Below are 57671 nucleotides of genomic sequence, written 5' to 3' on the forward strand. Positions count from 1 at the left end.
CAAAATGACGGGGGGATTTTTGTTCGAGCAAATAATCGTTCGTAGGGGCGGATTTTATATCCGCCCTAACAATCTTAAACAAGGGGTGGGATCTTTTAAAAAATCTTACCCCTTGTATTTAGCCTAACAATTAAGCTCATTGCGAAAAAATAAGAGGACGCCAGCGTGGCGTCCCTACAATTTTTCATCGACAGAACGTAGGGTCGCAATGCTTGCGACCCAATTATTCATTACGCTTTCGGCCCTGCCGCCACTAATGCTTTGCCCTCAGCGTTGGTGGTGTATTTCTCGAAGTTTTTCACGAAACGCTGGGCGAGATCTTCCGCTTTGGTTTGCCATTGTGCTGGATCGGCGTAGGTGTCGCGTGGGTCGAGAATGGCTGGATCAACATTCGGTAACGAAGTTGGCACAGCGAGATCGAAAATCGGTAACTGTTTGGTTTCAGATTTTTCGATTGAGCCGTCAAGGATTGCGTCAATAATACCACGGGTGTCCTTGATTGAAATGCGTTTGCCTGAGCCGTTCCAACCTGTGTTCACGAGGTAGGCTTCCGCACCGCTGGCTTCCATACGTTTCACTAACACTTCCGCATATTGGGTTGGGTGAAGTGAAAGGAACGCCGCCCCGAAACAAGCCGAGAAGGTTGGGGTTGGTTCGGTAATGCCACGTTCCGTGCCTGCTAATTTGGCGGTGAAGCCAGAGAGGAAGTAGTATTTGGTTTGCTCTGGCGTGAGTTTTGAAACAGGTGGTAACACCCCGAACGCATCGGCGGTTAAGAAGATTACTTTCTTCGCGTGTCCTGCTTTGGAAACGGGTTCAACGATGTTGTTGATATGGTAAATCGGGTAAGAAACACGGGTGTTTTCCGTTTTTGAACCGTCTGCGAAGTCGATTGAGCCGTCCTCACGCACCACCACGTTTTCGAGCAAGGCATCACGTTTGATCGCCCCGTAAATATCAGGCTCGTTTTCTGGCGAGAGGTTGATCGTTTTCGCATAGCAACCGCCTTCGTAGTTGAATACGCCGTCATCGTCCCAACCGTGTTCATCATCGCCGATCAATTTACGTTTTGGATCGGTGGAAAGGGTGGTTTTACCCGTGCCAGACAAGCCGAAGAACACCGCCACATCGCCTTGTTCGCCCACGTTTGCCGAGCAGTGCATTGAGGCAATGCCTTTCAGTGGCAAGAGGTAGTTCATCATTGAGAACATCCCTTTTTTCATCTCGCCGCCGTACCAAGTACCGCCGATGAGCTGAATCCCCTCAGTAATGTTGAACGCCACAAAGTTTTCCGAATTTAAACCTTGCTCTTTCCAATTTGGGTTGGTGCATTTTGAGCCGTTCATTACCACGAAATCAGGTTTGAAATCTTGCAATTCTGCTTGGCTTGGGCGGATAAACATATTTTTCACAAAGTGAGCCTGCCACGCCACTTCCGTTACAATTCGCACCGCTAAACGGCTATCTTTGTTCGCACCGCAGAACGCATCAATCACAAACAGGCGTTTGTTGGAAAGCTGTTTGGTTACGAGGTCTTTCAAGCTCTGCCAAGTGGCTTGATTCATCGGTTTGTTGTCGTTTTTTACCGCTTCGCTTGTCCACCACACGGTGTCTTTGGTTTTTTCGTCTAGCACGATAAATTTATCTTTCGGCGAACGACCCGTAAAAATGCCCGTATCAACGGCAACCGCCCCCGAAGTGGTTAAGCGACCTTTCTCAAAGCCCTCTAATTCGGGTTTGGTTTCTTCTTCAAAAAGTTGCTCGTAGCTTGGATTGTGAACGATTTCTTTAACATTTGTGATACCTAATTCAGCAAGTTCACGTTCAACACGATTTAACATAGTTGTCCCCTTAGTGAGTGTGAAAGATTAAAATTCGGGCGTATTCTAACCAACTTTTTCAAAAAAAAATGTTAAGTAGTTCAAATTTTTGAAAATTGGTCGGCTCAAAATCGGCGATAATTTGAGCCAGATCAAATTATTTGCCGAAGAAATCGCCAATAAGATTTTTTTATTTTTGAGCGAAAAAAAGGTAAAATCCCACCGCTTGTCGCAAGGAAAATGGAAAGAGGAACGAAATGCGATTATTAAATATCTGTTTAGCCCTATTTTTAGTGTATGTCGCCTATCTCGGCGTGTGGGGCAAAAATGGTTGGTTTGATTACCAACAAATGCGAGACAAAGTCGAGCAAATCAAAGCAGAAAACGCCAAATTAACCGCTCAAAATCATTCATTGAAAGCGGAAATTAAAGATTTAAAAGACGGGATAAACGCCCTTGAAGAACGTGCCAGATTTGATCGTGAAATGGTGCGTAGCGATGAAGTGTTTTATCGCATTATTGAAGACGAGAAAAAAATCCGATGAGCCATAAAAAACGCCAAATTATCGCCATTATTCCCGCCTCTGGGGTAGGTAGCCGAATGCAGGCAAGCGTGCCGAAACAGTATTTGCCACTCAACGGCAAAACCATTTTGGAACACACGGTCAGCCTGTTTTTGGATCACCCACAAATCGACAAAATCATCGTTGCCGTGTCGCCCTCCGACCCCTACTATGCGGAACTGGAACTGCTTAAATCCCCCAAGATTCAGCTTGTTTTTGGCGGTGAGACGAGGGCTGATTCCGTGTTTAATGGCTTGCAAGTGGTGGACGATCAGGCGTGGGCGTTGGTGCACGATGCCGCTCGTCCTTGCTTGAAGCGGTCGGATCTCGACAAACTTTTGCAAATTGACGATCACAACGGGGCGATTTTAGCCACCCCTGCGGTGGACACAATGAAACGCGCCAACGGCAACACCATTCTACACACCGAAGATCGCTCGACCCTCTGGCACGCCCTCACCCCTCAATTTTTCCGAGCGGATTTGCTCAGACAAGCCTTACAATCGGCGTTTGAGAAAGGGCAGAGCGTTACCGATGAAGCCTCAGCAATGGAACTGGCTGGCTTTACCCCGCAACTCGTGGCAGGCAGAAGCGACAATCTCAAAATCACCCGCCCCGAAGATTTAGCCTTGGCGGCGTTTTATTTAACTCAAACAGAAGAGGAAACCAAATGATCAGAATCGGACACGGCTTTGACGTTCACGCATTCAGCGAACAAGGGCCTTTAATCATCGGCGGCGTAACCATTCCCTACGAAAAAGGCTTGCTCGCCCACTCAGACGGCGATGTGGCACTGCACGCCCTCACGGACGCCCTGCTCGGTGCTGCCGCCCTCGGCGACATCGGCAAATTATTCCCCGACACCGATATGGCTTACAAAGGGGCGAACAGCCGAGGCTTATTGATTGAGGCATATCGCCAAGTGCGAGAGCAGGGCTACAAAGTCGGCAATGTCGATGTAACCATTATCGCCCAAGCCCCGAAAATGCGTCCTTACATCGACCAAATGCGACAAGCCATTGCAGAGGATTTGCAATGTGATGTAACCCAAGTCAATGTAAAAGCCACCACCACCGAAAAACTCGGCTTTACAGGGCGAGGCGAAGGCATCGCCTGCGAAGCGGTGGCTTTATTGCTTAAAGCTTAACAAGTGGTAGGATTTTGTTATTCTTAAATAAGGAACTTAACAATGAATTTTGAAGAAAAAAGAATGGTGGGAAATCACTCAAGATGATGATTTTAGAGATTTGTTAATTTAAATTATAATAAAATTACCTAATTTAAGTTTTATTGAACTGTCGAATAATAAAATTTAAGATGTTTCAATGTTCCTAGAATTAGAAAGAGAAACTTCGATACGATTAGAGAATAATTGTATTTCAGATGTTCGTCCTTTAAATGAATTTAAAAATGAAGGATATTTTATGCATACTAGCGTTATATGGAAATCCTATTTCCAAAAGAGCAAAGTGAAAACTTGAAACAAAAATATCCAATATGTGCTATTAGGTAAAATTAAAAGGGGATACTAAGTCAGTATCCCTTTTTTGAATCCCACTAGTGGTGGGATTCTCTAAATTTTTGCAAAATCTTACCACTTACTTAAAGCGAGTTCCGGAAAGCCTCGCCGAACGGGGTTCGCCAGCCTTTTAATAATTCGGGTAATTTTTCAGGATTTTGCCCTTTGCGGTACCATTTAAACAGTTGATTTAATTGACGTTTACTTGCAATCAATTCAGGGGCAAGATCAAGGGGTGCGATTTCTTTTAATTTTTGTTGCATTGCTTTCAGAGCGTGCTTGTAGCCGATTTCATCGACAATGCGAATAATCGCTGGGGGATAATTTTCTTCCGCCACCGCCAGCCCTTGTTCCACCAACCACAACAATTTTTTGCCGTGAATCCGCACCTCGTTTGGGTGCATAAATTCAAGCAGTTGCGAAGTGTGATTTGGGGCGATTTTGGCGATTTGGAACAAACTTTGCTCTTTTACCACAAAATTCAACGCCAAATCTCGCTTTTTCGCCTCTTCTAATCGCCATTTGGCTAACACTTGCAAAATCGCCAACTGCTTTGGCGAAAGTTGGTAGGCGTTGCCGATGTCGAGATAGGCTTTATTGGAATCTTGCTCGGTTCGGCATTTTTCCAGTAATGCCTCGCACTCTTGTTCGACCGCCGTTTGCCAACGACTTTCAGCAAGTTTGCCCGCTAGTTGTTGATAAACAGGCAACAGATACCACACATCCGCCGCCGCATATTGTAACTGCTGTTCCGACAGCGGACGAGCCAGCCAATCGGTGCGGGAAGCCCCTTTATCTAACGCAATGCCACAACATTGTTCTACCAATTTGGCAAAGCCTAATGATGTGCCTAAATTGAGGAAATTTGCCATTATCTGTGTGTCGATCATCGGCTGGGGAAGCTGTTGGAAACGGTGCTGAAACACCTCTAAATCTTCACTGCACGCGTGGAAAATTTTGACCACCTTTTGATCGGCAAGCAACGCCACAAAGGGGGAAAAATCCTCAATTGCAAGCGGGTCGATCAGGCTGACTTTTTGCCCGTCAAACAACTGAATTAAGCCGAGTTTTGGGTAAAAACTGCGGATGCGGATAAATTCCGTATCAAGGGCAACGGCAGGTACTTGGCGAGCCTGTTCGCACACTTCGGCTAATTGTTTTTCGTTATCAATATAATGATATTCAATCGGTAAATTCATTTTATCTTCCACGTTTATTGAGTTGGGCAAGGTTAGCCCATTAGGGTTTTGTTCGGCTGGTGGGCGATTTCCCGTGCCAATTTCGGCACAAGGTAGCCAGAGGTAATCCGTTGTAATTCTTGATAAATTTCAAAGGCTTGTGAATCGTCCAGATAAAAATGGCTCGCCCCTTCCACCTTATCCAACAAATGCAAATAGTAGGGCAAAATGCCACAATCAAACAGCGTTTCACTGAGGGCTTTGAGGGTTTGAGCATTATCATTTACCCCTTTGAGCAGCACCGCTTGATTGAGTACCACCACATTCCCTTGGCGAAGTTGAGCGATTTTCTCGGCAAAAATCGTATCCATTTCGTTGGGGTGATTGATGTGGGTTACCATTACCACTTTAAGGCGAGAGCGGGCTAACCGCTGGCAAAGCTCGGTGGTGATCCGATTCGGGATCACCACGGGTAATCTTGTATGAATGCGTAATCTTTGAATATGGGGAATTTGCTCAATTTGGCTGATAAACCAATCAAGTTCGTGATCCTTCGCCATTAGCGGATCGCCCCCCGACAAAATCACTTCCTCTAATTCGGAATGTTGGGCGATGTAATCCAGCCCAGCCTGCCAATGTTGCTTGCCGTTTTTGATTTCTTGATAGGGAAAATGGCGGCGAAAGCAGTAGCGGCAGTTGATCGCACAACTATTTTTGAGCATAAACAGCAAACGGTTGTGATATTTATGCAGGATATTCGGGGCTGGGCTATGCTGTTCTTCCAGCGGATCTTTAACGAAACTATCCGCTTGCAAAAATTCATCTTGGTGGGAAAGGGCTTGCAACAGCAGCGGATCGTGGCGATCCCCTTTTCGCATTTTTTCAGCGAAAGGGCGAGGCACACGCACCGCAAACAATTTGCGAGCCAAAATATCCCGCTCAAATTGAGCGGGATCGAGGTCTAAAAATTTCAACAAGTCGGCAGGATCATTAAAGGCTTCGGCTAAATCTTGTAACCACGCCGCTTTTGCCTCGCCGACTTCAATCACAAATTCGCTCAATCCAACCTCTTAGCGAGCGATTTGGCATTGGGCTGGCGAACCGTCTTTATTCACCATTAAAATTGGGGCGGCTTGACCAGCCAATGGGGCGGCAAGATATTGCACACCATTTAAGCAGTAACGGCGATAACCGTCTGTTTTTTCCACTAAGAACGGATCAACTTGACCGCCGATGCTTTGGAAAGTCGGCACGCTGCTCACCGCTTGGCTGGCAGAATTTTGAGCCGAACCCACCGCTTGTTGAGCCTGAGCAGGGTTGTTTTCATTCGCCACCGCTTGATTTGGGGCAAGGGCTTGGCTAATCACATAACCTGCCGCCGCACCCGTGGCGAAACTGGCTAAACGATTGCCGCCTGCATTGTTCGCATTATTTGGGATCGCTTGATTTGGCGTATTGGCAAAAGTCGCATCCGCTTTATTGGCAGAATTTTGGGCTGGCTGAACAGGCTTTGCCGCCACAGGGCGAGCCACGCTCATTGAGCGAGAACCACTGGCACGCATACCTTTGGCTTCAACCACCGCTGAAAGAGAAAGGGCAATCGCCATTGAAACTACAATCGTCTTTTTCATCTTAATTCCTTCGTTAAAAAACTGACCCGAATTGGGCTGCGAGATTATAGCCGATCACGAAAAATTTTACAGATTTTTCGCCAAATTAGCGATTTTGAGGTATCATATACGCCTTTTTGTGAAACGCCGCTTTGCAAGCGGTACATTATCATTTATTTGAGGATAACAATGGCTAGTTACAGCACAACAGACTTCAAACCAGGTCTTAAATTTATTCAAGACGGCGAACCTTGTGTGATCGTTGAAAACGAATTTGTGAAACCGGGGAAAGGTCAAGCATTCACCCGCACCAAAATCCGTAAATTGATTTCAGGCAAAGTGTTAGAGATCAACTTCAAATCAGGTTCAACCGTAGAAGCGGCTGACGTGGTTGATTACAACTACACCTACTCATACAAAGATGAAGATTTCTGGTACTTTATGCACCCAGAAACTTTCGAGCAAATCTCAGTAGATGCGAAAGCCCTTGGCGACAACGATAAATGGCTCGTGGATCAAGCAGAATGTATCGTTACCCTTTGGAACGGTTCTGCAATCAGCGTAACCCCACCAAACTTCGTGGAATTAGAAGTAGTTGAAACCGACCCAGGCTTAAAAGGCGACACCGCAGGCACAGGCGGCAAACCAGCCACATTAAGCACAGGTGCAGTGGTTCGTGTACCACTTTTCGTTCAAATCGGCGAAGTGATCAAAGTTGATACACGTTCAGGCGAATATGTTTCTCGCGTAAAATAATTCAAAGTTTAAGGGCAGTCGAAAGATTGCCCTTAAATTTTGCTATTTTTTTAACGAAACGTTCACAATTTACAAATTTTGTAGCGATTAAGAATTTATTTTATTCGTTGAAAAGTGTATCCTTATCAAGTCTGATCACGCATTCGTGTGTTCATTTTATTCACAAACCAACTAAGGTGTTGAAAATGTCAAAAAACTTAATTCTTATCCTTAACTGCGGTAGCTCATCTTTAAAATTTGCTATCCTTGATCCACAAAACGGCGATGAATACCTCTCAGGTTTAGCCGAAGCATTAACCCTTTCAGATGCTCGTATCAAATGGAAACTCAACGGCGAGAAAGGTTCAGCCGATTTAGGTGCAGGTGCGGCACACAGTGAAGCCCTTAACTTTATCGTGTCAAAAATCTTAACCCAAGAATTAAAAGACAGCATTTCAGCTATCGGACACCGTGTGGTACACGGCGGCGAGAAATACACTTCATCAGTACGCATTACAGACGAAGTGATCAAAGGCATTAGCGATGTGGCTTCATTCGCCCCACTTCACAACCCAGCGAACTTGCTCGGTATCGAAGAAGCGTTAAAAGCGTTCCCACACTTAAAAGATAAAAACGTTGCTGTGTTTGACACCGCATTCCACCAAACAATGCCAGAGCAAGCATATCTCTACGCATTACCATATTCACTCTACAAAGAACAAGGTATCCGCCGTTACGGTTTCCACGGCACCAGCCACTTATACATCACCCAAGAAGCGGCAAAATTAGTTGGCAAGCCAGTTGAGCAAACCAATATCATCAACTGCCACTTAGGTAACGGTGCGTCAGTGGCGGCGATCAAAAACGGTCAATCTATCGACACCTCAATGGGTTTCACCCCACTCGAAGGCTTAGTAATGGGTACGCGTTCAGGGGATTTAGACCCAGCGATTATCTTCCACTTACACAATTCTTGCGGTAAATCTGTGAAAGAAATCGAAGAAATCCTTGTGAAAAAATCAGGTTTACTCGGTTTCACCGAAGTTACCAGCGACTGCCGTTTCGCCGAAGATAACTACGACAAAGATCCAGCTGCAAAACGTGCAATGGACGGTTTCTGCTATCGTTTAGCGAAATACATCGGTGCTTATATGGCAATTATGGGCGAATTAGACGCGATCACTTTCACAGGTGGTATCGGCGAGAACGCAGGCCCTGTGCGTGAATTAACCCTTAACTACTTAAAACTGTTCGGTATTAAAGTGGATCACGAAGCGAACCTTGCGGCTCGTTTTGGTAAATCAGGTAAGATCACCGCAGCGGATTCTAGTTTCCCAGCGTTTGTGATCCCAACCAATGAAGAATTGGTGATCGCACAAGATACCGCACGTTTAGCGTTATAATTTCATCAAACCCAAGCCTACCCTCGTGGTAGGCTTTTTGCGTTAGTTTTGCTTACAAAAGTTTCGTTTGTAAAAATTCGGCGAAATCTAATCGCTTGAAAAATCTCCCCCAGCCTCTTTTTCAAAGAGGGGGGGACAATTAAGGAATAAAAAATGTCAAGAACGATTATTTTAATCCCAACCAGCACGGGCGTTGGCTTAACCAGCGTCAGCCTCGGTTTAGTTCACGCCCTCGAACAAAAAGGGGCGAAAGTCGGCTTTTTAAAACCGATTGCCCAACCAATTAGTGGCGAAGATACCCTCGACCGCTCAACCTCAATTATCCGTGCCGCTCAAACTACCGAAACAGGCGAGCCGTTTATGTTAAGTGCGGCGGAAAGTTTGATCGGTCAAAATCAAACGGACGTGCTGTTAGAGAAAATCGTAGAACGCCATCAACAGTTGGCGAAAAATGCGGAAATTGTGATTGTGGAAGGTTTAATCCCAACCCGCAAAAACTCTTACGCCAACAGCATTAACTACGAAATCGCCCAAGCCCTTGATGCGGAAATGATCCTTGTTGCCGCCCCTGGGTCAGACAAACCTGCTCAATTAAAAGAGCGTGTAGAAGCGGCAGCCTCAGAATTTGGCGGACGCAACAACCCGAACCTACTCGGCGTGATCGTCAATAAATTCAACGCCCCTGTGGACGAATCAGGTCGCACTCGCCCTGATTTAACCGAAATTTTCGATTCATTCCAACACAGCTCAAACAATGTAGCGGAAGTGGAAGCTCTATTTGCAAAAAGCCCGATTAAACTACTCGCTTGCGTCGAGTGGAAAGCGGACTTAATCGCCACCCGTGCCACTGATCTTGTGAAACATTTACAAGCCTCAATCATCAACGAAGGGGCGTTACAATCTCGCCGTATCCGTGGCGTAACCTTCTGTGCAAGAAGCCTACCGAATATGGTGGAACATTTTAAAGCGGGTAGTTTGCTGGTAACTTCTGCGGATCGCCCTGATGTGTTAGTTGCTGCTTCCCTCGCCACAATGAACGGCGTGGAAATCGGTTCGGTGCTATTGACTGGCGGTTACAAAATCGACAGCCAAATCGCTAAACTTTGCCAGCGTGCCTTTGACCTCGGCTTGCCAGTGTTCCGTGTGGAAGGCAATACTTGGCAAACTGCCCTCAACTTACAAAGTTTCAGCCTTGAAGTGCCAGTGGACGACAAAGAGCGTATCACTGAAATCAAAGAGTACGTTTCAAGCCAATTCGATGCAGCCTTTATCGACACAATTTCAAGTGCGTCTGTGCGTGAAAAACGCCTCTCGCCAGCCGCATTCCGTTATCAATTAACCGAATTTGCTCGCCAAGCGAAAAAACGCATTGTGTTGCCAGAGGGCGATGAGCCTCGCACCGTGAAAGCGGCGGTGCTTTGTGCGGAACGTGGCATCGCAGAGTGTGTGCTATTAGCAAACCCAGATGAAGTGCAACGTGTTGCCGAAGCCCAAGGGGTTCAACTCGGCAAAGGCATTACCATTATCGACCCAGCCAGCGTGCGTGAAAACTATGTGGATCGCCTCGTTGAATTGCGTAAAAACAAGGGTATGACCGAAGTAGTAGCTCGCGAGCAACTTGAAGATAACGTGGTGCTCGGCACAATGATGTTAGAAGCGAACGAAGTGGACGGCTTAGTGTCAGGTGCAGTTCACACCACCGCCAACACCATTCGCCCACCGATGCAAATCATCAAAACCGCACCAGGTAGCTCAATTGTTTCATCTATTTTCTTTATGTTGTTGCCAGACCAAGTGCTTGTGTACGGCGACTGTGCGGTAAACCCAGATCCAACCGCAGAACAATTAGCGGAAATCGCAATCCAATCGGCAGAATCGGCGAAAGCCTTTGGTATCGATCCACGCGTTGCGATGATCTCTTACTCAACAGGCACATCAGGCTCTGGTGCAGATGTTGAGAAAGTGAAAGAAGCAACTCGTATCGCCCAAGAAAAACGTCCAGACCTCGTGATCGATGGTCCGTTACAATACGATGCGGCGATTATGGAAGACGTGGCTCGCTCAAAAGCACCAAACTCGCCAGTGGCAGGTAAAGCGACCGTGTTCATCTTCCCAGATCTCAACACGGGTAACACCACTTATAAAGCGGTACAACGCTCGGCGGATCTCGTTTCAATCGGGCCTATGCTACAAGGTATGCGTAAACCAGTGAACGACCTCTCGCGTGGTGCGTTAGTGGACGACATTGTGTACACCATTGCCCTCACTGCAATCCAAGCGACACAATAATCTCTCATATTAAAATTATAAAAAAACCGATCGAAAGATCGGTTTTTTTATTAAGAGAATTTTTCATTTATTTAGTGTATCTTCTTTTGTTTTAATTTCTTGATTTGCCACCATTTCATCAACTTCTGCGATGATTTTTGCAATCGCGTTGCGGTAGGTGATTTCAAGGGTTTCACGGCTGGTGGCGATTACGCCTTGGTCGTTTAAAAAGCCGTCTGTTACATCATAAACCCAGCCGTGAATTGAGAGTTTTTTACCCCGTTCCCACGCGGGTTTTACAATGGAAGAACGCCCTAAATTGTACACTTGTTCCGCCACGTTGAGTCGTACCAACATATCGGCACGTTGCTCGGGCGACATTTTGCCGAGTAGGTGGCTGTGTTTGAACCAGAGATCGCGAATGTGCAGCAGCCAGTTGCTGATTAAGCCGTAATCTTCGTTGGTCATCGCCGCTTTGATGCCGCCACAGTTGGTGTGTCCGCAGATGATGATATGTTCAATATCTAGCACATCAACCGCATATTGCACCACCGAAAGGCAGTTCAAATCCGTGTGGATCACTAAGTTCGCCACGTTACGATGTACGAACAGCTCGCCCGGCCCTAAGCCCGTGAGTTTTTCCGCTGGCACACGGCTATCGGAACAGCCGATCCACAAGTAGGTCGGTTTTTGATGATTGGCAAGTTCTTGGAAATAGTTCGATTGCTCGTCTTTCATTTGGGTTGCCCAAGCGTGGTTGTTGGCAAAGAGCTGTTCGATTTGTTTCATAGGGTTGGCGTAATGATTAAACGTGAATGAAAAATAGTGGCGAATAGTAGCACGAATAGCCTAAGAGCGAAATAAAAAACGGCTGGCAAGACCAGCCGTTTCGTTTTGTTATTCTTGTTAATTTTCAATGATTGGCACAATTTTGGTGGCGGTTGCCCCTTTGTCGCCTAGGGTAAATTCAAACTGGACTTTTTGACCCATTTTTAACGAGCGGTAGCCCTCGCCCTCAATCACCGAAAAATGTGCAAAAATGTCTGAATCTAGGATTTCAGAGGTTAAAAATCCAAAGCCTTTTACGTTGTTAAACCATTTAACAATGCCGATTTCCATACTGTTTACTCCTTTAAAAATAATAAAAAGCGGATTTATTGTAGAACGAATTGTTAAAAGATCAACGATCAAAGTTCAGAAATTAGACATAGTTCACAAAATTTAGAAAATTGCCGTTTCTAACCGCAGTTCGCCTTTTTCCACCACAATCGCTTTGCCGAATTTTTTCACCAACGCCTCTTTGGTTTTGGATTCATCAAGGGTATAAACGGGGGTGCTGTTTAAAATGCCCGCAATGCCTTCCGCCACCACAGGCAGGAACATTTGCAGTTCGTTTTGGTATTTTTCAGGATTTGCCTGCCACGAAGTGAGGCGAACATCTTTCAAAAATAACGCCCCTTTTTCGGCATCGTAATAAGGCACGGTGTCTAAATTGAGCTGAATTTGGGCTTGGCGTTGCTTGCCGCCTGCCGTGATATTCGCATCAATGATCCCCGCAATTTCCACCCGTTTTTCGTCCGTTTGCCCGATTTTCGTGGCAAGATTGCTGATTTTGTAATCCAGTTGGAACAAATTTGGAATGCCCACCCTATCTTGCAATTTCGCTTTTTCGGGCAGTTTGGTTTCCAAATAGCGGTTAATTTCTTGCTCGCTAATGCTTAATAGATTTGCCGAACAGGTGGCGATAATGGCGGTGGTTGCCACCACACAAGCGGTCAGTTTTTGCCAAATTTTCATCATTATTCCTTTTAAGAGGCGAAAAGTGGCATGATTGTAGCACGTTTTCGGGCGAGAAAAGTGAGATTTTAAATAACAGTTTTTTAACATTTCTATGGGTAATCACTTGACGAAAAGGCGGTTTTACCGCAAAATGCCACCCAATTTTTAGTCTTCGGGGCAGGGTGAGATTCCCGACCGGTGGTAAAGTCCACGAGCTTGATGAGTGAACGATTATTTTTAATTTGAACGAACGCCGTATCAATGAAAAAATAATCTGCCCTCACGAGCAGGAACTGGTGAAATTCCAGTACCGACAGTACAGTCTGGATGAAAGAAGATAAAGCCGAATTTACACCTCTATCAAAAAGAGGTGCATTTCCTTTATATCTTTATACTAAACGCCTTGGGATCGTAAGATTTCAAGGCGTTTTTGTTGGATCTCACAAATTTAAAAAAATTTGGTGAAATCCGACCGCTTGCCTGCCCCCATTTGTCAAAACAAAGCGTCAAAAAAATCTGAAAGAATCGAATGAAAACCGATGCTGATTTTATGCGTCAAGCGATAGCCCTTGCGGAACAAGGTCGAGGCTGGACGAACCCTAATCCGTTAGTGGGCTGTGTGATCGTCAAAAATGGCGAGGTGATTGCCGAGGGCTACCACGCCCGTTACGGTGAGTTTCACGCGGAACGCAATGCGATTTTAAATTGTTCAGTGGATCTGACAGGGGCGACCGCCTACGTTACCCTTGAACCCTGTTGCCACCACGGTCGCACGCCACCTTGTTCTGATCTGCTGATTGAGCGAGGCATCAAGCGTGTGGTGATCGGATCGAGCGATCCCAATCCGCTCGTTGCCGGCAAAGGGGCGAAGCGGTTGCAAGGGGCTGGGGTCGAGGTGGTCGAGGGCGTGCTGAAAGGGGAATGTGATCGGCTCAACCCGATTTTTTTCCACTATATCCAAACCCAACGTCCCTATGTATTGCTGAAATATGCGATGACAGCGGACGGCAAAATTGCCACCGCTAGTGGTCAATCCAAATGGATCACGGGCGAACAGGCGAGGGCAAAAGTGCAACAAACTCGCCACCAATATAGTGCGATTATGGTTGGGGTCGAGACGGTGTTCACCGATGATCCAATGTTGAATTGTCGCCTGCCTAACGCCAAACAGCCCGTGCGGATTGTGTGCGATAGCCAACTTCGCACCCCCTTGCAGAGCCAGTTGGTACAAACGGCGAACCAATATCGCACCATTATTGCGACCCTCAACGGCGACACGGCGTTACATCAAGCCTATCAGCAATATGGCGTGGAAATTATCGTTACCCAAGCCGATAACAAGCGGGTAGATCTGCCCGATCTTTTGCAAAAGCTCGGCGAACGGCAGATCGACAGTCTGTTATTAGAGGGCGGATCGAGCCTTAATTTTAGTGCTTTGCGATCGGGGATCGTCAATAAAGTGCATTGCTACATTGCCCCCAAATTGGTGGGCGGGGCAATGGCGAAAAGCCCGATTGGGGGCGAGGGGATTGGCGAACTCGCCAACGCCGTACAACTGGAAAATCCTGAAATCAGCGTGATTGGTTCGGATATTTTGATTGAATTTGATGTGCAACCGCAGAGGGAAAAATAATGTTTACAGGCATCATTGAAGAAGTGGGCAAGGTCAGCAAAATCCACAAACAGGGCGAATTTGCGGTGCTTACCATTACGGGCAAACGCATTTTTGACGATATGAAATTGGGCGACAGCATTGCGGTGAACGGCGTGTGCTTGACCGTTACCGAGTTCGGCTCGAACCATTTTTCCGCCGATGTGATGTCGGAAACCCTCAAACGCACCTCGCTGGGTGATTTGCAACCGAATAGCCCCGTCAATTTAGAGCGAGCAATGGCGGCGAACGGGCGTTTTGGCGGGCATATTGTGTCGGGGCATATTGACGGCACGGGCGAGATCAGCGAGATCACCCCCGCCCATAATTCCACTTGGTATCGGATCAAAACCTCGCCGAAACTGTTGCGTTACATTATCGAAAAAGGCTCGATCACCATTGACGGCATTAGCTTGACGGTGGTGGACGTTGATCAAGAGAGTTTTCGGGTGTCGATCATTCCGCACACCTTGGCGGAAACCAATCTCGGCACGAAAAAAGTGGGCAGTATCGTCAATCTCGAAAACGATATTATCGGCAAATATGTGGAACAGTTGCTCGGCAAAAAAGACGATCAGCCAACCTCAAATCTTAGCCGAGAATTTTTAGCCAAAGCAGGTTTTTAGTCAAAATTTCGCCAAATCTGACCGCTTGTCAGGCGGTTTGGCAGCGTAAAAAGGAAGAACAATGTTTCAATTTTCAAGTGTAGAACAAGCCCTCGAAGCCTTGGCACAAGGGCGAATTATTTTGGTATCGGACGATGAAGATCGTGAAAACGAGGGCGATTTTATTTGTGCTGCCGAGTTCGCCACCCCTGAAAACATCAATTTTATGGCGACTTACGGCAAGGGCTTAATTTGTATGCCGATCTCGGCTCGTTTAGCGAAAAAATTAGACCTACCGCAAATGGTCAGCCATAACACCGATAACCACGAAACGGCGTTTACTGTTTCGATCGACCATATCGACACTGGCACGGGGATTTCGGCGTTTGAGCGTTCGATCACCGCAATGAAATTGGTGGACGAAAACGCCAAACCGAGCGATTTCCGCCGCCCTGGACATATGTTCCCGTTACTCGCCAAAGAGGGCGGGGTGTTGGTGCGAAACGGACACACCGAAGCCACGGTGGATTTGGTGCGTTTGGCAGGCTTAAAAGAGGCGGGCTTGTGCTGCGAAATTATGGCGGAAGACGGCACGATGATGAAAATGGCGGATTTACAGGCTTTCGCCACCGAACACAATATGCCGTTTATTACCATTCAGCAACTGCAAGAGTATCGCCGTGAAAAAGATAATCTGATCGAAGCGATTTCCGTGGTCAAAATGCCGACCAAATATGGCGAATTTGTCGCTCACAGTTTTGTAGAAAAAATCAGCGGTAAAGAACACGTTGCGTTAGTCAAAGGCGAGATCGGCGACGGCGAACAGGTGCTTTGCCGTATCCACTCGGAATGTTTAACGGGCGATGCATTCGGTTCACAACGTTGCGACTGCGGACAACAGTTCGCCGCCGCAATGGCTCAAATCGAGCAAGAGGGGCGAGGGGTGTTGCTCTACTTACGCCAAGAGGGGCGGGGCATTGGCTTGATCAACAAATTGCGTGCCTACGAATTGCAAGATCAAGGAATGGACACGGTGGAAGCCAACCTCGCCTTGGGCTTTGGCGATGATGAACGTGAATATCACATCGGTGCACAAATGTTCCGCAGTTTAGGCGTGAAATCGATCCGCTTGCTCACTAATAATCCTGCCAAAATTGAGGGATTAACCGCATTGGGTTTGGATATTGTAGCTCGCGAGCCAATCCAAGTTGAGCCGACTGAACACGATTTAGACTATCTCAAAGTTAAACAAACCAAAATGCGACACTTATTTAATTTTTAATTGATTACCATTACAGAGGAACAAAAAATGGCACAAATTACTGGCAATTTAGTTGCAACAGGGTTGAAATTCGGCATTGTTACCGCTCGTTTCAACGATTTTATCAACGACAAACTATTAAGCGGTGCGATTGACGCCCTCGTTCGCCACGGTGCAGATGAAAACAACATCGACACCGCTTGGGTACCTGGGGCATTTGAAATCCCCCTCGTGGCACAAAAAATGGCAAAAAGCGGACGTTATGATGCCGTGATCTGCTTAGGCACGGTCATCCGTGGCTCAACCACCCACTACGACTACGTCTGCAACGAAGCCGCCAAAGGCATCGGTGCAGTGGCATTACAAACGGGCGTACCTGTCATTTTCGGCGTCCTCACCACCGAAAACATCGAACAAGCTATCGAACGTGCAGGCACAAAAGCGGGCAACAAAGGGGCAGAGTGTGCCGTTTCGGCAATTGAAATGGTCAATGTATTAAAAGCGATTTAATTGTAAACCAATCTTTTATTCATAAAGGGCTGGAGATTTTATCTTCAGCCCTTTTTACTATAAATTTTTAACTTTCCCTTTTCACCACAAACCCCGCCAATGCTTTTAGAGCAGTAGTATCAAATGGCAGTTCGGCGAGGGCATGTAGGGCTGTTTGGTAGAGTTGTTCCGCTTTTTGTTTTGCCCCTGCTAAGCCGAGCAGTTTTGGGTAGGTGCTTTTGTCGAGGTTTTCGTCTGAGCCGACCGTTTTGCCGATTTTGGCGGTGTCGCCGATCACGTCCAAAATATCATCTTGCACTTGAAAGGCTAAGCCAATCGCTTGGGCGTAGCGTGCAAGCGGTTGTTTTATCGCTAAATTTTGCGAATGGGCGGAAAGGTGAAAGCCCATCATCACCGCCCCCTCAATTAACGCCCCCGTTTTGTTACGGTGGATCAATTCCAATTCCGCGAGGGAAACTGTGCGATTTTCTGCTTGCAAATCAAGGCTTTGCCCTAAGCACATTCCTCTTGCCCCTGCATTGGTGGCGAGGGTGCGGCATTGGGCGACTTTTTGGCTGTCGTTCAAATAGGGATCGTTGGCGATCAACTCAAACGCAAAACTTTGTAAGGCGTCGCCAGCGAGAATGGCGGTTGCTTCATCAAAGGCGATGTGGCAGGTTGGCTGACCGCGGCGAAGTTTGTCATCGTCCATTGCAGGCAGATCATCGTGGACTAACGAATAGGCGTGGATCGCTTCCATTGCCGCCGCCGAATGATCCAGATGATCCAACGGCACGCCCAGCATTCTGCCCGTGGCGTAAATCAAAAACGGTCGCACCCGCTTGCCGCCGAGCAGCACCGCATATTTCATCGCCTCAATTAACGGCGAGCCGTGAGCCTGATATTCGTCTAATTTGCGGGCGGTAAAATCATTGATTCGCCCTTGAATGGCGGTTAAATCTTGCGAGAGAGAGTAGTTCATTAGGGAATGTAGTCCGAAAGTGGGGCGTTAGCGTCTTTGTTGAGTAGAATTTGAATCCGTTGTTCGGCGTTTTGTAAGCGTTCTTGCCCTTGCTGAACTAATTTAATCGCCGTTTCAAATTCGTTTAAGGCTTCTTCCAAAGGTAAATCGCCAGATTCAAGGTGGGTAACAATCGCCTCTAATTCTTTGAGGGTGGTTTCAAAATCGGGGGTCGGTTTTTTTGCCATTTTGTGCGTGAAATTGTGAAAAAAGTGGGGGAAGTTTACCGCTATAAAAGGGGGTTGGCAAGGTAGAGTTTGTGCTATAATTTTTCGCCCATTGCAAGGGGGCGGATTTTGCCAAATTTTGGCTTAACTCACCCCTTGTAAGTTGTTGATTTCCATTATAAAAAAGGGGACAAAAATGTATCTTTCCGAGCTGAACCTTTACCCGATTAAATCGACTAAGGCGTATTCGGTGTTGCAGGCGTGGGTGCGGTGGCAGGGGTTGAATTTCGACCGTGAATTTATGCTGACCGAGCCAGACGGCAAGATGATTTCCGCTCGCAAGGATAAGACCTGCTTTGAACTCGCCGCATTTCCGACCCCAATGGGGCTGATTATTCAGCATACAAGCGGTCGGATTATCGAAAGTTTTTACCACGATTTCCAACGCCAGCAAGGTTGCGAAGTGTGGGGGACGGCGTTTGAAAGCTGGGTGGCGAGTGAGGAGGTCAATCAGGCGTTGAGCGAGCTGTTTGGGCGAGCGGTACAACTGCGTTGGCTGGGTGAGCGTTCGCCACGCACGCATAAAAATGGACAAAATATTGTCAGTTTTGCCGACAGTAATCCGTTAATGCTTGCCTCGACTGCTTCCCTTGCCGAAGTGCAAGGCTGGTCGCCGATACCGCTATCAATGGCACAATTCCGCCCGAATTTAGTGATTGACGGGGGCGAGCCGTTTGCCGAAGAGGGCTGGCAAAAAATTAAAATCGGCGAGGTGGTGTTTCAGGTGGCGGAACCTTGCACCCGTTGCGTAATGATTACGCGTAACCTGCAAACGCTGGAACTTGATCCGCAAGCCGAACCGCTGCGAACCTTGAAAAAACAACATACCAACGCCAACGGCAAACCGATTTTTGGGGTGCATTTAATCCCTCAAAATGAGGGCGTGCTACGCGTGGGCGACAAAATTTCTTTACTAGACTAATGAGGCTTTGCAAAAAAATGCAAAAATCTAATCGCTCTTTACTGTTCCCAATTCTGTTCTTTATTGGGCTGAATTTGGTGATTTTCTCTCTCTCTCGTCTAGGTCTGGCTTTGTGGCAAGCTGAGCGAGTTACCGCCGTCAATGGTTGGCTACCGCTGTTTACACAAGGGCTACGCATTGATATTTCCGTTCTTTGTTGGTTGCTTGGCGTACCCGCTTTGCTTACCACGCTACTGTTTTATAACAACCTGCTCGGCAAGATTTGGCAGGTGGTGCTACGCCTCTGGCTTACCATTGTTAGTGTCTTAATTCTATTTATGGAAGCGGCGACCCCTGCCTATATTAAAACCCTCGACCGCCCGAATTTAGAGGTGCTGATCAGCATTTTTGCGATTACGCTTGTGGCGACAGTGGTATATTGGAAATTGTCGGGCTGGGCAACTCGAAACATTCGCTTTCCAAATTGGAAATGGCGTTCAGTGCTTGTCTTGTTGGTCATCGCCGTGATGGTGGCAGGTGGACGTTCAATCCTCGGATATCGTGGGATCAACCCTGCAATAGTGGCGTTTTCAAACGATCCGCTCGTCAATAGATTGGTTCTCAACTCAGGCTATTTGGTGCTGTTTGCGGTGCAACAATTCAAAGATGAAGATAAATCGTCCGAACAATAAGAAAACTTGATCCCCACGCCGAACGCTGGAAAAACAACATACCAACGCCAATGGCAAGCCTATTTTTGGGGTGCATTTAATCCCTCAAAATGAGAGCGTGCTACGCGTTGGCGACAAAATTTCTTTACTAGACTAAATGAGGCTTTGCAAAAAATGCAAAAATCTAACCGCTCTTTACTGTTCCCGATTCTGTTCTTTATTGGGCTGAATTTGGTGATCTTTTCTCTCTCTCGCTTGGGGCTGGCGTTGTGGCAAGCCGAGCGAGTAACTGCCGTCAATGGTTGGTTGCCACTGTTTACGCAGGGGCTACGCATTGATATTTCGGCGCTCTGTTGGCTACTCGGTGTGCCAGCTTTGCTTACCACGTTGCTGTTTTATAACAATCTGCTCGGCAAAATTTGGCGAGTGGTGCTGCGTTTGTGGCTAACTATTTCGAGCGTCTTTATCCTGTTTATGGAAGTGGCGACCCCTGCCTTTATCCAAACCTACGATCTGCGTCCAAACCGCTTGTTTATTGAGTATCTGATTTACCCGAAAGAAGTGGCAACGATGTTGATTAACGGGCATTTGGAAGCGGTGATTATTAGCTTTGCGGTAACGGCGATTGCAGTGGTGGTTTATTGGAAATTGTCGGGCTGGGCAACGCGAAACATCCGTTTCCCAAATTGGAAATGGCGACCAGTGCTTGCCTTGCTTGTGATTGCAGCAACGGTGGCAGGCGGACGTTCCACCCTCGGACACCGTGCGATCAACCCTGCAATGGTGGCGTTTTCCAGCGATCCGCTGGTGAATACCCTCGTACTCAATTCGGGCTATTCGGTGCTATTTGCGGTGCAACAGCTCAAAAATGAAGATAAATCGTCCGAACAATACGGCAAAATGCCGGTGGAAGAGATGTTGGCGATTGTTAAACAGAGCCAAAATCGCCCCGCTTCCGACTATGTTTCGGACGAAATCCCAACCTTGACCTACAACAAAGCGACCTACCAAGGCAAGCCGAAAAATATCGTGATTGTATTAGAGGAAAGTTTGGGCGCTCAATTTATCGGCACGCTTGGCGGCAAACCACTCTCGCCAGAGTTTGATAAATTGGCGAAAGAGGGCTGGTTGCTTGAAAATCTTTATGCGACAGGCACTCGCTCGGTGCGTGGCATTGAAGCGGTTACAGCAGGTTTTACCCCAACCCCAGCTCGTTCAACGGTAAAATTGACGAAAAGCCAAAACGGCTTCTTTACCATTGCCGAATTTTTACGCCGTCAAGGGTATCAAACCTCATTTATTTACGGTGGCGAAAAGCATTTCGACAATATGGCGAGCTATTTCTACGGCAACGGTTTCCAAAAAATCATCGACCAAAATGATTACAAAAATCCGAAATTCTTTGCCTCTTGGGGGGCGAGCGATGAAGATTTATTCGAGAAAGCGGATGAAACCTTTACCGAATTGGCAAAAGGCGACCAGCCGTTTTTCAGCCTCGTATTTTCATCAAGCAACCACGACCCGTTTGAGTTCCCAGACGGAAAAATCGAGCTTTACGAACAGCCAAAAGCGACCCGCAACAACACGGCAAAATACGCCGATTATGCGGTGGGGCGTTTTTTTGAAATGGCGAAAAAATCAAACTACTGGAAAGACACGGTTTTCCTCGTGATTGCCGACCACGATTCCCGTGTAGCAGGCGAATCCCTCGTGCCGATCCGTTATTTCCATATCCCAGCCTTGTTCTTAGGGGAAGGGATCGAGCCACGCCGCGATAACCGCCTCGCCAGCCAAATTGATATTCCAACCACCTTGCTTTCCTTGGCAGGCGTGAGCGGCGAATATCCAATGATCGGCTACGACCTCACCAAAGACGTGAACCCAAATCGTGCCTTTATGCAATACGACCAAACGCAAGCAATGATGAAAGGCGAAGATGTGATCATCTTACAGCCCAACACCGAACCAAAAGGCTACCGCTACGATTTAACCACCCGTCAGTTGGTTGAAAAAGAACAACCCGAAGCAATGAAAAAAGAAGCCCTCGCCCACGCCTTGCTTGGCAGTTATTTATACAAAAATATGTTGTATAAATTGCCGAAAGAGCAGAAAGCAGAAGCGAAATAATCAAACAAAAAACGGTGGCAAGGCTACCGTTTTTTATTGAGGAAGTGGCAAGGGGGCAAATGCCAAAGGACGCCAGCGTGGCGTCCCTACGTAGGGTCGCGATGCTCGCGACCCAAATTCAAAAACAAGCGGGTGGATTTTCAAAAATTTTACAAATCCTACCGCTTGCCACACCTTACTTTCAAAAAAATGAATCCCACATTTTCCCACTTTGATTTCCCCAAAACTTGATTTGAAAGAGTTTTTGAGGCGATTTTTCGACATAATCTGTCGCTTTTCAAAAATGATTTTCCCTTTAAATAACATAGCGACACCAAACTAATATTTTAACAAATTATCAACAAAACCAAAGCAGTATACTGCTTTGAGTTGTTATTGACATAACAACTCAACAAAGCTTGCCAAGACCCTAAAAATAAGGCGAGGTGGTGAATAAAAAGTTATGTTGCAAGCGGTGGTTTTTTCATCAATTTTTACCGTTTATTTCAGATTCTATCTTTCAACTAAAACAAGGAAACCATTATGTCGAACAATGAAGCAAAAATAATCTCTGATCAAGATTGGGAATGGTGGTGCGGATTACCTGATTCGCTTAAATATGTTTTGATGATGAATACCCCTTATATTGGCGATCTACTTAAATTAGATGATAAAGGGAAGATTGAAGTAAACAGTGATTTGTATGACCGAACAGGAAAAATTAGTGAGGTTGTTGCTTATTGCATTGGGTCAAAACTTTTTGGTAAAGGATTCGGTACGATTGAGTGGAAGGAAGGGGTAAGTACTGAGGATATTAATCAATTAGCTTATTTGCCCTCGTTAAGGGGTTTTATTGCTGATGATTGTGGATTAACAGAAATTCCTGCTAATACAATTTTTGAAAGAATATCGATAGGGAAAGGTAATCATATTCAAGATATTGCTGAACCAACGGAATTCGTCAAACTGAAAAGCTTGTATATAGGTCATAATCCATTAAATGATCAATGTTGGGAAAATTTAGGAAAAATTCCTAACTTAGAGGAATTAAAATTGGCTTGTACTAATATTAAGATTGATCGTCCAGCGGAATTTGCCAAACTGAAAAAATTATATATATTTGAAGTAGATAACCCGTTTAGTAAGTTAAGTAATCAATGCTGGGCGTTTTTAGAAAAAATACCTCATTTAGAAGAGTTATATTTAACGAGTAGCGGTATTAGCGAAGTTCCTACGCTCAGTTTAACAAAGCTTAAAAGGTTGACACTTAGAATTGAGTGTGAGGATAGGATTATAGGATTAGAAAATTTAGCCTCACTTTTAAATTTAGAAAAGTTATCTCTATGTACTAATTATATGGGTATATTACCCGATTTGAGTGAATTAACTTCTCTGAAAGAATTGTTTATTTCGAGTATTGACTTAACGGCTAAATCTTTTGAGGGGGGTAAGCTGCCACCAAATTTAGAGAGTCTAGATTTGTGTTTTAATGATTTTGAGTTATTGCCTGATTTGGGTAGTTTAACTTCACTAAAAGAATTGGATTTATCGTACAACAAATTGACGGCTAAATCTTTTGAGAATGTTACATTGCCATCAAATTTAAAAATGCTAACTTTGCGTTGGAATGATATTGAATCGCTACCCAATTTGAGTTCATTAACTGAACTTGAAGAATTGGATATAGCTTGTAATAAATTAACATCGAAATCTGTTGAGAATGTTTTATTACCACCAAATTTAAAAAAACTTAATTTATCAAGTAATGAGACATTAGATGACATTCCCGATGTCATTTTCCAATTAACGAAATTAGTTTCATTGCATCTTGGTGGTACTCAAATTACGGCAAAAGCGTTACTAAAACTCGCTTCATTAATATATTTGGAAGAACTTTATCTACCAGAAGAGACGATAAATGAAAATGATACTGAGGTGGTTCAATTAAAAGTTAAATTGCCTCATTGTAGGATTCGTATTTGGTAGAAATTTTATAGCTAAATGGTAATTTGGCATTATCTTAAATGCTATGGTTATTTATTTAATCCCTAACCTTTAAACTAAAACAAGGAAACCATTATGTCGAACAATGAAGCAAAAATAATCTCTGATCAAGATTGGGAATGGTGGTGCGGATTACCCGATTCACTTAAATATGTTTTGATGATGAATACCCCTTATATTGGCGATCTACTTAAATTAGACGATAAAGGGAAGATTGAAGTAAAGAATGAACTGTATGACCGTACAGGAAAAATTAGTGAAGTTGTTGCTTATTACGTTGGGTCAGAAATTTTTGGTGAAGGATTAGATACGATTAAGTGGAAGGAAGGGGTAAGTACCGAAGATATTAACCAATTGGCTTATTTACCTTCGCTAAAATGTTTTGAAGCTAGGAGTTGTGGATTGACAGAAATTCCAGCCAATACAGTTTTTGAAGAAATAAGGATAGGGGAAGGTAATCATATTCAAGATATTTCTTATCCCAATGAACTTGTTAAATTAAAAAAATTATCTATAAGAGATAATTCGTTAAGTGAACAATGCTGGGAAAATTTAGGAAAAATTCCTAACTTAGAAAAATTAAAATTGACTGGTACTAATATTAAGGTTGATAGCCCAGCGGAATTTGTTAAACTGAAAGAATTATATATACGAGATAATCCGCTAAGTGAGAAAAGCTGGGAGTATTTAGGAAAAATTCCTCATTTAGAAGTATTAGAGTTGTTTAATACTAATATTAGTGTTACTCGTTCTGCGGGATTTTTAAGTCTTGAAAGTTTGATTATAAAGAGTAATGAATTAACTGAGCAATGCTGGGAATTTTTAGAAAAAATACCCCATTTAGAACATTTATCTTTATGTAGTAACAATATTATTGAAGTTCCAAGGCTAAGTTTAAACCTTAGAACGTTGGGGCTTGTGATTCGGCGTGAGAATGGGGTTATAGGATTAGAAAATTTAGCCTCACTTTCAAATTTAAAAACATTAATGCTAACTACTAATTGTACAGAATCATTACCTGATTTGAGTGAATTAACTTCTCTGAAATACTGGCGGTTTGATAAGAGTGAATTAACGGCTAAATCTTTTGAAGGTGTTAAGTTACCACCAAATTTAGAAGAACTTGATTTATCTCATAATAAGGCATTAGATGACATTCCTGATGCAGTTTGTAAATTAACGAAATTAGTTTCATTGCATCTTGATGGCACGCAAATTACGGAAAAAGCATTACCAAAACTCGCTTCATTGACATATTTGGAAGAACTCTATCTACCAAAAGAGACAATAAATGAAAATGATGCCGAAGTAATTCAATTAAAAGCTAAATTGCCTCATTGTGAGATTCGTATTCGGTAGAAATTTTATAGCCGAATTTTAATTCAGAAGATTTACCTTTTCTTTTTCAATGTTAAATAAGGAACACATTATGGAAAAAACATTAACTAAACCCACCGCTCAATCGGTTAAAGCCTTTTTGGACAAATGGCAACATTCAAACGAGGTGAAAAAATATGATGCTCACGATGAAGCATTGCATCAATTATTTTCCCAGTTGCCAAACAATCAAAAGTTGAGTGATGTATTACTCAAAGTTTCCACCCTTAATGATTTTTACAGTACCAATATTTTTCAGACATATAGTGTGGCGAAAAATATCGTGGCATTAGAAAACGTGGACGAAAGATTGAAGAATGGCGATATTTCGGTAGTAGATGATATTCGTCATAATATTATTAAAGACAAGAAATTTGATTTTTATTCTTTTGCAACTAAATATTGTAGCCAGCATAATAATAAAGATTTTCCTATTTATGATAATTTTGTAGATAAAATTCTCTTTGAGTTAAATAAAGTAGAGAAATTTTATAGCTTTAAAAGAACTGATCTAAAAGATTATAAGAAGTTTAAGGAAGTTGTGCTAGCCTTCCAAAAATACTTCGGATTGGAAGAATTTAGCATCAGACAAATTGATACTTATTTGTGGCAATATGGTAAAAAAATGTTCTCTACCTCAAAAGAGAAAAAATAGCTTTTTAATGAATCTAATAAATGATGCTTAAAATAAATTAAGGAACTTTTTATGAAAAAATTTAGTGAAATTCAAACGAATAAACAGCTGAGTAGGGCATTGCAAATTTGGCAAATTTTAGTGGGTATCGCAATGAATCGACAAACGATTACCTATCAGAAATTATCAAATCTAATGTTCCACAAAAATGCAATGGGGGTTTTAGGTCCAATGCTAGAACCTGTTTCACGTTTTTGTAATGAAAATGGCTTGCCACCTTTAACGGCTATTGTGGTGAATGCGGAAACGGGGTTGTCGGGGGACGGAATTCCTACCGAACAAAACCTTAACGAAGCGAAAGAGCAAGTGTTTAAATTTGATTGGTACGATATTTTTCCACCAACCATTGAAGAACTTGAACAAGTTATTGCCACTAAAAAAGCGGAACAAAACGCCTAGTTTTTCCCTTTCAAAAATGCCAAAGGACACCAGCGTGGCGTCCCTACGTAGGGTCGCGATGCTAGCGACCTAAATCCCAAAAAACAAGCGGGTGGATTTTCAAAAATTTCACAAAATCCCACCCCTTGTTTCTTTCTTCTGATCTAAATCCTGTTAGAATACCGCCTTTCTTTTTATCCACTTTTATCAGCGAGGTAATTAAAATGGAATTTGGGCTGGATATGCTGGCACTGCTGTTTGGCGTGGCGGTGGTGGCTGGCTTTATTGACGCGATTGCAGGGGGCGGTGGTTTGATTACTATTCCTGCCTTGCTCGCTACGGGTATGCCGCCAGCAATGGCACTCGGCACGAATAAGTTGCAAGCCTGCGGTGGTTCATTTTCTGCCTCGCTCTATTTTATCCGCAAAAAAGCGGTCAATTTACGCCAAATCGCCCTGTTGATTTTGCTTACTTTTGCGGGGGCGATGTTGGGAACGCTGTTTGTGCAATGGGTGGACGTGCAAGCCCTCAAAGTAGCGTTGCCGTTTTTAATTCTTGTGATTGGGGTTTATTTTCTGTTTAGCCCAAGCCTTGGCGACAAAGATCGCCCACAACGAATTGGCTATCCGCTATTTGCCTGTACCGCTGGCTTTGGGCTTGGCTTTTATGATGGCGTATTCGGCCCTGCGGTCGGCTCGTTTTACACCCTCGCTTTCGTGTTATTACTCGGTTTCAACCTCGCCAAAGGCGTTGCCCACGCCAAAGTGCTAAACTTTACCTCGAATTTTGCCTCGTTGCTGTTTTTTATGCTTGGTGGGGCGGTGTTGTGGAAAGTTGGCTTGCTGATGTTAGTTGGGCAATTTATCGGGGCATTTTTCGGGGCGAGAATGGTGTTAAGCCGCGGCAAGCAGTTAATCCGCCCGTTACTCGTTACCATTTCCTTTTTAATGGTAGCGAAAATGTTGTATGAACAAGGTTTTTTCTCGTTTTAGGAAAGTATGAATCAAGCGAAACGTATTGAAATTTTAACCCGCTTGCGGAATGAAAATCCGCACCCCACCACCGAATTAAATTACAACTCGCCTTTTGAATTGTTGATTGCGGTGATTTTGTCCGCCCAAGCCACCGATGTGGGGGTGAACAAAGCCACCGCCAAATTATTCCCCGTGGCAAACACGCCCCGAGCGATTTTGGATTTGGGCGTGGACGGCTTGAAAGAATACATCAAAACCATTGGGCTATTTAATAGCAAGGCGGAAAATATCATCAAAACCTGCCGAGATCTGCTCGAAAAGCACAATGGTGGAGTGCCACAAACTCGTGAAGAATTAGAGGCATTGGCTGGGGTAGGGCGGAAAACAGCGAACGTGGTGCTGAATACCGCCTTTGGACAGCCAACCATTGCGGTGGATACTCACATTTTCCGTGTCTCGAACCGCACCAATTTCGCCCCAGGTAAAGATGTGGTGAAAGTGGAAGAAAAATTGCTGAAAGTCGTGCCAGATGAATTTAAGGTGGACGTACATCACTGGCTGATTCTGCACGGACGCTACACCTGCATTGCTCGCAAACCTCGTTGCGGATCGTGCATTATTGAGGATCTGTGCGAATACAAAGAGAAAACGGAAATCGAATAATGAGTATTAACCCAAATTATCGTGGGCGTTTTTCGGTCGCCCCAATGCTGGATTGGACGACTCGCCATTGTCGCTATTTTCATCGCCAATTTAGCCAACATTCGCTACTTTACACGGAAATGATCACCGCCCCTGCGATTTTGCACGCCAAATATGATCTGCTCGAATATGATCCGAGCGAAAATCCTGTCGCCTTGCAACTGGGTGGTAGCGATCCGCAGCAGCTTGCCGAATGTGCCAAACGGGTGGCGGATCGGGGCTATGCCGAGATCAATCTCAATGTCGGTTGCCCGTCAGATCGGGTGCAAAATGGAATGTTCGGGGCGTGCTTAATGGGCAAGGCGGATCTGGTCGCCGAGTGCGTTGAGGCGATGAAAAAGGCGGTCGAAATTCCCGTTACGGTCAAACATCGGATTGGTATTGATGATTTGGATAGTTACGAATTTTTGTGCGATTTTGTCGAGAAAATTCAACCTTATTGCGATGATTTTATCGTCCACGCTCGCAAGGCGTGGCTGTCGGGGCTTAGTCCGAAACAAAATCGTGAAATCCCACCCCTTGATTACGAGCGAGTTTATCAGCTCAAACGGGATTTCCCCCACCTCAATATCAGCATTAACGGCGGTATTAAAACCATTGATGAAATTAAACATCATCTACAATTTGTCGATGGGGTAATGGTGGGGCGTGAAGCCTATCAAAACCCAAGTTTGCTCGGCGAAATTGACCGAGCCTTGTTTGATCCAAACGCCCCGATTGTTTCCCCGCGTGAAGCGGTGGAAAAAATGTTGCCTTATATTGAGCAACAATTAAGCAAGGGGATTTTCCTGAACCATATCGTTCGCCATATGCTCGGGGCGTTTCAAAATTGCAAAGGGGCGAGACAATGGCGGCGACACCTCAGCGAAAACGCCTGCAAACAAGGGGCAGGGGTAGAGGTGGTGGAACAAGCCCTCGCCTTTGTTAAACCCTAATATCATCGTTGCAAGGGGTAGGATTTTTTAAAATTTCACCAATCTGCTCGGATCAGTCCCCTTGCACGGCAAAGGACGGCAAATTTTATCGGGATCTTTGGCGAAATAACGAAATTTCCGCTATAATCCCTGCGTTTTTTTACCCCGAATTTTATTAAGAGGAAACATTATGGGCTTTTTAGCGAATAAACGTATTTTAATCGCAGGCGTGGCAAGCAACCGTTCAATCGCCTACGGTATCGCACAAGCAATGCACCGTGAGGGTGCGGAATTGGCATTCACTTACCAAAACGACAAATTAAAATCTCGTGTGGAAGAATATGCCGCCGAGTTTGGTTCAAATATCGTGATTCCTTGCGATGTGGGTTCAGACGAAAGCATCGAACAATGCTTTGCCGAACTCGCCAAACATTGGGATAAATTTGACGGTTTCGTTCACTCAATCGCTTATGCCCCAGCGGATCAATTAGACGGCGACTATGTGAACGCGGTAAACCGTGAAGGCTTCCGCATCGCCCACGACATCAGCTCATACAGCTTCGTGGCAATGGCGAAAGTGGCTCGCCCAATGTTAAACGTGGGTTCAGCCTTGGTTACCCTTTCTTACTTAGGGGCAGAGCGTGCGATTCCAAACTACAACACAATGGGCTTGGCGAAAGCCTCTCTCGAAGCAAACACCCGTTTTATGGCTCACTCAATGGGTAAAGACGGCGTGCGTGTCAATGCGATTTCCGCAGGCCCGATCCGCACCTTAGCCGCCGCAGGGATCAAAAACTTCAAGAAAATGTTAGCAGCGTGCGAAGCGACCACCCCAATCCGCCGTACGGTTACGATTGAAGATGTGGGTAACACCGCTGCATTCTTATGTTCAGACCTTGCCGCAGGGATTTCAGGCGAAATCGTCCACGTGGACGGCGGTTTTAACATCGTGGCGATGTCCGAATTAGAAGCGGAATAACCGACCAAAACAGTAGGACGCAGGATTGCGTCCTTTCTTTATTTACAAGCGGTGGGATTTTTTAAAATTTCATAATAAGGGCGGATATAAAATCCGCCCCTACGAACGATTATTTGTTTGGATAGATTCCCCGTCATTTTGCGTTGAGCGGTTGCGTTAATTTCAAGGGCGATTTGTACTGTTTGAGCTGACGAAGTCAGCGAGTTTACAAATTGACCGTAGAAATTAGCAACAAGCGANNTTTCTTTGGTTACTTTCTTTACACGAGTAAAGAAAGTAACAAAAAACATTTTGCGGATTTTTGTGAAAATCCTACCCCTTGCAATCCAATTTAAGTTAATCCAAATTCAAAATAAAAAAATGTTCCAAAACAACCCCCTATTAGCCCAATTAAAGCAGCAAATCGAAGCGAGTAAAGAGTATGTGGAAGGCGTGGTGCGTGCGTCTGACAAAAGCTACGGTTTTTTAGAGTGTGAGAAAAAAAGTTACTTCATTCCGCCAGCGGAAATGAAAAAAGTGATGCACGGCGACACCGTGAAAGCGGTGGTCAAGCGTGATGGCGATAAAGAGCAGGTCGAGGTCGATTCTTTGATCGAGCCGATGTTAGATCGCTTTATCGCCCAAGTACGTTTTAACCGAGACGGCAAATTGCAACTGGCGGTCGATCACCCAAGCATTAAAAATCTGATTTCCGCCAATGTGCAAAAAAATGTGAGCGAGAAATTGGAAAATGGCGATTGGGTGGTGGCGAAATTGAAAACTCACCCCTTGCGTGATGACCGTTTTCTGTTCGCCCAAGTGATTCAATTGATCTGCAAAGAGAGCGACAATTTCGCACCGTGGTGGGTAACGCTGGCTCGCCACGAACAGCCGCGTGAGCCTGTGCCGAATGAGGCGAGCTACGAACTGCACGATGAGTTGGGGCGTGAAGATTTGACCTCACTCTATTTCACGACGATTGACAGCCCAAGCACGCAGGATATGGACGATGCCCTTTATATCGAGCCTGTAATGACGAACGGTGAGCAAACGGGCTGGCAGTTGGTGGTGGCGATTGCCGATCCGACCGCTTACATTCCTGAACATTCCAATATCGAAAAAGCTGCTCGCCAGCGTTGTTTTACCAACTATTTACCAGGCTTCAACATTCCAATGTTACCGCGTGAGTTGTCGGACGATCTCTGTTCCCTTGTGCCGAATGAAAAACGCCCTGCGTTGGTCGGCTATATTGAAACGGATCTGCTCGGCAATATCGTCAAGCCAGCCCGTTTTGTGTCGGCGTGGGTTGAATCCAAAGCGAAGTTGGCGTATGACAATGTGTCCGATTATCTCGAACAGGTTGAAAATGCGTGGCAGCCCGACAATGGGGAAACCAAACAGCAAATCGACTGGCTACACCAATTTACCCAAGCTCGCATTCAATGGCGTGGCGAAAATGCGTTGCTGTTCAAAGAGCAGGGCGATTACGCTTTTGAGCTGAACGAAGACGGCTCGGTGAAAGGGATTCACGTTGAATATCGCCGTATTGCGAACCAAATCATTGAAGAATCAATGATCATCGCTAACATTTGTGCCGCTCAATTCCTCGCCGAAAACGCCAAAACAGGCGTGTTCAACACCCATTCGGGCTTTGATCCGAAAAACCTTGAACCTGCCAAAAACTTCCTGCTCGACACCCTCGCCACCGAGGAAAATCGTGAGCAGTTGGCAGAACGCTACTCGGCAGAACGTTTAACCACCCTCAACGGCTACTGCGAAATGCGACGAGATATTGACGCTTTCCCTGAAAAATTCCTCGAATTGCGTCTTCGCCGTTACCTCACTTTCGCCGAATTTAAAGGGGAAGTCGCCCCGCACTTCGGGCTAGGAATTAGCCACTACGCCACTTGGACATCGCCGATCCGCAAATATGGCGATATGGTAAACCACCGCTTGATCAAACAATGCCTGCTCAACCAACAGGCGAAAGCGGTGGACGAAAGCATTTTAGCTCGCTTGCAAGAGGCTCGCCGTCAAAATCGCCTTGTCGAACGGGATATTGCCGACTGGCTCTACGCTCGCTACCTCGCCCCGAGAGTCGAACAAAATGTCGAATTTGAGTGCGAAATTGCTGATGTTTCCCGTGGTGGCGTGCGAGCAAGAGTGATCGAAAACGGTGCGTCCATTTTCGTTCCATTCTCAACTCTGCACGACAACAAAGAAGAAATGGACTACCGCCCCGAAGAAATCGCCCTCTACATCAAAGGCGAAAAAGCCTACCAAATCGGACAAACCGTGCGAGTGAAACTCACCGAAGTTCGTTTGGAAACGAGAAGTATTGTGGGGAATATCATTGTTTAAGTAAAAAACACATAAAAAAGACCGCTTGCGGTCTTTTTTTATACAGCAAAGTACCTACGATAAAAATAGGCAGTAATGCGACTTTTGATTAGAATGCGTAACCGTAACAAATAAGAGAGATTTTAAATGTGGACGATTTTTAATATTGCTTTTCAACAGGTTGAGAAAAAAGCAAAAAGACTATTTTTTAAAACTAAAAAGGAAATTTCATTTTCATCTTTTGAAGATATTAGAATATATAGCGAACAATTACCTAATTTTGAAAAAGAGTTTAATACGATTATTAAAATTTGGCTACCTGATATTGTATATGACTGTATTCAACGTCAAAAAGGCGTAGGTTTCTTAGGTTTTAGTAATGCAGAAATTATTCGTAATATTTTAATTATTCATTGCTATGGTTTTTCAGCTTTTCAGCAAATAAGAGGGCGAAATAAAAGTACGCCATCACAGCAAGAAAAAGAGAGTAATAAACTCTATTCAAGAAGTATTGAATGGGAAAATGATCAGCTTGGAAAAAATGTGAATGGCGTAAAAATCAGTTGCCATACTAAGCTAAAAGAAGATTTACAACGTTTAGCAGATTTAAGAGAGTTATCTTTGGGGGAATATATCCGAAAAGTAATTACTACCCATTGTTTAGGGAATGGGTTTATTCCATTTGATGAAGCTCTTTCATCGCAAGAAGTTGAGCTAAGAAATAAAATTATTCGGGATTTTTTAGCACAAGAATAGTTTTTATATTATTTTCTAACTAGCGTATTTTATCTTAGATAAAATATTTATTATCATTCTACTTTAATGAGGATTTTCTTATGAAAATGAAAACATTACTTATTAGTTTTATGTCCCTTTCTGCAATTACTTTAACAGGTTGTGCAGAATTGCAAAGCGAATTACGCAGTATTGGTTCATCTGCCAAAGATTCTGCTGTAATGCGAGCTAAAATGGAAGCAAGTAGTAAAGCATCAGAAGCCACAGGTAAAGTATTAGGCTCTAAGTACTAATTACTAAGTTTAATTTAAGGCGACATTCGGTCGCCTTTATCATAGGAAAATAAAAATGAAAGTTTATACAAAAGCCAGTTTGATCTTAGTGTCGATTTTTAGCCTTGCGAGTTGTGGTAGTTCAGATAAGGCAAAGGACAATCCATCACAGCCACAAAATCAACCGACAAATAAGGTTAGCCCTGCGACAACAAATAATGTGGCTAATCCATCAAATAATTTGCCATCATCTGTACCCAATAATGAGAGTAAGCCTACTTCATCATCAAATAGTCCAACTACAAATTCGGGTAAAGCACCTACTCAGAAACCCGTTTCTCAAACAGGGCAAGCTGTTGAGGTAACAAATGATGGTGTTGAATGGCGTAAAAGACGATTAACCAGTGATAACTTTAAGCCAAAATACCCAACGCTAAAAGTGATTGGTAATTTAGCTAATGATGGTAATACTGGTTATGAATTAGATGGACAATCTTATGAATCGCCATTGAGAGCCGATAATAGCCATATTATTTTAGATTTCAAAAAGTTAGCGAATGATGGAAAACCTTATTTAGGTACGCATACTGGCACTTTGGAAGATAAATTGATGGAAGGCGAATTAAAAAATGCCGAAGGAAAATCTATTCCAGCCACTAAAATAGATTATGCATTTGGTAATTTACCTTACTCAACTTATGGTATTTTATTTGATGGCAATCGAGCTGAGGTTTTTTATCAAGGATTAGCCGCAGGGCAAAATCTTCCTGATTTAATTGAGTATGTTGTACAAGAGAGAAATGGAAATGCTGATTATATTGATGAAGTAAGAGGCAATGCTACATACAAAGGGGAACTTATTGCTTCTATTGTTGAGCAAAACAAAGACTATTCCTATGGAAAACCAAATAAGCCGTTTGTTGATGGTACTTTTGAAATTCGAGCAAATTTTGGTGAAAGTAAAAATAATCCTATTTTTGATTCTAGTTTAACAGGTGAAATGAAAAGTAACACCGTTGGTAATATTATGCTCTATGAGGGTGAGATTTCTAGAATTCACAATGCCTTTTCAGGTAAAGCCAGAGCTGAAAATTTTTCAGGCGAATATAGCGGTATTTTTGTCGGAAAAAATCTGAATGATATTGTGGGGCGAATTGAATTAGAAAATAAAAACAAAGATTTGAAAGAGGGTGAAATAAAAGAATATCACGCTGCTTTTGGTGGTACTAAACAATAGTTTATCAACGAAAATAAAGCGACTGTTTTAGCAGTCGCTTTATTTCAAGTTGTTATATTCTTTTGCAGAAAATAAAATGAAACAAATTATTCCTCTTTTTTCCTTATTACCTATTTTGACGGTGGCTAATCCTCTTAATGATCAAAGCGAGATTAAAACCGCACAAATTCAAGCACCGCAGAAACATTTAGCCACATTAAGTCAAAATACACCCAAATTAACTTATTCATTGCAAGAAATTCAACAGAACGAACCCCTTGCACGTTATTTTCTTTCCCAAGCGATTTATCAAAAAAATAGCGAACAAATTGAGCAGTTAGTGGCAATTTATCAGCAGTTTCCAAAACGAGATGAGATTTTGGAAAAATATGCTCAAGGTAAATTGGCAATGCTAAAAGAAAATTACGCCAAAGCGATTGAGCTTTATCAACAGATTTTGGCGGAAAATTCACAGCTAAATACCGTTCGGATTGAATTAGCAATGGCTTATTTTTACGATCAAAAAAATAAACAGGCTCGCGAACAGTTTAATCAGGCGTTACAAGTGGATAGTTTACCGCCAGAAATTGCTACTTTAATTCAAGCCTATTTATCTGCCTTAGAAAAAAGAGATAAATGGCAAATTTCAGCTAATTCGAATTATATTAAAAATCGTAATGTAAATAATGCTTCCACTGCCGATGAAATTGAAAAAACGGGCTATATTAAAAATGCGGATATGAAACCACAAAAAGCCACAGGTTTTGCCTATAATTTAGATTTTAGCCGAGATTGGAATATCGCAGGTTCACATTATTTGGCTTTTGCTAATGAATTTTACGGAAAATTATATTGGGATAATCGAGATTACGATGATATGAATAATCGTATTTCTTTCGGTTATTCTTATAAAAATGCGAATAATACGTTACGTTTATTACCATTTTATGAAAAACGTTGGTATGGTGGCAGTTCTTATCAGTGGAAAAATGGATTGCGAGCCGAATTTACCCATTGGTTTTCACCAAAATGGCAAAATTCCACCGCCTTAGAATATGCCAAATTACGTTATTTTTCTTCAATGAAAAATGAAATTAACCAGCTGGCTTCAAATACCTTAGTTTGGTTGCCGAATAATACTAATTTATTGAGTTTAGGTTTGGATTTTAACCGAGAAAAAAGTGCTATTAAGCAATATAGTTCCGATACTTATGGCGTTCGTTTGGGTTGGCGGAAAATATGGCAGGCGGAAATTGGCACACAATTTAGTTTAGGATATAGTCGCCGAAATTATAAAGATATTGCCAAATTGGGTGGATTTTTAGATTTAAAGAAAAAACGTCAAGATAATATTTACCACGCCAGTTTTACTATTTGGAAAAATAATTGGCATTGGTTAGGCATTACCCCGAAATTGCAATTTTCGTGGAAAAAATATGATAGTAATTTACCGACTTTATATTCCTATTCGGATAAAAATGTGAATTTAATCTTAGAACGCCGTTTCTAATTTTATTTTTAAGGATAAAAAAACCACCCCCTCGGGTGGTTTTCTTTTTTATGTTACCAACTTAATTGAGCGATAATTTTTCGCTGGTTGGGTTGTATTTAATCCCTGAATTTGAACCCTCTGAGCCGTTGAAGTAGATGTTCTTCGGTTGGGAACAGGCGGTTACTACGAGGGTAGTGAGGGCGATGATAAGTAGTTTTTTCATTTGTTTTCCTTATAAAAATTAAAAGGCGACACTCTCTTTCAAACCTACGGTGAGGTTGAACACGAGGTTGTTGGCATTGCCGTCTTTGCTGTCGAGGCAGTAGTAGCCTTCACGCTCGAATTGGTAGCCTTGTTCGGCTTTCGCATTGGCGAGGCTTGGTTCAACAAAGCCGTGTTTGATCACGAGGGAATTTGGGTTAATCACATCGGTAATTTCTTCAGCTGCCCCTGGGTTTGCCACCGTGAACAAGCGGTCGTAAATGCGGAATTCTGCTGGTTTGTTTTCTTCCGCAGAAACCCAATGGATCACCCCTTTCACTTTACGACCGTCCGCAGGATTTTTGCCGAGCGTTTCAGGATCGTAAGTGCAGAAAATCGTGGTAATCTTACCGCTTGCATCTTTCTCAACACGTTCTGCCTTAATCACATAGGCGTTACGCAAACGTACCTCTTTGCCTAGCACAAGGCGTTTGTACTGCTTGTTCGCTTCCTCACGGAAATCCGCTTCGTCAATGTAAAGCTCACGCGTAAACGGCAACTGACGCTCGCCGAGTTCTGGGCGATTTGGGTGATTTGGAGCGGTCAGCATCTCTTTTTCGCCGAAGTTTTCGATCACCACTTTAACAGGGTTGATCACCGCCATTGCACGCGGGGCGTTTTCGTTGAGATCCTCACGGATACAGGCTTCAAGGGCAGAGTATTCCACCACATTATCTTGCTTGGTTACCCCAATTCTGCGGCAAAATTCACGCAACGAAGCAGGGGTATAACCACGGCGGCGTAAGCCCGAAATGGTTGGCATACGCGGATCGTTCCAGCCGTCCACGATTTTATCTTCCACTAATTTCAATAACTTACGTTTAGAAGTGAGCGTGCCTTCGAGGTTGAGGCGTGAAAATTCGTATTGGTGCGGTAATGGGCGTTCGATTGAGATATTTTCTAACACCCAGTCATATAAACGGCGGTTGTCTTGGAATTCGAGGGTACAAATCGAATGGGTAATACGCTCAATCGCATCAGAAATACAGTGAGTGAAATCGTACATTGGGTAAATGCACCATTTGTCGCCCGTTTGGTGGTGGCTGGCGAATTTGACGCGATAAAGCACGGGATCACGCATTACGATAAACGGCGAAGCCATATCAATTTTGGCACGCAAACAGGCTTTGCCCTCGGCAAATTCGCCGTTTTTCATTTTCTCGAATAGGGCTAAGTTTTCTTCCACCGAACGATCGCGGTACGGGCTGTTTTTGCCTGCTTCGGTCAAAGTGCCACGATATTCACGCATTTCTTCGGGCGAAAGTTCGTCCACATAGGCTAAGCCTTTGTTGATGAGTTCAATCGCATAGCCGTAAAGTTGATCGAAATAGTCAGAGGCATAACGCGGCTCGCCTTCCCATTTAAAGCCCAGCCATTCCACGTCTTGCTTGATGGAATCGACATATTCCACATCTTCTTTAACAGGGTTGGTGTCGTCAAAACGCAGGTTACATTTGCCGTTGTACTCTTGGGCGATGCCGAAGTTCAAGCAGATCGATTTCGCGTGTCCGATGTGCAAATAGCCGTTCGGCTCAGGCGGAAAGCGGGTGTAAACGTTATTATGCTTGCCCGAGGCAAGATCTTCATCAATGATATGGGTAATAAAGTTGGCACGGGTTTCGGTTTCCGTGTTTAAAGTTTCTGTTGTCATAAAATGCTCTTGTGATAGTTTCTTTGTAAATGTTCGCGTATTCTACACGCTCGATAAATTTCTTCAAATCTTACCGCTTGCAAGGGGGAAGATTTGTGCAAATTTTGCGTTAGGCTTTATTGAGGGCAAGTCGATGAACTTCAAGGGCTTGCAAAATATCAAAAATCACGTTGTCCCATTCGGGGAGTAGGGTCAGGCTGCGGAAAGATTGCATATTAGGATACCAAACATTGTCTGTTCCGTGATATTTCCAACGCCAATCCACGATAAACGGCAACATCAGCAAGGTTTTCACCCCCAATGCCCCCGCAAGGTGTGCCACCGAAGTGTCCACCGTTACCAAACAATCCATATTTTTCAAATAGGCAGCGGTTTCCAACATTGTTTGGCAATTTTCTGCCACATTTGGGATTTGATATTTTTCGAGTAAGGCTGTTTCTTCCTCGTTGCAAATTTTTTGCACGCAATACCAATCAAATTGCGAATTTTTTAATAATTGCTCAATATAAGTTAAATTATGGATTGAACGAGCGTGATCGTTTTCGTGGTTGGAATCCCCACGCCACACAATCGCCACCTTTAATTTATTATTTGGCTTAATTTTATCCGCAACGGATTGATGATCTGCAAATAAATAAGGATGGCGTTTTGGAATTTCCTCAAAAGGACGATCAGCAAATGCCATAATATCGTGCGGAAATACCCAATAATCAAAATCGCCTAATTCTTCCTTAATATTTTTGCGATCAATTACCTGATCAATATCAGGGTGCGTTTTTAATAGCGAAACAATCGGGGTTTGAGTAATAACAATTAACTTTTTAACTTTTAATGTCTGCTTGAAATAATGTGCAAGCTGAATAAACATTATTTCATCGCCTAGCCCAAATTCCGTCCAAATAACGAATGTTTTACCCGCTAAATTTTCCCCTTGCCAACGCTTTTTCTCTAGTTCTTCATTAGGGAAATAATCAGTTCTTCGCTTCAGCGATAAAAGAGGCATTCTTAATTTAAAGCCTCGTTGATAGTCACCTTGTGCTACAATATCTAGTGATTTTAAATAGGCTATATTAGGATTGTGTTGGCGATAAATAAGAGAATCCCATTCTTGTTCAGATACATTATACAATTTTAATATATGATAAATTTTAGTCTTTATCAAAATTGGTGTAATACCAAAAGGATCAATAATTTCTAATAAGTTAGTATGCTCTAAGGCTTTTCTATAATCTCTTTGGTGTATGGAGTTTTTTAGATTATTGCGAAAGTTATCATAATCTAGATTATATGCTTTTTTTCTAAATAGCCAAACATTAGAATTAGGATTTTCAATATATTCTACATAACCAGAAAGAATATTTATAATGTCTTGAGGAGCTATTCTAGTGTTAGATTCTACTGCTAGCATCCCTCCGTTCATTAAACGATATAACCAACAAATAAAATGATTTCGGTTATATTCTAGCGAGTTATCAATAAAAATAATTGAGAAAGGTTGATCTTCTGCAATATTTTCTAGGCATTCTTTTTTGCCAAAACCTTTCTGCCACGGAATTAAATAAAATTGCTCTAACCACGATGGATTAAAATAGTGCAAGAAGCGATCTTCTGCTAAAACCAAAGTGCGTGTTTTTTCTGTCATTGCTATTTTTTACCTAAAAAATTAAGGCGATTATTCTACTCAATCTACGCCGATTTTGCCATACGTTCCGCAAGGATTTCCGCCACCTGACCCCGCATTTGTTGGGTCAATGCTTTTTGTGAAATGGTAGGCGAGGGCTGGCGAAAAGTTTCCAACCTTGGCAATAGGCGAGGGTGAAATTTGGCAAGCCGTTGCAAACTGGCATAACAGCTCAAAATCGTACGTTGAGCCGTAGCGAAGCCGTGTAGATTTTGCCAATCTTGTTCGTTCAAGTGAAGCTCTGCAAGGGGTGAGATTTTCACGATTTTTTGTAAATCCACCGCAAAAGGCAGTAGCGGAAAATCTCGCTCAAACTGTTGCACCGCTTGCTCAGCAAAGGTTTTGCCCTGTGTCGAGAGCGGGAAAATCATCATCGCACTATGGTAACCGCTGCTCGCCTCAACGGTGGGGCTGATTTGCACCAGCCGAAAACCACAAGCCAACCAAAAACGGTAAAGTTCCGCACTCAACCCAAAACTGACCGAAACAAAATCCAGCCCTTGCTGTTCCCCTTGCAAAATAATTTGCGAAACCAACCGCTTGCCGTACCCTTTTTGCTGAAATTCAGGGCGAACCGCAAGGCGTGAAATACGTAGGGAACGCAAACGGCAGGCTTGGGGCAAATTACCTTGAAAACAGAGATATTGAACGACCAAATTGCCCTGCGGTCGCCGTTCCCCTCGCCAAATCGCTTGGGTTAAATCTTCGCTTAATCCACCCTCAAACATCGCCCAACCGCCAGCGATAAGTTGTTGATTTTCAATGATTTTCGTGAGTTGCTGATCGGGGGCGTCAAACAAACGGCGAAGATCGGTCGGGGTGGTTTTGTAATGGGCGGTGGCGAGCAGTTGATAAAAATTCGCCAAACTCTCGGCAGGATAGGTTTGATTTTCATCAAGCAACAAAAGCTGATCGATAAAGGCTTCAAGGGGATCATTTTCCGCCCAACGCAGGGGCTGGCTCAACGTCCAATGGCGATAAGCGTTCGACAGTTGAGCCAAAAATTTCAGGGAAAATCCTCGCCCCGTTCCCTCGTAATGGTGGGTGGTGGTGGTCAGCACCGTTTTGGCAAAATAGCCACAAAGCTGGTGCAAGATCGGCAACGGCAGGCTTGCTGCCTCGTCAATAAACAGCCATTGATTTGGTGCGATCTTGCCTTGATTGAGTAGCGAAATGAGCCGATCTGGGGCAAAAAAAGGGATTTTTTCGGCATTTTGTCGCCAAAATGAGGGCAGAGCCGCTGGCGAGCGAGCCGTTACGATCACAGGCTGATGTTGGGCGATTTTTTCCGCTAATTTGCCTGCGAGGGTCGATTTCCCTCGTCCACGCGGGGCGGTAATTAAATGGGTGCGAGCAGGATCAAGCGGTAGTTTTTCCAGAATTTTTTGCTGATCGGCGGTTAAGTGAAAAGGCTGAATTGGCGAGGGATTTGCGTTCGCTAATTCGGGCAGTTGATCGCTGACGGTAAAACTGAATTTGTCGATAAGTTGTTGGAAATGAGCAAAAAAATGCGGCGATCTGACCGCTTGTTTCCCATTCCAACGTTCGGCATCAAGGTCGGCAATTTGGCAAAGATTATGCCATTCGGGGCAGATTAAAATCAGCTTGCCCCCTCGTTGAATCGTGCCTGCCACAATCGCCAAGGCTTCCAAATGCAAACAAACGCCCGTTTCCGCTCGCATATCATAAATCCCATAGGGAAACTCTCGCCCGAGCAGACTTTTCGCATTGTGAAAGGCGAGCTGATGAGGGCGGGGACTGTGGCAAAGGTAGGGAATGTTAGTGGGGGTAATAATCTCACTTTTCCCTGTAAAAACAACGAGTTGTCGCATTGCAAAATTTCGGGCAGAACCCACCGCTAGTCGGGCAATTTTTCGGCTAAATAGGGATCATCAAAGCCCAATTTTTGCATAATCGCCGTTTCAAGGCTTTCCATTTCTTCCGCTTCCTCATCGGTCAAATGATCGTAGCCGAGCAGGTGCAAGGTGCCGTGAACGCTCAAATGGGCGTAGTGAGCCGTAAGCGTTTTTTGCTGTTCGTCCGCCTCTTTTTCCACCACTTGACGGCAGATCACCAAATCGCCCAACAACGGCAACTCAATCCCCTCAGGCACTTCAAACGGGAACGAAAGCACGTTGGTCGGCTTATCTTTGCCCCGATAAGTGAGGTTCAGCTCGTGGCTTTCCGCCTCATCAACAAGGCGAATCGTGATTTCTGTTTCAGGAAAATCGTCCGTCTCGGCTTCCATTGCCAACGCCGTCTGCACCCAAAGGGTAAATTGTTTTAGGCTCGGCAAATTATCCGCTTGCTCGCAAGCGATTTGTAAATCAATGGTTGGGGTGGTCATTTTGTTTTCTCTTAGATGTGCCATTTTTCAGTAGCTTGTTGATCGCTCTCTCGCCCCTCAATCCAGCGTTCGCCTGTGGCGGTGCGTTCGCGTTTCCAGAAGGGGGCTTGGGTTTTGAGATAGTCCATTATAAATTCGTTGGCGTGGTAGGCATCGCCGCGGTGGGCGGAACTTACGCCGACTAGCACGATTTCATCGCCCGTATCAAGCTGCCCGACACGGTGGACGACCGCCACGCGTTGCAAATCCCACCGCTGGCGGGCTTGTTCAACAATGGCGTTGAGGGATTTTTTGGTCATCGCAGGGTAGTGTTCGAGAAACAGCCCCGAAACGCTGTCGCCCAAATTCATTTCTCGCACTTTGCCGACAAAAATCGTAGTCGCCCCCACGCTATTTTTTTCGCTTAGCCATTGATAAATGGCGTTTTGATCGAAATTTTCCGTTTGGACTTTAATCAGCGTTTGTTGCATTTAGCCCCCCGTAACAGGCGGAAAAAACGCCACTTCATCGCCGTCTTTGATTGGGCTGTCTAACGGCATCAGGGTTTGGTTAATCGCCACCAGCAATTTGCCCGCTTCCAACGCCAATGCCCATTTTGAGCCTTTTTCGGCAAGGTGCTGACGAAGTTGCTCGGCGGTGTTGAAATTTGCCTCAACACCAAGGCGATCCACGCCCACAAGCTCACGGACTTGGGCGAAGAAAAGGACTGTAATCATTTGAGTTCCTTTTGGTTTTTTTATTGTTTTTGGGAAAATTTAAAAAATCTTACCGCTTGTTTTAGATTGTTACTTTCTTTGCTCGTGCAAAGAAAGTAACCAAAGAAACACGCCCCGAGCATTTTGCTGATGTTTCGCTTGTTTCTAATTTCTGCGGTCAATTTGTAAACTCGCCAGCAAGCTGGCTCAAACAGTACAAATTGACCTTGAAATTGACGAAACCGCTCAACGCAAAATGACGGGGGATTAGCCCCCTTCGGCACTTTGTGCCACTTCCCCCGCAAGCGGGGGAAGATCTCGTTCTTTCGTTAGTTTTAAGATCTTCCCCCGCTTGCGGGGGAAGTACCCTGCGTAGCAGGGGGTAGGGGGCTGCTTCTGTTACTTCGCCACAAAATCCCCCGACTTCCCACCATTTTTACTCAGCAATCGGATTTGTTCGATTACGATGTCTTTTTGTACTGCTTTGCACATATCGTAAATCGTGAGGGCGGCGACGCTGGCGGCGGTGAGGGCTTCCATTTCTACCCCTGTTTTGCCCGATAATTTGCACAGGGATTCAATCCGCACTTGGTTGGTGGCAGGCAGGGCTTCGAGCTGAATTTCCACTTTGGATAGCAGTAACGGGTGGCAGAGGGGGATTAAATCCCACGTCTTTTTTGCCGCTTGAATGCCCGCAATGCGAGCGGTGGCGAACACATCGCCTTTGTGGTGGTTGCCGTCCATAATCATTTTCAGCGTTTCCGCCGACATCGACACCAACGCCTCGGCTCGAGCTTCCCGAACGCTATCTTGCTTGGCGGATACGTCCACCATATTGGCTTCGCCGTTTTGGTTTATGTGGGTGAATGTAGTCATTTTTGTTGTATCGTTAATTACCTAAATTGTGTGAAAAAGCGTAAAAGTTATTAAAAATCTAACCGCTTGCTCGATCAGTTCCCCTCTTTTTCAAAGGGGAGTTTTCCCTCTCTCTGATTGAAATGCTGAACGCATTTCAATCTGTCTCTCTTCCACAAGTGGGAGAGAGTTTTTTATTCTCGCACTGAAATTTTACCCTCGCCCGTTTACGGGATAGGGACAGCTCCAAATGCGTTTAGCATTTGGGGCAGGGAGAGGGTAAAATTTACCCCCCAATCGAGGCAAGGTTATTCCTCACGCCACTATCTCCAATATGCAGGTAATGATGTTCCCGTTTGCCGAGTAGGGCGGATTGCAGGCGTTGAGCGAGTTGGGGGCGGTCGTGATCTTGTTGTAATAAATCGCGTAGCTCGATCCCCTCTTCGCCGAACAAGCAGAGGTGCAATTTACCTTTGGCGGACACTCGCAAGCGGTTGCAACTGGCACAAAAATGCTTTTCGTAGGGCATAATCAGCCCGATTTCGCCTTGATAATCGGGGTGGGCAAGCACTTTTGCAGGGCCGTCTGAAATGGCTCTTGGCTGTAATTGCCAGCCCTCGTTGAGTAGACGATCCAAAATCTGTTGCCCCGAAAGGTGTTGCTGGTGGAAAAAACTGTCCATTTCGCCCGTTTGCATTAGCTCGATAAATCGCATTTGAATCGGGCGATCTTTAATCCAACGCAAAAAATCGTCCAGCCCTTTGGCGGTGTAGGTTTTCATCAGCACCGCATTGACTTTCACTTTCTGGTAGCCCTCTTCAAAAGCTCGGTCAATCCCTGCCAAAATCTCGTGTAGCTTATTTTCGCCGGTAATTTGATGAAATTGACGGGGATCGAGGCTATCCACACTCACATTTAAATGGGAAATCCCCGCTTCACGCCAAAGTGCCACGTCTTTTTGCAGGCGATAGCCGTTGGTGGTCAGTGCCACTTGGCGAATACCAGCGGTTTGTGAAATGGCGTGAGCAATTTGTAGGAAATCTTTGCGTAAGGTTGGCTCGCCGCCCGTGATTCGCACTTTTTCGGTGCCGAGATCAGCAAAGGTGCGAACCAGCCGCTCAATTTCCGCCAGCGTTAAAAACGTGTTGGGCGGATCGGTGCGTTGGTAGCCATTCGGTAGGCAATAATTGCAACGAAAGTTGCACACATCGGTAATCGAAAGCCGTAGATAGACATATTGCCGCATAAAGCGATCCACCAGCCCCACGGGATTTTCGCCGACATTTCGGATCGGGATTGTTTGCATTTGACACCTTTCTAAACACGAGTGGACGGCTGATTTCTCAACAATCCATTGAACCTTTTGCAAGGTTACAGGCTCTGCGTCCATATCATTTTGACTTAGGCGAAGCAGGCTCGGTGATCACAAAAAGAATAAAAAGGTGGTTATTGTAGGCGAGCGGGGCGTTTTCTGCAAGCGGGTAGATTTTGACAAATTTTTACAAAAAAAGATTGACAAACCGCCAACTTTGGCACATATTCACACCCGTTTTTCACGCTCAAATTGAGAGATCGAATGAACCGTTTTGTAATTATTACCACCACCATTATTACCATTACCTTTGTGTAGTGCGGGTGTGCGTGGCTGAAACGGACAGAATTAACCAAACCCGCTAAAATTAGCGGGTTTTTTTATATCAAATTTTGCAAACATTACAGGAGAAACTATGCGAGTTCTTAAATTTGGCGGCACTTCCCTTGCCAATCCAGAGCGTTTTATGCAAGCGGCGGAGCTGATCGAAAAAGCCCACCTGAAAGATCAAGCCGCTGGCGTGCTTTCCGCCCCAGCCAAAATCACTAATCATTTAGTGGCGATTGTGGATAAAGCCCAAGCGGGCGAATCCTACCAACCTCATCTTGCCGAAGCGACCGAAATTTTCCACAGCATTATCAATGGCTTACATCAAGCGAACCCGAAATTTGACCGTGAGGGCTTGATCGCCCTTGTGGAAGCGGAATTGTCGCAAATTTGTGGGGTGGCGGAAGAGGCAGCGAAAGCGAAGCATTGCCCTGATAATGTGAGTGCCACCGTCCATTGCCGTGGCGAGAAATTGTCGATTGCGATGATGGAAGAATGGTTTAAGGCGAAAGGCTATAACGTAACTCGCATTGATCCTGTGGAAAAATTATTGGCTTACGGTAGCTATTTAGAATCTTCGGTGGATATTGCCGAATCGACCAAACGCGTAGATGCTGGTTCAATTCCAAAGCAAAATGTGGTGCTAATGGCAGGCTTTACCGCAGGCAATGAAAAGGGCGAATTGGTGCTATTAGGGCGTAACGGCTCTGACTATTCCGCCGCCTGTTTAGCTGCCTGTTTGAAAGCGGATTGTTGTGAAATTTGGACGGACGTGGACGGCGTGTACACCTGCGATCCTCGCCTTGTGCCAGATGCGATCTGTTTAGAATCAATGAGTTATCAAGAGGCGATGGAACTTTCTTACTTCGGGGCGAAAGTGATCCACCCTCGCACCATCGGACCGCTTGTTCCCCTCAACATTCCTTGCCTAATCAAAAATACGGGCAACCCAGAAGCGGCAGGCACGTTAATTGACGGCAATGTGGCGACAGACGGCTTGAAAGTGAAAGGGATCACCAACCTCGACAATGTGGCGATGTTTGATGTGTCAGGTTCGGGAATGCAGGGAATAGTCGGAATGGCGGCTCGCGTGTTCTCAACGATGTCGAAAGCGGGTATTTCCGTGATTTTAATTACCCAATCTTCGTCCGAATATAGCATTAGTTTCTGCGTGCCGAGCAAATCGGTGGAAAAAGCCTTGCTCGCCCTCAATGCGGAATTTGCCCAAGAGTTGAAAGACGGCTCGCTCGATCCCGTTGAAGTTACCAAAGATCTCTCAGTGGTGTCGGTGGTGGGCGATGGAATGAAAACTTCCAAAGGGATCGCTGCCCGTTTCTTCTCGGCGCTCGCCCAAGCGAACATCAGCATTAACGCGATCGCACAAGGCTCGTCAGAACGTTCAATCTCTGCGGTTGTGCCGATGAATAAAGCGATTGAAGCGGTGAAAAGCACCCACCAAGCCCTGTTTAACAATAAAAAAGTGGTGGACGTTTTCCTCGTGGGCGTGGGCGGTGTCGGCGGCGAATTGATCGAGCAGATCAAACGTCAGCAGGATTATCTGGCAAAGAAGAATGTTGAAATCCGTGTGTGTGCCTTAGCCAACTCAAACAAAATGTTGCTCAACGCCAACGGATTATGCCTCGACAACTGGCGTGCCGATTTAGAAAATGCGACCCAGCCGTCTGATTTTGATGTGTTGCTGTCGTTCATTAAATTGCACCACGTGGTAAACCCTGTTTTTGTGGATTGCACCACGGCGACCTCAGTGGCAAATCTCTATGCTCGTGCGTTAAAAGAGGGCTTCCACGTGGTTACCCCAAACAAAAAAGCGAATACGTCAAGCTACGCCTACTATCAAGAAATGCGTGAAAACGCTCGCCAAAGCCAGCACAAATTCCTGTATGAAACCAACGTGGGGGCAGGCTTGCCAGTGATCGAAAACCTACAAAATCTACTGGCGGCAGGGGATAAAGTGGAACGCTTTGAGGGGATTTTATCGGGATCGTTATCCTTTATTTTTGGCAAATTGGAAGAGGGCTTAACCCTCTCGCAAGCGACTTTAATCGCCAAAGAGAAAGGCTTCACCGAGCCTGATCCCCGTGATGATTTGTCAGGGCAAGATGTGGCTCGCAAATTGTTGATCCTCGCCCGTGAAACAGGCTTGGCACTCGAACTGGACGATGTAGAAGTAGAAGGCGTCCTGCCACAAGGCTTCGCCGAAGGCAAAACCGCCAGCGAATTTTTAGCGATGTTGCCAGAGCTTGATGAAGCCTTTGCGAAAAAAGTGGCGGAAGCGACCGCTTGTGGCAAGGTGTTACGCTATGTTGGCTCAATCGAAAACGGACGTTGCCGTGTGGCGATCAAAGCCGTTGAGGGCGATGATCCGCTTTACAAAGTGAAAAATGGCGAAAACGCCTTAGCGTTCTACACCCGTTACTACAACCCAATCCCACTCTTATTGCGTGGCTACGGGGCGGGCAATAGCGTAACCGCAGCAGGGATTTTTGCCGATATTCTTCGCACCTTACAAGGGGGGGCAAACTAATGGTTTTGCGTATTTATGCCCCAGCGTCTAGTGCGAATATCAGCGTTGGTTTTGATTCCTTGGGGGCGGCAGTGTCCCCAATTGACGGCTCATTGTTGGGCGATGTGGTGCAAATTGAAGATTGTGACACCCCGTTTGAACTCGACAGTGCAGGTTATTTCGTGCGTAAATTGCCGAAAGAACCACAAAAAAATATCGTTTATCAAGCCTATGTGCTGTTCAGCGAACGCTTAAAATTGCGGGGCGGCAAAGTGAAAAATCTTCGCCTTACCCTCGAAAAAAATATGCCGATTGGCTCGGGGTTAGGGTCGAGTGCTTGCTCAATCGTGGTGGCGTTGGTCGCCCTCAACAAATTCCACAATGAGCCATTTTCAAAAATGGAATTATTGGAAATGATGGGCGAATTAGAGGGGCGAATTTCAGGCTCAATCCACTACGACAACGTTGCCCCGTGCTACTTGGGCGGCTTACAGTTAATGGTGCAATCCCTCGGCAACATCTGCCAACCGCTGCCATTCTTCGACCATTGGTATTGGGTGCTTGCCTACCCAGGGATTGAAGTGTCCACCGCCGAAGCCCGTGCGATTTTACCGAAAAGCTACACCCGTCAAGACGTGATCGCCCAAGCTCGCTATTTAGGCAGTTTCGTCCACGCCTGCCACTCGCAACAAGAGCAGTTGGCGGCGTTAATGATGAAAGATTTGGTCGCCGAACCTTACCGTGAAGCCCTACTGCCAAACTTCCCCGAAGTGCGTCAAGGCTGTAAAGACCTCGGTGCGTTAGCGGTCGGCATCTCAGGCTCTGGCCCGACAATGTTCGCCATCGCCCCCGACCTCGAACACGCCCAAAAACTGGTTGCCTACCTCGAAAAACACTACTTACAGAACAACGAAGGATTTATCCATATCTGTAAAGTCGATAATGCAGGGGCGAGGGAATTAAGCTAACTTCGCAAATTTTTCCCAAAATCACACCGCTTGTAGGTTTGCAAGCGGTGTTTTTTTAAACATTTGAGCAAGATTTCTTTCGGAAGGGGCTTGCTTTTTTTTTTTTTTTACAATGCAGAAGATTTAAACTTAATTTAAATGCGGGGTAATATATGAAAAAGTTTATTGAATTAGAAACAGTTTCCCCTGTGGAGTGTGAGAAAGGGAAATTGTGTGGGGTTAGTCTAGATACTGTGGCGGTAAACGTGGACAGTATTGCGTGGATTGAGTCTTTTAAGTTTTTTTATCCATCAAAAACGAATAAAGATAAGGTATATCTTTTTTCGGTGCATATTAAGAAGAATGATACCGCAGTTAAAAGACTAGAAAGTTGTCAAGTTTTTCATAATAAACCTCTATGGGAGTCTAAATATCTTAATATTGAATTTGAAGATCTTATTCGGTATAAAGATTTAGTTGATGAAAATTTTGAGAGTTTTTCTTTTTTTGAGGGAGTTCGAATTCATCTTTATCCAAATTCTACCCCATATCCATATAAAAATGGTAAGCCTTTTTATGTAGTAAAAAGTTTCGGAGAACTACTACAAGAGCTGAATCAATAAATTTTAATGAAATTATATTTTATTAATTTATCGCTGATCCTTGACTAGCGTTTCTGCTATAATCCCCCCTATTTTCAATAAACTTGGGGGATTATATGCGGAAGAAAAGCGTAAAAGTTGAGAAGTTAAAGGAAGGGTTTCATCAGTTACCAGAGAAAGATAAGAAACAGCTTTATACAGAAATCGCAGAGTATTTTGCCAAACTAAAAATGGCTGAACGAGAAGTCAAATGTTGTCCTCACTGTTCGGGGCATTTTGTTAAAAATGGGAAAAGTGGCGGCGTTCAACGTTATTTGTGCCGTAAGTGTGAGAGAACATTTGTTGGCAATACAGGCACACTTTTTTTTAAACTAAAAAAGGGGAAGATGCTATCAAAGAATATATTCACTGTATGATGGCAACATTACCCCTACGTCAATGTGCTAAACGTTGCGAAATCAGCCTGTCCACCGCATTTATCTGGCGGCATAAAATATTAGACCTTATACGAAATATAATGAATAAAAGTATCTTAACAGATGTTGTGCAGGCTGATGAAACTTACACGGGAATTTCTTTTAAAGGTAATCACAAGGTATTGAAATCTATACGAGAAGCCTTTAAACGAGGAACGTCTGCCTCAAAACGAGGATTATCAAAAGAGTTAGCTTGTGTTTCAGTGGCGATTAACTATTGCCAACAAACAGCAGCCCAATTCACAGGGCTTGGTCGTCCGAGAATTAATGTGTTACGAAAGGTTTTAAACGGGCGAATTGCTGGGGGATCATTGTTAATTACGGATAGTGCTAATATTTATAACAGAATATCTAATGAATTGAATTTAGGGCATATTAAAATCCCCCCTAAAAAACGTACGTTGGGGAAGTATAACATTCAAAAGGTAAATAGTTTTCATAGTAGATTTAAATCGCTCATCGATTATTGTTTTTGTGGTGTAGCAACCAAATATATCAATAATTATATTGCTTATACCCACTTTTTAAGCGTAATTAAAGGCAGTCAAAAAGAAAAACTACTATTTGAATATATCCGTAACTCATTATATAACATCAAAAGTAGTAATATTAGTAATCGACCAGCGATTCCATTACCAAAATAAGTTTTAAGAAAGTCATCTAAGTTCTTCGTACAGAACGTATTTATCAAATTTATTGTATCGTTAAATCTTACACTTAGCGAGAGGGGCTTTTTGCTTAAATTTTTAGATACGCTATATCAACCCTTAAAGAATAGAGATTAACGATATAAGAACCACCATACTTTATTCCAACGATAACAACAGGTTATATATTCACAACAAGCGGTAACTTAGTGATCACTGAATGATCACCTGAATATAAATAATGTTGGGATAATTGTCCATTTTTTACCCGTCAAATTTTTGACTAGAAAAGCGAAAAGAAAGAGATAACAGCTATTTACCATTCCCCTGTCTTCCCATTTTTGTAGATAGGGTAGCGATTGTTCATCTAAATAAAGAATCGTGAATAAAATTGCCAAACAATCGTTGCGGTAATTTTTTTTAATTGGCTCTGTTCGTAGTAAATGTTGATAAGCTTGTTTTCGCTATCTCTATGCTATTTATGAACTTTTTGAGACTAAATTATTATAAGTGGCAATTTTTCAAGATTTTTTAAATAAAATATATTTTATTTTCTCGTTTTTTTGGCTAACTTAAAGTAGAGCAAAAATTAATCAAAATTAGTAATGTTGTGAAAAATTGTAAGATCAAGAGATATCTTTAATAAAGAATGAAAACTTTTAAGTAACTATTTAAGAATTCATTTTAACTCTTGATTTATTTTAGATTTACATATTTAAAAAATTGTTCGTTTAGGTCTTTTTATGTTTATTTAGATCTTTTTAGTTAAATAAAAATAGTAATTGAAAAAATCAAATTTTAAGATGAAAAGAAATAATGAGAATGAGAAAAGAGAAAACCACTTGAAAAGGCTATTTAACCACCCAGATTTTTTGGTTATTAAGGGATATCTTTGTATTCATAAAGAGCAACAAGAGAGAGATAAGGAAAACCATCAATTAAATGAAAAAGCTAATGAAAATAATTCGTTAAAGGATTTCTTAAAGACCCTGAACTTAACTGCATTGCTCGATTTTGCTTATAAGAATTTCCACTTGCTTAGTGTCGATGTAAAAGTGGATCTTTTAAATAATGTAGGTTTTAAATTAGGGGCGAAAAACGAGTTATTCAAAGAGCAAAATGATGCGGTATTCATAAAAGGAAATCTCTTTGGAAATAAATCCGACTTTAAGGCTTTTATTGAAATAATGACACAAGGTTTTTCTTCTGAAAATAAAAAACTTGTTGAAACTTCAACTAATCTCTTAGAGCAAGCTTGGCAACAAGCGGATACTTTGGAAAAGAAAATAGAGTTGGCTAAAAGTTTAACCCAATCTAGCCAGTTTTCTAAGAAACCAGAAGTTTTAACGGCATTATTTTCTTTGGTTTCAAAAGATGAATTAGCCAATCATCCACAACTTTCTCAATATATTAACGGAGCTTATATGGAAAAACGAGACTATATTGATCCTAATTTTGTTATAGGATTGGATAAAAAATACAACATTCATCAACAAGAAGTTGAGCCGACAAGAGCAGTCAATCATTCATTTAAATTTTGAGGAAACTATTTATGAAAAAATTCCTATTGATTTTAGGGTTATTGGGTTTGGTTTCATTCGCAAATGCCAATACTGTAATGGAAATCTTTCCAAAACCTGTAAAAGAAACGTCCGCATTAATCCCCAAATTTAATAAGCAATATGAGGATTTAACTTTGGCATTGGATAGTCTGCGTGTAAATGTCGATAGTGTTAGAGCAAGAGAAGTAGATTTCTTTAACAACAATCTAAGAGTATCTGTTAAAACTATTCAGAAACACCAACCTGATATTGAAAAAGGTATCTATAATCAAAGATCGTTAATGTCTTTTATGGGAAATGGTAAAGCATTAATGGCAACAGCAAAAACATATAGTGAATTGATTAATCAACGCCGCAATGAGATGTCGCCACAGCAATATCAAGCATTAATGCAAAAAGTAGATAATATGGATGCTTATGGTGCATATCTAAAACGAAATTCTCTAAGAGCATTAAGAGCTTATTATAATGTCGATTTCTAATAAAAAGTGGGATTCATTCCCACTTTTTTTGTCTTTAAAGATGTCGCCATTTTTTATTTTTTTTCTATCAACAGTTTATACGAACAGAGCCAATTCCAAAAGAAGATTGAGGTTTCAAGAGATAAAAAAGGGACGACTGGCAAATTTTCGCCAATCGCCCCCTTTGTGATGAGTAAGGTATTTTGTAACGTCTAACCCTAAAATTCCCCCAAATCTCACCGCTTACACCCTCTGCAAGCGGTGTTTTTTTCTCAAATGTAGGGATTTCGCCCCCTTCGGTCTCGCTCTGCTCGACCACTTCCCCCGCAAGCGGGGGCAGATCTGGTTTAGTGGTGGGGTTAAGATCTTCCCCCGTTTACGGGGGAAGTACCGCCGTAGGCGGGGTAGGGGGCAACAAGCGGTAGGATTTCAGAAAATTTCGGGTTAATCCCCCAATGTCGCCACCATTACCGCTTTAATGGTGTGCATTCGGTTTTCCGCTTCGTCAAACACGATGGAGGCTTCGGATTCAAACACATCATCGGTTACTTCCAAGCCGTTCATTCCATATTTTTCCGCAATCGCTTTGCCGACGGTGGTTTGATCATCGTGGAACGCAGGCAGACAGTGCAGGAATTTGGCGTTTGGATTGGCTGTGAGTTTCATCAATTCGGCATTGACTTGATACGGCTTCATCAACTTAATCCGCTCTTCCCACGCCGATTCAGGCTCGCCCATTGAAACCCAAACGTCCGTATAGACGAAATCCACATCTTTCACCCCTTCCGCCACGTTTTCGGTGCAGGTAATTTTTGCCCCTGAACGCACCGCTTGTTCGGCAACTTCATCGAGCAAACTTTGCTCTGGGAAGAACTGTTTCGGGGCGACCAAACGTAAATCTACCCCCATCAACGCAGCCCCTTCAACGAACGAGTTGCCCATATTGTTACGAGCGTCGCCCAAATAAGCGAGCTTGATTTGATTTAACGGCTTGTCGCAATGCTCAATCATTGTGAGGAAATCCGCCAAAATTTGGGTTGGGTGAAATTCGTCCGTCAAGCCGTTCCACACTGGCACGCCCGAAAAATCGGCGAGGGTTTGCACCAACTCTTGCCCGTAGCCACGATATTGAATGCCGTCATACATTCTGCCCAGCACGCGAGCGGTGTCTTTCATTGATTCCTTATGCCCAATTTGAGAGCCACTCGGACCGATATAGCTCACATTCGCCCCTTGATCGAACGCCGCCACCTCAAAGGCACAACGGGTGCGGGTCGAACTTTTCTCAAAAATCAAGGCGATATTTTTGCCTTTCATCGTTTGGGTTTCCGTCCCCGCTTTTTTATCCGCTTTCAACTTTGCCGATAAATCCAACAAATACTGAATTTCCGCAGGGGTAAAATCCATTAAACGCAAAAAATGACGGTTTTTAAGGTTGATGTTTGCCATAAAAATTCCTTATAAAATCAAGATAAATCAAATTCAAAACGCCCACATTTTACCCCAAATTTTTGGTGGTTTGCCATATTGGAATTTGAAAGGAAATTTACTCACCGATGAAATAGCAAAAATTTTCAGAAATCCCACCCCTTGTATCGCTCAATTTGGCAAATTGTGGTATCTTTCCGCAAATTTTTTACGAGGATAATTTGATGTCAAAACATCTTACCGAACAGCGTTTTAACGATTTTCCGATTCACGAGCGGGTGCTTGCCGCCCTTGAAAGTAAGGGCTTTGAATTTTGCACCCCGATTCAAGCCAAAAGTTTGCCGTTCACCCTTGCAGGGCAGGATATTGCAGGGCAGGCTCAAACGGGGACGGGCAAAACTATCGCCTTTTTGGTGGCGACTTTTCATCATCTGTTAAAGCACGATTTAGACAGCCAACGCAATCAGCCGAGGGCGTTGATTCTCGCCCCAACCCGTGAGTTGGCGGTGCAAATCGGTTCAGATGCGGAAATGTTGGTGAAACATTCGGGCTTGAAATTAGCCCTTGCTTACGGTGGCGATGGCTACGAGAAGCAACTGCAAGCGATTGAAAAAGGTGTGGATATTTTGGTCGGCACGACAGGGCGAGTGATCGATTATGTCAAACAGGGCGTGATCAACCTCGATAAAATCCAAGTGATCGTGCTGGACGAAGCGGATCGAATGTTCGATCTCGGGTTTATCAAGGATATTCGTTACCTAATGCGGAAATGCCCCGCCCCACAAAATCGCCTCACAATGCTGTTTTCAGCGACCCTTTCCCACCGTGTGCGAGAGCTTGCCTTTGAAGATATGGATAATGCGGAATATATCGAAATCGAACCGCTTCAACGCACAGGACATCGGATTAAAGAGGAACTGTTCTATCCGTCCAACCAAGACAAAATGGCGTTGTTGCTCACCCTGTTGGAAGAAGAGTGGCCTGAGCGTTGTATGATTTTCGCCAACACCAAGCACAAATGCGAGGAAATTTGGGGCTATTTGCAGGCGGACGGACATCGTGTCGGCTTGCTCACGGGCGACATTCCGCAGAAAAAACGCCTTGCGTTGCTGGATAGCTTTACCAAAGGCGAATTGGATTTATTGGTCGCCACCGATGTCGCGGCTCGAGGCTTGCACATTCCCGAAGTAACCCACGTTTTCAACTATGATCTGCCCGATGATCGGGAAGATTATGTGCATCGTATCGGACGCACAGGACGAGCAGGGGAGAGTGGTCATTCGATCAGTTTCGCATGCGAGCGTTATGCGGTTAATTTGCCTGCGATTGAAGAATATATCGGGCATTCAATCCCCGTCAGCCAATACGACAACCAAGCCTTGCTCGAACTGCCGAAGCCAATCCGCCTCAAAAGCAAAGCACCGTTCGACAAGAATCGCAAGCGGTAAGATTCCTCAAAATAAAAGGGCTTAATGCCCTTTTTTCTTTCAACTTCCGCAAATCATTCTCATCAAAAAGTAAAGAAATCTAGAAAATTGTCAATTCCCTATTTTTATCAAGGATTTTCCCTTGAAAGCATTGTATGATTACGTTATTGAGAACAATTCCCAACAACTTTTAATCAAGGATTTGACAATGCGATTCAAACACAGCTTTCTTTATGCGTCTCTTTTTATTTTGCCGAGCTATGCGGTGGCGGAACAGCCGACTGAACTTGCCGAAGTGGTGGTGTCGGGGCAGGGGGGGGACGAAAATCCCGACAGTTATCAATCTCGTCAAAGTAACATTGCCAATAAAGGGGCGACGCCGTTGATCGATTCGCCGCAAACGGTGAATGTGGTGAACAGCCGTCTTTTGGCGGATCGCAAACCGCAATCCCTCGATGAAGCCTTGGCGACCGTCAGCGGTGTCAGCCAAGCGAACAATCTTGGCGGTATGTTTGATGCGGTGTTGAAGCGGGGATTTGGCAAAAACCGTGATAATTCGATTATCCGCAACGGTATGCCGTCTGGGCCTTCGCACAATTTTAGTCCAACCACCGAACGAGTTGAGGTGCTGAAAGGCCCTGCGTCCGTGCTTTATGGGATTCAAGACCCTGGTGGTGTAATCAATGTGGTGTCGAAACAGCCGTTAGACGAGGCTCGCTATGTGGTGGGTGGTTCGGTTGGCAATCACAATATGTGGGGGACGGAAATTGATTTTTCTGCACCGCTTGGCAACGGTTTTTCTTACCGCTTGATCTTCGATAAGCAGGCGAAAGATTATTGGCGTAACTTTGGCGAGATCAAACGCACCACTTACGCCCCAACCATTGCTTGGCAGAACGACCGCACCAAAGTGGTGGTGGGCTACGAGCATTTGGATTATTTCGAGCCGTTTGATCGTGGTACGGTGATGATTGCGAACGGGGCGGATCGCGGCAAAATCGTGCCGATTCCTGCCAAACGCCGTTTGGACGATCCGACCAACCAAAATACGGGCAAGGTGGATCGGATTGAGGCGAAAATCGAACATCGATTAAATGATCGCTGGAAACTCAATGCAGGCTATGCGTTCACCCGTGAGCATTATGGCTACTGGCAAACTCGCGTGCGTGGGGTGGATTTGGAAAAAGGCATCGCCCAACGCCGTTTAGAGGGGATTTTGTCGGCAAACCAAAAAATTCATAGCGGTAGTGTGAATTTTGTCGGCGAACTTGCTACGGGCGAAGTGGCTCACCGTGTGGTGGTGGGCGTGGACGCAAGCCGTAATTATCGTGATATTTACCCTCGGGTGGAAAGTGCGAAAAACCTTGCTAATCTTAGCCTCAATCAACCCGCTTACCTTGATTATGTGCCGAGCGGTTGGGATATTGCAGCGAACAATGCTCAACAAACGGATCACCTCAAAACCATCGGCGTTTACGCCCAAGATTCCGCCTACCTCACGGATAATTTGATCCTTTCAGGCGGTGTGCGTTACGAATATTACGACCAAATGGCAGGGCGAGGTGGTAAGTCGAGAGCCTTTGTGGCGAATACCGACAATCACGGTGGCAAATTCCTCTATCAAGGCGGTGCGGTTTACAAATTCACCCCAGATTGGGCGGTTTACGGCAACTACGCTCAATCCTTCCGACCGCAATCACAAATTGCCAGCACCGTTAGTTCCTCAATGAAACCCGAAGAGGGGCGATCTTTTGAGGTGGGAACGAAGTATGAAAACGCCCTGTTCAGCACCAATTTTGCCCTGTTTAATATCGACAAGAAAAATGTTGCCTATACTTCAAACGGCGAAACTTTCCTGAGCGGAAAAGTGCGTTCCCGTGGCTTAGAGTGGGATTTCAACGGGCGTTTAGCGGATAAATTGGGTGTAACCGCCACCTACGCCTACACCCAAACCAAAATCCGTGAAGACAAGGAATTTCCAGCCCTTGTCGGACGAAAATTTGAAGGCGTACCAAAACATCAAGCCAGCCTATTCTTAACCTACGACCTCGCCAAATTCAGCTTCGGCAACCTGCGAGTGGGGGCTGGGGCGAGATACATCGGATCGTGGTATGTGCATAACACCCATTCCAGCTTAAAAGGCAAGGTGGAAAGCTACAAACTACCGCACGCCGTGGTGAGCGATGCGTTCGTGGCGTTTGATACCAAAATTTCAGGCAAAAAAGTCAGCTTACAACTCAACGGCAAAAACCTCGGTAACAAAACCTACTACACTTCCACCGTTGGCACGAACAATAACGTGATTCCCGTGCAGTTAGGTTATGGGCGTGAGTTTTTATTAAATGCGAGGGTTGAGTTCTAATCGAAAAGGACGCCAGCGTGGCGTTCCTACCACCGTAGGGTCGCAATGCTTGCGACCCAAACAAATCGCAAAAATTAGAAATGGCGAAACAAAAGCAAAATAATGCGAAGGACGCCAGCGTGGCGTCCCTACCGCCGTAGGGTCGCAATGCTTGCGACCCAAACAGATCGCAAAAATTAACAAAAAACAAAATGAAAAACTGGCAAACCGAATTAAATAATAGCTTTTCTTGGCTGGTGATCG

56 protein-coding genes, 1 pseudogene and 2 riboswitches (1 of these 59 running past the window's edge) are annotated in these 57671 nt (G+C 44.3%); of the genes and pseudogenes, 37 read left to right on the top strand and 20 right to left on the bottom strand.

Going from position 1 to position 57671, the window contains the following annotated elements:
* Positions 1-230: 230 nt before the first annotated feature.
* Positions 231-1841 (bottom strand): phosphoenolpyruvate carboxykinase (ATP), encoded by a 1611-nt coding sequence (gene pckA, locus B0187_RS01085; protein ID WP_078235973.1) that lies wholly within the window; start codon positions 1839-1841, stop codon positions 231-233.
* Between the two features lie 236 nt (positions 1842-2077).
* On the opposite strand from pckA, the gene ftsB reads away from it, so the two are divergent.
* The 3 genes from ftsB to ispF are packed head-to-tail and all read left to right on the top strand — an operon-like array spanning position 2078 to position 3530.
* The gene (gene ftsB, locus B0187_RS01090; protein WP_078235975.1) at positions 2078-2365 is read left to right on the top strand and encodes a cell division protein FtsB; all 288 of its coding nucleotides are present in this window, start codon (positions 2078-2080) and stop codon (positions 2363-2365) included.
* A complete protein-coding gene (gene ispD / locus B0187_RS01095) occupies positions 2362-3057 on the top strand; it encodes a 2-C-methyl-D-erythritol 4-phosphate cytidylyltransferase (protein WP_078235977.1) in 696 nt (231 codons plus the stop codon). The genes ftsB and ispD overlap by 4 nt, the downstream gene beginning before the upstream one ends.
* Positions 3054-3530: a 2-C-methyl-D-erythritol 2,4-cyclodiphosphate synthase gene (gene ispF, locus B0187_RS01100; RefSeq protein WP_078235979.1), complete on the top strand. Its 477-nt coding sequence runs from the start codon at positions 3054-3056 to the stop codon at positions 3528-3530. Before ispD ends, ispF begins: the two co-directional genes overlap by 4 nt.
* Before the next feature lie 455 nt (positions 3531-3985).
* Here ispF and rnd read toward each other — a convergent pair whose 3' ends face one another.
* Genes rnd through B0187_RS01115 form a run of 3 tightly spaced genes read right to left on the bottom strand, consistent with a single transcriptional unit; the run spans position 3986 to position 6711 of the window.
* Positions 3986-5101 (bottom strand): ribonuclease D, encoded by a 1116-nt coding sequence (gene rnd / locus B0187_RS01105; protein ID WP_078235982.1) that lies wholly within the window; start codon positions 5099-5101, stop codon positions 3986-3988.
* 32 nt (positions 5102-5133) lie between these two features.
* On the bottom strand, positions 5134-6141 hold the full coding sequence (gene epmB, locus B0187_RS01110; protein ID WP_143413742.1) for an EF-P beta-lysylation protein EpmB: 1008 nt from the start codon (positions 6139-6141) through the stop codon (positions 5134-5136).
* Between the two features lie 9 nt (positions 6142-6150).
* Entirely contained in the window at positions 6151-6711 is a 561-nt protein-coding gene (locus B0187_RS01115) for a hypothetical protein (protein ID WP_078235985.1), read from the bottom strand.
* 168 nt (positions 6712-6879) lie between these two features.
* On the opposite strand from B0187_RS01115, the gene efp reads away from it, so the two are divergent.
* The 3 genes from efp to pta all read left to right on the top strand — a co-directional run bounded on the left by efp (position 6880) and on the right by pta (position 11117).
* Positions 6880-7446, top strand: a complete 567-nt coding sequence (gene efp, locus B0187_RS01120; protein WP_078235987.1) for an elongation factor P — start codon at positions 6880-6882, stop codon at positions 7444-7446.
* Positions 7447-7631: 185 nt separating this feature from the next.
* Complete coding sequence (locus B0187_RS01125; RefSeq protein ID WP_078235989.1) at positions 7632-8828, top strand: acetate kinase; 1197 nt, start codon at positions 7632-7634, stop codon at positions 8826-8828.
* 153 nt (positions 8829-8981) lie between these two features.
* On the top strand, positions 8982-11117 hold the full coding sequence (pta, locus tag B0187_RS01130) for a phosphate acetyltransferase (protein ID WP_078235992.1): 2136 nt from the start codon (positions 8982-8984) through the stop codon (positions 11115-11117).
* 63 nt (positions 11118-11180) lie between these two features.
* Here the strand turns inward: pta and can are convergent, their stop codons facing one another.
* The 3 genes from can to B0187_RS01145 all read right to left on the bottom strand — a co-directional run bounded on the left by can (position 11181) and on the right by B0187_RS01145 (position 12893).
* Positions 11181-11885: a carbonate dehydratase gene (can, locus tag B0187_RS01135; protein ID WP_078235995.1), complete on the bottom strand. Its 705-nt coding sequence runs from the start codon at positions 11883-11885 to the stop codon at positions 11181-11183.
* A gap of 117 nt (positions 11886-12002) precedes the next feature.
* Positions 12003-12215: a cold shock domain-containing protein gene (locus B0187_RS01140; protein ID WP_078235997.1), complete on the bottom strand. Its 213-nt coding sequence runs from the start codon at positions 12213-12215 to the stop codon at positions 12003-12005.
* A gap of 102 nt (positions 12216-12317) precedes the next feature.
* Positions 12318-12893: a YceB family lipoprotein gene (locus B0187_RS01145; RefSeq protein WP_078235999.1), complete on the bottom strand. Its 576-nt coding sequence runs from the start codon at positions 12891-12893 to the stop codon at positions 12318-12320.
* A gap of 146 nt (positions 12894-13039) precedes the next feature.
* Positions 13040-13218, top strand: a riboswitch (FMN riboswitch).
* Between the two features lie 186 nt (positions 13219-13404).
* Here B0187_RS01145 and ribD point away from each other — a divergent pair.
* From ribD to ribH, 4 genes are all read left to right on the top strand, one after another.
* Positions 13405-14508: a bifunctional diaminohydroxyphosphoribosylaminopyrimidine deaminase/5-amino-6-(5-phosphoribosylamino)uracil reductase RibD gene (ribD, locus tag B0187_RS01150; protein ID WP_078236001.1), complete on the top strand. Its 1104-nt coding sequence runs from the start codon at positions 13405-13407 to the stop codon at positions 14506-14508.
* Positions 14508-15152: a riboflavin synthase gene (gene ribE, locus B0187_RS01155; protein ID WP_078236003.1), complete on the top strand. Its 645-nt coding sequence runs from the start codon at positions 14508-14510 to the stop codon at positions 15150-15152. Before ribD ends, ribE begins: the two co-directional genes overlap by 1 nt.
* A 61-nt stretch (positions 15153-15213) precedes the next feature.
* The gene (locus B0187_RS01160; protein ID WP_078236005.1) at positions 15214-16413 is read left to right on the top strand and encodes a bifunctional 3,4-dihydroxy-2-butanone-4-phosphate synthase/GTP cyclohydrolase II; all 1200 of its coding nucleotides are present in this window, start codon (positions 15214-15216) and stop codon (positions 16411-16413) included.
* A gap of 27 nt (positions 16414-16440) precedes the next feature.
* A complete protein-coding gene (ribH, locus tag B0187_RS01165; RefSeq protein ID WP_078236007.1) occupies positions 16441-16902 on the top strand; it encodes a 6,7-dimethyl-8-ribityllumazine synthase in 462 nt (153 codons plus the stop codon).
* A gap of 67 nt (positions 16903-16969) precedes the next feature.
* On the opposite strand, the gene ispA is transcribed toward ribH, so the two are convergent.
* Positions 16970-17863 (bottom strand): (2E,6E)-farnesyl diphosphate synthase, encoded by an 894-nt coding sequence (gene ispA, locus B0187_RS01170; RefSeq protein WP_078236009.1) that lies wholly within the window; start codon positions 17861-17863, stop codon positions 16970-16972.
* The gene (gene xseB / locus B0187_RS01175; protein ID WP_078236011.1) at positions 17863-18090 is read right to left on the bottom strand and encodes an exodeoxyribonuclease VII small subunit; all 228 of its coding nucleotides are present in this window, start codon (positions 18088-18090) and stop codon (positions 17863-17865) included. Before xseB ends, ispA begins: the two co-directional genes overlap by 1 nt.
* Positions 18091-18265: 175 nt before the next feature.
* Between xseB and B0187_RS01180 the strand changes: the two genes are divergently transcribed.
* The 3 genes and pseudogenes from B0187_RS01180 (at position 18266) to B0187_RS01190 (ending at position 21828) form a co-directional block, all read left to right on the top strand.
* Positions 18266-19051, top strand: coding sequence for an MOSC domain-containing protein (locus B0187_RS01180; RefSeq protein WP_078236013.1), 786 nt, complete (start codon positions 18266-18268; stop codon positions 19049-19051).
* A gap of 17 nt (positions 19052-19068) precedes the next feature.
* Positions 19069-19719: pseudogene (locus B0187_RS01185) on the top strand (LTA synthase family protein); the annotation flags it as partial.
* Positions 19720-19875: 156 nt separating this feature from the next.
* Complete coding sequence (locus B0187_RS01190; RefSeq protein WP_078236015.1) at positions 19876-21828, top strand: LTA synthase family protein; 1953 nt, start codon at positions 19876-19878, stop codon at positions 21826-21828.
* 33 nt (positions 21829-21861) lie between these two features.
* On the opposite strand, the gene B0187_RS10150 is transcribed toward B0187_RS01190, so the two are convergent.
* A complete protein-coding gene (locus B0187_RS10150; RefSeq protein ID WP_143413743.1) occupies positions 21862-22134 on the bottom strand; it encodes a hypothetical protein in 273 nt (90 codons plus the stop codon).
* 216 nt (positions 22135-22350) lie between these two features.
* Between B0187_RS10150 and B0187_RS01195 the strand changes: the two genes are divergently transcribed.
* From B0187_RS01195 to B0187_RS01260, 13 genes are all read left to right on the top strand, one after another.
* On the top strand, positions 22351-23793 hold the full coding sequence (locus B0187_RS01195; protein ID WP_078236018.1) for a leucine-rich repeat domain-containing protein: 1443 nt from the start codon (positions 22351-22353) through the stop codon (positions 23791-23793).
* Between the two features lie 93 nt (positions 23794-23886).
* Positions 23887-25170: a leucine-rich repeat domain-containing protein gene (locus B0187_RS01200; RefSeq protein WP_078236021.1), complete on the top strand. Its 1284-nt coding sequence runs from the start codon at positions 23887-23889 to the stop codon at positions 25168-25170.
* 70 nt (positions 25171-25240) lie between these two features.
* Entirely contained in the window at positions 25241-25843 is a 603-nt protein-coding gene (gene dag1 / locus B0187_RS01205; protein ID WP_211272696.1) for a Dag1 family anti-phage DNA glycosylase, read from the top strand.
* Between the two features lie 51 nt (positions 25844-25894).
* The gene (locus B0187_RS01210; RefSeq protein WP_078236025.1) at positions 25895-26281 is read left to right on the top strand and encodes a hypothetical protein; all 387 of its coding nucleotides are present in this window, start codon (positions 25895-25897) and stop codon (positions 26279-26281) included.
* A gap of 203 nt (positions 26282-26484) precedes the next feature.
* Positions 26485-27252 carry a TSUP family transporter gene (locus B0187_RS01215; protein WP_078236027.1) on the top strand — a complete coding sequence of 256 codons (768 nt, stop codon included), beginning with the start codon at positions 26485-26487 and terminating at the stop codon, positions 27250-27252.
* A gap of 6 nt (positions 27253-27258) precedes the next feature.
* Complete coding sequence (nth, locus tag B0187_RS01220) at positions 27259-27897, top strand: endonuclease III (protein WP_078236029.1); 639 nt, start codon at positions 27259-27261, stop codon at positions 27895-27897.
* Positions 27897-28871, top strand: a complete 975-nt coding sequence (gene dusA / locus B0187_RS01225) for a tRNA dihydrouridine(20/20a) synthase DusA (protein WP_078236031.1) — start codon at positions 27897-27899, stop codon at positions 28869-28871. The genes nth and dusA overlap by 1 nt, the downstream gene beginning before the upstream one ends.
* A 169-nt stretch (positions 28872-29040) precedes the next feature.
* Positions 29041-29829, top strand: a complete 789-nt coding sequence (fabI, locus tag B0187_RS01230; protein WP_078236033.1) for an enoyl-ACP reductase FabI — start codon at positions 29041-29043, stop codon at positions 29827-29829.
* 360 nt (positions 29830-30189) lie between these two features.
* The gene (locus B0187_RS01240) at positions 30190-32169 is read left to right on the top strand and encodes an exoribonuclease II (protein WP_078236129.1); all 1980 of its coding nucleotides are present in this window, start codon (positions 30190-30192) and stop codon (positions 32167-32169) included.
* Between the two features lie 126 nt (positions 32170-32295).
* Positions 32296-32904 carry a hypothetical protein gene (locus tag B0187_RS01245; protein WP_078236037.1) on the top strand — a complete coding sequence of 203 codons (609 nt, stop codon included), beginning with the start codon at positions 32296-32298 and terminating at the stop codon, positions 32902-32904.
* 80 nt (positions 32905-32984) lie between these two features.
* Complete coding sequence (locus B0187_RS01250) at positions 32985-33176, top strand: hypothetical protein (protein ID WP_078236043.1); 192 nt, start codon at positions 32985-32987, stop codon at positions 33174-33176.
* Between the two features lie 55 nt (positions 33177-33231).
* Entirely contained in the window at positions 33232-34392 is a 1161-nt protein-coding gene (locus B0187_RS01255) for a HupA family protein (RefSeq protein ID WP_078236045.1), read from the top strand.
* Positions 34393-34468: 76 nt separating this feature from the next.
* Positions 34469-35881 carry a surface lipoprotein assembly modifier gene (locus tag B0187_RS01260; protein ID WP_078236047.1) on the top strand — a complete coding sequence of 471 codons (1413 nt, stop codon included), beginning with the start codon at positions 34469-34471 and terminating at the stop codon, positions 35879-35881.
* A gap of 61 nt (positions 35882-35942) precedes the next feature.
* Here B0187_RS01260 and B0187_RS10215 read toward each other — a convergent pair whose 3' ends face one another.
* The 9 genes from B0187_RS10215 to moaA form a co-directional block, all read right to left on the bottom strand.
* Positions 35943-36086: a putative periplasmic lipoprotein gene (locus B0187_RS10215; RefSeq protein WP_158078213.1), complete on the bottom strand. Its 144-nt coding sequence runs from the start codon at positions 36084-36086 to the stop codon at positions 35943-35945.
* Positions 36087-36104: 18 nt separating this feature from the next.
* Positions 36105-37775 (bottom strand): glutamine--tRNA ligase, encoded by a 1671-nt coding sequence (gene glnS, locus B0187_RS01265; protein ID WP_078236049.1) that lies wholly within the window; start codon positions 37773-37775, stop codon positions 36105-36107.
* Between the two features lie 109 nt (positions 37776-37884).
* Positions 37885-39417, bottom strand: a complete 1533-nt coding sequence (locus B0187_RS10155; RefSeq protein WP_143413744.1) for a glycosyltransferase family protein — start codon at positions 39415-39417, stop codon at positions 37885-37887.
* A 44-nt stretch (positions 39418-39461) separates the two neighbouring features.
* Positions 39462-41312 carry a GNAT family N-acetyltransferase gene (locus B0187_RS01275; protein WP_483866661.1) on the bottom strand — a complete coding sequence of 617 codons (1851 nt, stop codon included), beginning with the start codon at positions 41310-41312 and terminating at the stop codon, positions 39462-39464.
* Positions 41313-41314: 2 nt separating this feature from the next.
* Positions 41315-41803, bottom strand: a complete 489-nt coding sequence (ybeY, locus tag B0187_RS01280) for an rRNA maturation RNase YbeY (protein ID WP_078236054.1) — start codon at positions 41801-41803, stop codon at positions 41315-41317.
* A gap of 11 nt (positions 41804-41814) precedes the next feature.
* The gene (gene moaE, locus B0187_RS01285; protein ID WP_078236056.1) at positions 41815-42273 is read right to left on the bottom strand and encodes a molybdopterin synthase catalytic subunit MoaE; all 459 of its coding nucleotides are present in this window, start codon (positions 42271-42273) and stop codon (positions 41815-41817) included.
* Positions 42274-42519, bottom strand: a complete 246-nt coding sequence (gene moaD, locus B0187_RS01290; RefSeq protein WP_078236058.1) for a molybdopterin synthase sulfur carrier subunit — start codon at positions 42517-42519, stop codon at positions 42274-42276. It abuts the gene before it with no gap.
* Between the two features lie 378 nt (positions 42520-42897).
* Positions 42898-43374: a cyclic pyranopterin monophosphate synthase MoaC gene (gene moaC, locus B0187_RS01295; protein ID WP_078236059.1), complete on the bottom strand. Its 477-nt coding sequence runs from the start codon at positions 43372-43374 to the stop codon at positions 42898-42900.
* A gap of 265 nt (positions 43375-43639) precedes the next feature.
* On the bottom strand, positions 43640-44659 hold the full coding sequence (gene moaA / locus B0187_RS01300) for a GTP 3',8-cyclase MoaA (protein ID WP_078236131.1): 1020 nt from the start codon (positions 44657-44659) through the stop codon (positions 43640-43642).
* Positions 44648-44787: riboswitch (molybdenum cofactor riboswitch) on the bottom strand. It overlaps the preceding gene by 12 nt.
* Positions 44788-45080: 293 nt before the next feature.
* Here moaA and thrA point away from each other — a divergent pair.
* The 7 genes from thrA to B0187_RS01335 all read left to right on the top strand — a co-directional run bounded on the left by thrA (position 45081) and on the right by B0187_RS01335 (position 52232).
* Positions 45081-47537 carry a bifunctional aspartate kinase/homoserine dehydrogenase I gene (gene thrA, locus B0187_RS01305; protein ID WP_078236060.1) on the top strand — a complete coding sequence of 819 codons (2457 nt, stop codon included), beginning with the start codon at positions 45081-45083 and terminating at the stop codon, positions 47535-47537.
* Complete coding sequence (gene thrB, locus B0187_RS01310) at positions 47537-48484, top strand: homoserine kinase (RefSeq protein ID WP_078236061.1); 948 nt, start codon at positions 47537-47539, stop codon at positions 48482-48484. The genes thrA and thrB overlap by 1 nt, the downstream gene beginning before the upstream one ends.
* 152 nt (positions 48485-48636) lie before the next feature.
* Positions 48637-49086 (top strand): hypothetical protein, encoded by a 450-nt coding sequence (locus tag B0187_RS01315; protein ID WP_078236062.1) that lies wholly within the window; start codon positions 48637-48639, stop codon positions 49084-49086.
* A 95-nt stretch (positions 49087-49181) separates the two neighbouring features.
* On the top strand, positions 49182-49481 hold the full coding sequence (locus tag B0187_RS01320) for an IS1/IS1595 family N-terminal zinc-binding domain-containing protein (RefSeq protein ID WP_078236063.1): 300 nt from the start codon (positions 49182-49184) through the stop codon (positions 49479-49481).
* A complete protein-coding gene (locus tag B0187_RS01325; RefSeq protein ID WP_078236064.1) occupies positions 49478-50185 on the top strand; it encodes an IS1595 family transposase in 708 nt (235 codons plus the stop codon). Before B0187_RS01320 ends, B0187_RS01325 begins: the two co-directional genes overlap by 4 nt.
* Before the next feature lie 785 nt (positions 50186-50970).
* Positions 50971-51729 carry a hypothetical protein gene (locus B0187_RS01330; RefSeq protein WP_143413745.1) on the top strand — a complete coding sequence of 253 codons (759 nt, stop codon included), beginning with the start codon at positions 50971-50973 and terminating at the stop codon, positions 51727-51729.
* Between the two features lie 11 nt (positions 51730-51740).
* Positions 51741-52232, top strand: a complete 492-nt coding sequence (locus tag B0187_RS01335) for a hypothetical protein (protein ID WP_078236066.1) — start codon at positions 51741-51743, stop codon at positions 52230-52232.
* A gap of 423 nt (positions 52233-52655) precedes the next feature.
* Here the strand turns inward: B0187_RS01335 and argF are convergent, their stop codons facing one another.
* Entirely contained in the window at positions 52656-53660 is a 1005-nt protein-coding gene (gene argF, locus B0187_RS01340) for an ornithine carbamoyltransferase (RefSeq protein ID WP_078236067.1), read from the bottom strand.
* On the opposite strand from argF, the gene B0187_RS10220 reads away from it, so the two are divergent.
* From B0187_RS10220 to B0187_RS01360, 4 genes are all read left to right on the top strand, one after another.
* Positions 53650-53859, top strand: coding sequence for a hypothetical protein (locus B0187_RS10220; RefSeq protein ID WP_078236068.1), 210 nt, complete (start codon positions 53650-53652; stop codon positions 53857-53859). The two genes, argF and B0187_RS10220, sit on opposite strands and share 11 nt — an antisense overlap.
* Before the next feature lie 4 nt (positions 53860-53863).
* Positions 53864-55087 (top strand): ATP-dependent RNA helicase RhlB, encoded by a 1224-nt coding sequence (gene rhlB, locus B0187_RS01350; protein WP_078236069.1) that lies wholly within the window; start codon positions 53864-53866, stop codon positions 55085-55087.
* 187 nt (positions 55088-55274) lie between these two features.
* Positions 55275-57428, top strand: a complete 2154-nt coding sequence (locus B0187_RS01355; RefSeq protein WP_078236070.1) for a TonB-dependent siderophore receptor — start codon at positions 55275-55277, stop codon at positions 57426-57428.
* Positions 57429-57619: 191 nt separating this feature from the next.
* On the top strand, positions 57620-57671 hold the 5' portion of the coding sequence (locus tag B0187_RS01360) for an ABC transporter ATP-binding protein/permease (protein WP_078236071.1). 1715 nt of this gene lie beyond the right edge of the window; only the first 52 of its 1767 coding nucleotides appear in the window; it begins with the start codon at positions 57620-57622; its stop codon lies beyond the right edge, outside the window.

This window comes from Haemophilus paracuniculus (genome assembly GCF_002015115.1).
GTDB classification, from domain to species: Bacteria; Pseudomonadota; Gammaproteobacteria; order Enterobacterales; family Pasteurellaceae; genus Haemophilus_E; species Haemophilus_E paracuniculus.

Excerpts from the sequence above, each read along its gene's own strand:
- pckA (WP_078235973.1), bottom strand. The coding sequence starts at position 1,841 with ATGTTAAATCGTGTTGAACGTGAACTTGCTGAATTAGGTATCACAAAT.
- ftsB (WP_078235975.1), top strand. The coding sequence starts at position 2,078 with ATGCGATTATTAAATATCTGTTTAGCCCTATTTTTAGTGTATGTCGCC.
- ispD (WP_078235977.1), top strand. The coding sequence starts at position 2,362 with ATGAGCCATAAAAAACGCCAAATTATCGCCATTATTCCCGCCTCTGGG.
- ispF (WP_078235979.1), top strand. The coding sequence starts at position 3,054 with ATGATCAGAATCGGACACGGCTTTGACGTTCACGCATTCAGCGAACAA.
- rnd (WP_078235982.1), bottom strand. The coding sequence starts at position 5,101 with ATGAATTTACCGATTGAATATCATTATATTGATAACGAAAAACAATTA.
- B0187_RS01115 (WP_078235985.1), bottom strand. The coding sequence starts at position 6,711 with ATGAAAAAGACGATTGTAGTTTCAATGGCGATTGCCCTTTCTCTTTCA.
- efp (WP_078235987.1), top strand. The coding sequence starts at position 6,880 with ATGGCTAGTTACAGCACAACAGACTTCAAACCAGGTCTTAAATTTATT.
- B0187_RS01125 (WP_078235989.1), top strand. The coding sequence starts at position 7,632 with ATGTCAAAAAACTTAATTCTTATCCTTAACTGCGGTAGCTCATCTTTA.
- pta (WP_078235992.1), top strand. The coding sequence starts at position 8,982 with ATGTCAAGAACGATTATTTTAATCCCAACCAGCACGGGCGTTGGCTTA.
- can (WP_078235995.1), bottom strand. The coding sequence starts at position 11,885 with ATGAAACAAATCGAACAGCTCTTTGCCAACAACCACGCTTGGGCAACC.
- B0187_RS01140 (WP_078235997.1), bottom strand. The coding sequence starts at position 12,215 with ATGGAAATCGGCATTGTTAAATGGTTTAACAACGTAAAAGGCTTTGGA.
- B0187_RS01145 (WP_078235999.1), bottom strand. The coding sequence starts at position 12,893 with ATGAAAATTTGGCAAAAACTGACCGCTTGTGTGGTGGCAACCACCGCC.
- ribD (WP_078236001.1), top strand. The coding sequence starts at position 13,405 with ATGAAAACCGATGCTGATTTTATGCGTCAAGCGATAGCCCTTGCGGAA.
- ribE (WP_078236003.1), top strand. The coding sequence starts at position 14,508 with ATGTTTACAGGCATCATTGAAGAAGTGGGCAAGGTCAGCAAAATCCAC.
- B0187_RS01160 (WP_078236005.1), top strand. The coding sequence starts at position 15,214 with ATGTTTCAATTTTCAAGTGTAGAACAAGCCCTCGAAGCCTTGGCACAA.
- ribH (WP_078236007.1), top strand. The coding sequence starts at position 16,441 with ATGGCACAAATTACTGGCAATTTAGTTGCAACAGGGTTGAAATTCGGC.
- ispA (WP_078236009.1), bottom strand. The coding sequence starts at position 17,863 with ATGAACTACTCTCTCTCGCAAGATTTAACCGCCATTCAAGGGCGAATC.
- xseB (WP_078236011.1), bottom strand. The coding sequence starts at position 18,090 with ATGGCAAAAAAACCGACCCCCGATTTTGAAACCACCCTCAAAGAATTA.
- B0187_RS01180 (WP_078236013.1), top strand. The coding sequence starts at position 18,266 with ATGTATCTTTCCGAGCTGAACCTTTACCCGATTAAATCGACTAAGGCG.
- B0187_RS01190 (WP_078236015.1), top strand. The coding sequence starts at position 19,876 with ATGCAAAAATCTAACCGCTCTTTACTGTTCCCGATTCTGTTCTTTATT.
- B0187_RS10150 (WP_143413743.1), bottom strand. The coding sequence starts at position 22,134 with ATGTTATTTAAAGGGAAAATCATTTTTGAAAAGCGACAGATTATGTCG.
- B0187_RS01195 (WP_078236018.1), top strand. The coding sequence starts at position 22,351 with ATGTCGAACAATGAAGCAAAAATAATCTCTGATCAAGATTGGGAATGG.
- B0187_RS01200 (WP_078236021.1), top strand. The coding sequence starts at position 23,887 with ATGTCGAACAATGAAGCAAAAATAATCTCTGATCAAGATTGGGAATGG.
- dag1 (WP_211272696.1), top strand. The coding sequence starts at position 25,241 with ATGGAAAAAACATTAACTAAACCCACCGCTCAATCGGTTAAAGCCTTT.
- B0187_RS01210 (WP_078236025.1), top strand. The coding sequence starts at position 25,895 with ATGAAAAAATTTAGTGAAATTCAAACGAATAAACAGCTGAGTAGGGCA.
- B0187_RS01215 (WP_078236027.1), top strand. The coding sequence starts at position 26,485 with ATGGAATTTGGGCTGGATATGCTGGCACTGCTGTTTGGCGTGGCGGTG.
- nth (WP_078236029.1), top strand. The coding sequence starts at position 27,259 with ATGAATCAAGCGAAACGTATTGAAATTTTAACCCGCTTGCGGAATGAA.
- dusA (WP_078236031.1), top strand. The coding sequence starts at position 27,897 with ATGAGTATTAACCCAAATTATCGTGGGCGTTTTTCGGTCGCCCCAATG.
- fabI (WP_078236033.1), top strand. The coding sequence starts at position 29,041 with ATGGGCTTTTTAGCGAATAAACGTATTTTAATCGCAGGCGTGGCAAGC.
- B0187_RS01240 (WP_078236129.1), top strand. The coding sequence starts at position 30,190 with ATGTTCCAAAACAACCCCCTATTAGCCCAATTAAAGCAGCAAATCGAA.
- B0187_RS01245 (WP_078236037.1), top strand. The coding sequence starts at position 32,296 with ATGTGGACGATTTTTAATATTGCTTTTCAACAGGTTGAGAAAAAAGCA.
- B0187_RS01250 (WP_078236043.1), top strand. The coding sequence starts at position 32,985 with ATGAAAATGAAAACATTACTTATTAGTTTTATGTCCCTTTCTGCAATT.
- B0187_RS01255 (WP_078236045.1), top strand. The coding sequence starts at position 33,232 with ATGAAAGTTTATACAAAAGCCAGTTTGATCTTAGTGTCGATTTTTAGC.
- B0187_RS01260 (WP_078236047.1), top strand. The coding sequence starts at position 34,469 with ATGAAACAAATTATTCCTCTTTTTTCCTTATTACCTATTTTGACGGTG.
- B0187_RS10215 (WP_158078213.1), bottom strand. The coding sequence starts at position 36,086 with ATGAAAAAACTACTTATCATCGCCCTCACTACCCTCGTAGTAACCGCC.
- glnS (WP_078236049.1), bottom strand. The coding sequence starts at position 37,775 with ATGACAACAGAAACTTTAAACACGGAAACCGAAACCCGTGCCAACTTT.
- B0187_RS10155 (WP_143413744.1), bottom strand. The coding sequence starts at position 39,417 with ATGACAGAAAAAACACGCACTTTGGTTTTAGCAGAAGATCGCTTCTTG.
- ybeY (WP_078236054.1), bottom strand. The coding sequence starts at position 41,803 with ATGACCACCCCAACCATTGATTTACAAATCGCTTGCGAGCAAGCGGAT.
- moaE (WP_078236056.1), bottom strand. The coding sequence starts at position 42,273 with ATGCAACAAACGCTGATTAAAGTCCAAACGGAAAATTTCGATCAAAAC.
- moaD (WP_078236058.1), bottom strand. The coding sequence starts at position 42,519 with ATGATTACAGTCCTTTTCTTCGCCCAAGTCCGTGAGCTTGTGGGCGTG.
- moaC (WP_078236059.1), bottom strand. The coding sequence starts at position 43,374 with ATGACTACATTCACCCACATAAACCAAAACGGCGAAGCCAATATGGTG.
- moaA (WP_078236131.1), bottom strand. The coding sequence starts at position 44,659 with ATGCAAACAATCCCGATCCGAAATGTCGGCGAAAATCCCGTGGGGCTG.
- thrA (WP_078236060.1), top strand. The coding sequence starts at position 45,081 with ATGCGAGTTCTTAAATTTGGCGGCACTTCCCTTGCCAATCCAGAGCGT.
- thrB (WP_078236061.1), top strand. The coding sequence starts at position 47,537 with ATGGTTTTGCGTATTTATGCCCCAGCGTCTAGTGCGAATATCAGCGTT.
- B0187_RS01315 (WP_078236062.1), top strand. The coding sequence starts at position 48,637 with ATGAAAAAGTTTATTGAATTAGAAACAGTTTCCCCTGTGGAGTGTGAG.
- B0187_RS01320 (WP_078236063.1), top strand. The coding sequence starts at position 49,182 with ATGCGGAAGAAAAGCGTAAAAGTTGAGAAGTTAAAGGAAGGGTTTCAT.
- B0187_RS01325 (WP_078236064.1), top strand. The coding sequence starts at position 49,478 with ATGATGGCAACATTACCCCTACGTCAATGTGCTAAACGTTGCGAAATC.
- B0187_RS01335 (WP_078236066.1), top strand. The coding sequence starts at position 51,741 with ATGAAAAAATTCCTATTGATTTTAGGGTTATTGGGTTTGGTTTCATTC.
- B0187_RS10220 (WP_078236068.1), top strand. The coding sequence starts at position 53,650 with ATGTTTGCCATAAAAATTCCTTATAAAATCAAGATAAATCAAATTCAA.
- argF (WP_078236067.1), bottom strand. The coding sequence starts at position 53,660 with ATGGCAAACATCAACCTTAAAAACCGTCATTTTTTGCGTTTAATGGAT.
- rhlB (WP_078236069.1), top strand. The coding sequence starts at position 53,864 with ATGTCAAAACATCTTACCGAACAGCGTTTTAACGATTTTCCGATTCAC.
- B0187_RS01355 (WP_078236070.1), top strand. The coding sequence starts at position 55,275 with ATGCGATTCAAACACAGCTTTCTTTATGCGTCTCTTTTTATTTTGCCG.